This is a genomic window from Microcystis sp. M083S1 (assembly GCF_020246405.1).
GTDB classification, from domain to species: domain Bacteria; phylum Cyanobacteriota; class Cyanobacteriia; order Cyanobacteriales; family Microcystaceae; genus Microcystis; species Microcystis aeruginosa_C.
Map to the genome: position 1 here is coordinate 1 of NZ_JADBTB010000190.1, position 46,309 is coordinate 46,309.

Here is a 46,309-nt window from a genome sequence, read left to right on the forward strand (position 1 = left end):
AGGTTCAACTGATAACAGTCTCTTTACCATCGACGGAAATCAACTCAAAGTTAATGGACTTTTAGACTACGAAACTAAACCGAATTATAGTATCCTAGTCCGCACCACAGACCAAGGCGGTTTGTCCTATGAAAAACAACTCACCGTCAGTGTCACCAATCTTCGAGAACAAGGAATCTCTGTTGATAAAAACGCGATTACTTTCGGGACTCCCCTCTCACAATATCGTCAAGGTTGGAGTAACAGTAACCTAGTTCGTCCCAAATTTGCTGACAGATTCCGATACATTGACATCACCAATACAGGAGTTAACGCCGAAGATATTCTCGCCATTTCCAACATAGAAGTTAAAGCCTCCAACGTTACCACTAACGCTAATTTCAGTCAGGGAGATATCTTACTCAATCCGGGACAAACTTGGCGTGTTCAATTAACTTATGCACCCACCGCAGCGCGAGAAAGCTTTAACCTCAATGATGGTTTAGTTATTCACAGTAACGCTATCAATAACACGGCCTATAATGTCGCCTTAACTGGTAAATCAACCTTTAACAGCGATATTACTTACAATGGTAAAGTAGATCGGGGTGACTTAGCACCATTACAAGCCGCTTTCAACAGTAGTATTGGTAATCCCAAATACGATCCCACTGCTGATATTAATGGAGACAGTAAAATCAATTTAGGTGACTTCTTAGTCTTAAATTCTGACTACGGACTAAGCTTGATATAACCTAAATTTCTGGCAACAATAGAGTGTAGGGTGCGTTAGGTAAAAAACTAAAATTAACCATCCACCGTAACGCACCACCTCTATCATTAAATTGATGCATTACCCTATCGCACTTCACACCCTCCGAGTGCTAGGAGTTATCTACAACCTGATTTAGTCTTATCCATTCACAAATTGACAGAAAATTATGCCTAATTTAGCAGTTGAATTTAATCTGATAGAAGACATCGCAGGAACCCCCGGTGGATTACTTAATCAGAATAATCCCTTAAATATAGGTGATCGCTTTTTTGTTCAAGTCTTAATGAGGGATATTCATAGTAATCCTATCGGATTAACTGGTAGTGCTATCAATCTCAATTTTGAAGCCAACAAAATCCAAAATATTGACATTCCTTTTAATCCAGTTGATGATAATAGTCCCTTAGTTACTTCTAACTTTACTCTCTTTCGGGGAGGAAACTTAAATAACATTAATGGGACAATTACCGAATTAGGGGGAGCATCTTTGCCTTCTGCCAGTTTAGGTTCACTCTTGGGACTGAATCAACCAGAACAATTTAGCTTAATGCACTTTCAAGTTATCGGAAAAGGCAGCTCTAATTTAATCCTAAATGTAGATTTGAGTCAAACAAATTTTGCTGATGGAACCTTAGCAGCTAATGATCCAACTAATCCAAGTCAATTAATTCAAATTGTTCCTATTGTCCCCGCAAATGACCCTGTAACTATACCTGAACCTGGTCTAAATATAGGTTTATTTATCCTACTAGGCGTTATACCTGTTCTCAAGAAACAGTATGCCAAAAGATTGTAGGCTGCGTGTTTGCGGCTATCAATTCGGTCAAAAAAACCAAATTAACAAGCCGCTGTAACGCACCACCTCTATCATTAAATTGGTGTGTTACGCTATTGTGCTTCATACCCTACAGGCTAATCTTTGTGTCTTTGTGGTTATGATGAATCAATCAAATCCCAATACTAATCAATCTATCCCCGTAGAGATAATTGCTTCGCGTAACTTCATTGATTGGTTAGAGTCTCAGCAGATTAGTCTGGCTTTTACTACCTATCAAAGTTCTCGACTGATGTTTTTAGGAGTTAACCCTCAAAGGGGGATGTCGGGATTTGAGCGGATATTTGACCGCGCCATGGGTTTATATGCTACCCCAGAAAGGATTTATCTTAGTTCCCGCTATCAAATCTGGCAACTAGATAATGTGTTATCATCCGAACAACTTTATGATGGTTACGATAAACTTTATATCCCCCGCATTAGTTATACTACTGGGGATTTAGATATTCACGATTTGGCAATAGAAAATCTATCTGAAAGAATTATATTTATCAGTACCATGTTAAATTGTCTGGCGACAGTCAGCGATCGCCATAGTTGTATTCCTCTATGGAAACCGTCGTTTATTTCCGCTTTAGTCAATGAAGATCGTTGTCATCTTAATGGTTTAGCCTTGGTAGATGGGAAGGCGCGTTATGTTAGCGCTTGTAGTCAATCAGATGTGGTGGATGGGTGGAGAGACAGAAGACAAACTGGCGGTTGTGTCATTGATATTCAGTCTAATGAAGTGATTGCTACTGGTTTATCTATGCCTCATTCTCCCCGATTTTATCAGGGTAAGTTATGGTTATTAAATGCGGGTACGGGTTACTTTGGTTATATTGATCAAGACAAAGGCATTTTTGAGCCTGTTACTTTTTGTCCTGGTTTTCTGCGCGGTTTAGCATTTGTCAGAAATTATGCCATTGTTGGATTATCTAAAAGTCGTGGGGGAGATAAGACTTTTTCGGGGTTAATCTTAGATGATAATTTAATGGCTAAAGAAGCAGATCCTCGCTGTGGTCTGCTAATTATTGATTTAAAAACAGGTGAAGTTGTTCACTGGATACGCTTAGAAGGTGAAGTGACTGAACTTTATGATATACAAGTCTTAGAAGGAGTTAAACGTCCCCAAGCTTTAGGATTCCAAAATGATGACATCAGTAAAATTATTACTCTTGATCCTATTTCTCCTTTAGTTGGAGGAAATATAGCAAATAATCAGCCTGATACTTCCCCAGCAGATACCCTTTATCAGCAAGCATACACCTTGCAAAAACAGCTTAAGCTTGAAGAAGCGATCGCTCTCTATCAACAATTAATTAATCAATCTCCCCAATATGCAGCCGCTTGGCATCAGTTGGGGGTAATCATGGATAGTTTAGGACAAATTGATCAAGCTATTTTGGCTTACCAGCAAGCTTTATTGATTAATCCTAATTATGCAGAAGCTCACAATAATTTGGGAATAATAGCAGTTAGCAAGGGAGATTTAGACGAGGCGATTATTTGCTTTAACCAAGCTATTTGTGGCAATCAAAACTATGCTTTTGCTGAGAATAATTTAGGTTTAGTCTTACAAATGCAGGATAAGTTAGGGGATGCTGCGGTCAAGTTTCAAGAAGCAATCAGGAAAAACCCTAATTATCCAGAGGCACACTTTAATTTAGGAAATGTGTTACAACTCCAGGGAAAGATCGAAGAAGCGATCGCTTATTTTCAAACAGCAATTAAGCTTAATCCTAAATACATTAAAGCTTATAATAGTTTGGCTTTAGCATTAGGAAGACAGGACAAAGTAGAAGCAGCTATGAGCGTATTTAAGCAAGCTTTAGCTATTCAACCTAATTCCCCAGAGGCTTTTGCTTGCTTATTTTCCATGAAGGAAATGACTTGTAATTGGGACACAAGAGAGTCTGATTTAATTCAACTTTGGCAATTAACCGAAAACCAGTTACAAGAGAGAAAACCTACCGCAGTAACTCCCTTTGATACCTTATATAAACCTTGGTCTGCTAGTCAACAGTTGAAAGTAGCTTGTAACTATGCTCAAGAGGTTAAAAGACAATTAGCATTGATTACTAAACCCCTAAACTTTAACCATTCCCGCACCCGATCTGGACGATTAAAAATAGGTTATTTATGCCATGATTTTCGTAACCATCCCACCAGTCATTTGATGCAAAGTGTCTTTGGTTTACATGATCGCAATAACTTTGAAATAATTGCCTATTCCTATGGTCCTGATGATGGTAGTGAGTATCGTCGTCGCATTGCTAATGATTGCGATCGCTTTTATGATATTGCTACTTTATCAATTACGGAATCTGCACAACGGATTTTTGATGATGGGGTGCATATTTTAGTAGATTTGATGGGATATATTGATAAAGCGCGGACGCAAATATTGGCTTTAAAACCTGCACCGATTCAAGTTAATTATTTGGTTTATCCGGGGACAATGGGAGCAGATTTTATCGACTATATTATTGGTGATGGCATAGTTACACCACCAGAGTCTGCTGATAATTTTAGTGAAAAATTGGTGATTTTACCGGATAGTTATCAGGCTAATGATTATCAACAAATTATATCATCTAAACCTGTTACTCGTTCCCATTATGGTCTTCCTGAATCGGGTTTTGTCTTTTGTTGTTTCAACCATACCTATAAAATTGAGCCGCAAATATTCACTGTATGGATGCAAATTTTGGCTAATGTTCCAGGTAGTGTGTTATGGTTATTTTCGAGAGTAGCTGAAGCTGAAGCAAATCTACGTCGGGAAGCACAAGCGCGAGGAATTGAGGGCGATCGCTTAATTTTTGCCCATCTCCAACCTAAGCCGGAACATTTGGCGCGGCATCAACTAGCTGATTTATTTCTTGATACTTTATACTATAATGCTCATACTACTGGGAGTGATGCTTTATGGGCAGGTTTACCGATTATAACTTGTCCAGGTGCAACTTTTCCTTCCCGTGTTGGTGCTAGTTTACTGACAGCTATTGGCCTACCTGAATTAATTACTAAGAATTTAGAGGAGTATAAAAATTTAGCGATTAATTTAGCAAGATCTCCTGATAAATTGCAGGAAATTAAACAGAAACTAGCCCAAAATCATCTTACTTATCCGTCATTTGATACCCTTCGTTTTACCCGCAATTTAGAAAAAGCTTATCGGACAATGTGGGATATTTATGCTGCGGGAAAATCACCAGAGATGATCAGGATAGCCAATTGATCACTGGAATTATCAGGGTAAGCGCATCTTAACAATCCTTGACAAAATCAACTTTATCCCTCCGGGGTTTCACGGTACTTGGCCAGAAAAATTAGAAAAAGTATCGGTGTTTTTTTGAGTAATTAAAGCTTATTTTCATAGATTAAATTTACTTGACAAAATGACTGATATATGTTAACAAATTAAGTCCTAAAATTGAATTACCTTGCTCATTTAACAGAGGACTATAACAAGCGATCGCTCCCTGTTTCGGTACAATTGATAACAAAGCTCCACTAACTCCCGATTTAGTGGGAAAACCTACCTCAAGGGCGAATTGTTGGGAAGCTTCATAGAGTCCACAATTAGTCATAATTTCTAGAATAATTTCGCCAAAAGGAGCAGCTAAAATCAACTTACCTAAATTAGCAAGATCTGCAATTTTTCCAGACAAACAACAGATTCGATTGTAGGTTTCTAGGGCTAAATAACGATGATTGATATAACTGTTTTTTTCTAATTCTAAGCTTAAAGCTTGATTGTGGGTATTAGGATAGGAGTGAACAGAAGCAAGCACAGAGCGATCAAGAAATAATTGACAATTACCCATTTCATTTAACCATAAAAGCAAATTTTCACAGCGAGATTCTGGCGTTTCTCCTGCTAATAAATCCGCTAATGCGATCGCACCACTGTTAATCATTGGATTACGGGGAAAACCGCAATCCTCTTGCAGTTGAGTTAAAGAATTAAAAGGATAACTAGAAGCTTGTTTTCCTACGCGACGAAAAACAGCATCTTCCCCTAAATGAGTTAAAAGATATAATAACAAAAAAGGTTTAATCACACTCATCAAAGGAAAAGTTACAGTTTCATCTCCCCAAGACAAAATCTCCCCCTCAAGACAGTGAATCTGAAGAGCGAAAACATCGGGATGAACTTGGTTCAAAACCGGAATATAATAGGGAGTCTGACCCTTGATATCCGATAAATGCACTTCCCCGAGCCAAGCTTGTATATCTTCCACCCTTAATCTAGCTAATCGGTTCATTTGTTTAATCCATGTACTCAGTCAAAGAAGCAGAATCTATAATTTTAACTCAAATTCAACCCCGACAAGAAACCGAAAAAGTTTCTCTAGAGGCAGCTTTTGGGCGCATTTTAGCCGAAGATATCAGCAGTGATTTAGACTTTCCCTACTGGGATAATTCTGCTATGGATGGCTATGCTGTCCGCTACGAAGATGTTAAAGACACTAATCCAGAAAATCCCGTTACTTTAAAGATTATCGCCGAAATTCCCGCCGGCAAAGCTCCCGAAATAATTATTCAACCAGGAGAAACAGCCCGAATATTTACGGGAGCGATGTTACCCGCCGGCAGTGATACGATTATTATGCAGGAAAATACTCAAAAACAAGGGGAGCGAGTGGCAATTCTTATCCCTCCCGAAAAAATAGGTCTTTTCGTGCGTCAACGTGGCACATTCTATCAAGCAGGAAATCCCTTATTAAAAGCCGGTATAGCCATTAATTCCCCAGAAATAGCAGTTTTAGCCACGGCACAAGCTACCGAATTAACAGTTTTTTCCCGTCCGAAAGTGGCAATTTTCTCCACGGGAGATGAATTAATTAATCCCGATGAAACCCTCCAAAAAGGTCAAATTATTGACTCGAATCGCTACGCTTTAACCGCATTTGTCGCCAGTTTAGGCGCAATTCCCAGACCTTTAGGTATAATCAAAGATAATCCTGATCTTCTCAGAGAAACTATCAGAAAAGCCATTAATTCTAGTGCTATCGTCCTTTCCACTGGAGGCGTTTCTGTGGGAGATTACGATTATATCGAGGGAATTTTAGGGGAATTAGGGGGAGAAATTCTGATTGGCAGCGTTGCTATTCAACCGGGTAAACCCTTAACCTTTGCCACTTTTCCTAACGGTTGTATTTACTTTGGTATCCCCGGTAATCCCGTCTCTGCTTTAGTTTCCTGTTGGCGCTTCGTGCAAATGGCCATTAAAAAATTATCGGGATTGACAGATTATCAGAACAAATTTCTGCGAGTTATCACCCGCGATACTCTCAAATCTAAGGGACAAAGAGAAGTTTATCTCTGGGGAAAAATAGAAATTATCGAGGGAGTTTATCAATTTCAACTCGCTTCCGGACAACACAATTCGGCTAATTTAATTAATTTAGCGGGTACTAATGCTTTAGCCATAATTCCCCAGGGTAAAACTACTATACAAGCAGGAGAAACAGTAGAAGTTATGATAGTTTCTTGAAAAAATACCTAACCAAATTTTTGGCTAGGCAGCTGGTTATAATTAAATTGAAGATAGATTTTGGGTTCGATACCCCCTTGATAAGTAGGGTTGATTCAAGGTAGGGTTGATTCATGAATCAACCCTACCTTCCCTTAATAAGGGGGGTGTCTGATAGTTTTTAACACCTAACTACTTAGGTATCCATCAATTTACTTCATCGAAAATGTTGCCAGATAATTTAACCAACACCAATTAATGAACCCTGCAATTTAACATCGTCGCTACTATTGTATATATCAGCTAATTGACTAATATTTTCTAACTCAATTGCGGGGGTAGTTCGTTTAATTAAACCAGTTAAAACTTTACCCGGACCGACTTCGATCGCTTTTTCCACACCCACATCTGGCAATTTTAACATAATTTCTCGCCAGCGAACCGAGCTAGTCATCTGCTGGATCAGATATTTTTTTAATTGTTCCCCGTCCTGGGTAGGATTGCTTGGATCAACATTAGAAATCACGGGAACTTTCGCTTTTTGGAAATTAACTAATTCTAAAATCTGCTGAAATTGAATAGCGGCATTTTCCATCAAGGGAGAGTGAAAAGCACCGGATACTTTTAATGGCATAACCCGCTTAACTTTCACTTGACCTAATACCAAATCCACCGCTTCAGGAGTCCCAGAAATCACCACTTGTTCGGCACTATTATCATTAGCAATCACTACATTTTCCGTCTGATTAACCACTGTCTCTAGACTGGTGCGATCGAATTTCATTAAGGCGGCCATTTTACCACCTTCGGCCGCATCCATCAAACGGGAACGGTTTTGAACTAGATTTAATCCTGTTTCAAAATTAAACACCCTGGCCGCATACAAAGCGGAATATTCACCGAGACTATGACCGGCAACTAGATCGGGAAAATGACCTTTTTCTTGCAACAAATCCGCTAAAATACTCTCCACCACAAATAAACAAGGTTGGGTATAAAGAGTACGAGATAGGGTTTCTTCATCCCCTTGACATTTTTCCAGGACTGACCAACCGAGGATTTTTGCTGCTATTTCTAATCTCTCTTGGCCAAGCGCACTTTCCGCTAAATCTCCAATCATTCCTAACGCTTGCGATCCTTGTCCCGGGAATATCCACGCTGTTTTCATAAGTTCTTAAAATAGATAGATAGATGTGTTTGGGTCAGTTATCAGTTATCAGTTATCAGTTATCAGATGTGAGTTTTTAGTTTACTGTTTACTGTTTACTGGTTACTGTTTACTGATCACTGTTTACTGTTCACTGAATTAATCTCCCCAACGGAAGATAATCCCACCCCAAGTTAAACCGGCACCAAAGCCGGAAGAAGCAATAATATCACCTTTTTTGACCTTACCACTCCTGACAGCTTCATCGAGGGCTAGAGGAATCGATGCCGCGGAAGTATTGCCATACTCGCTGAGATTGCTGATCACTTTTTCCCGAGGCAGTTTCAGGCGCTCGCTCACCGCGTCCATAATTCTTTGATTAGCTTGGTGCAGAACTAACCAATCGATGTCACTGGTGGTTAAATTAGCCCGATAGAGAGCTTTTTCGATGACCTCTGGCACTTTCGCCACGGCAAAACGATAGACTTCCCGTCCGTTCATCGTTAGAGGCTTATAGGTCCCTTTTTGAACCCTTATCCCCTCCTTAAGAGGCAATTCCTCCCCCTGATAGGCGAGATTAAGAGAACCATTCTGGCTGCCGTCACTATGGAGTTCAAAACCGAGAATGTTATCTTTTGTATCATTTGCTTGACAAAGAACCGCCCCTGCCCCATCACCAAAGAGGACACAGGTAGCGCGATCATTCCAATCCACCCAACGGGAGAGAACATCGGCCCCGATAACCAAGACATTGCGGTAAGTACCAGTACGGATAAACTGGGTGGCGGTGACTAATGCCACCAGAAAACCCGAACAGGCGGCGGTGAGATCAAAAGCGATCGCCCGATTGGCCCCGATCTGACTTTGAACTTGGGCCGCACTACCGAACAGATCATCGGGGGTAGAAGTAGCCAAGAGAATCAGATCGATGTCCCTAGGTGATACCTGAGCCATTTCTAGAGCCTTAATCGCCGCTTGGGCCGCTAGTTGGCTTAAAGACACCGATTGATCCGCTAAATGACGTTTACCGATGCCAGTACGACTTTTAATCCACTCATCGGAAGTCTCGACAATTTGGCTGAGTTCTTCATTACTAAGAAATTGCGCTGGTGTGGCTGATCCACAACCGGTCATGACGACTGCTGCCCCGAATCCGTTCAAAATATTCCCCCTTTTTCAGTTATCAGTTATCAGTTATCAGTTATCAGTGGGAAGTAGGAATTATAAATTCTAAATTATGAATTATGAATTGGGAGGTGGGGAGGTTTTCAGTAAACAGTGAACTGATAACTGATAACTGTCTCCCGTCTCCTGTCTTCTGTCTCCTGTCTCCTGACCGCTTCAAGATGGCTGACGGCTTAATCTTCACCGTTCACCGACAACTTTTTTAATTGATGATGGTGGTCATTGTAGGCTTGAATGCGCTCAGAAACGCGATTATCAACGGCATTTTTCGCCTGTCGGATAGCGTTAAAAATTGAAGGTGCTTGGGAACTGCCGTGACTGATCACACAGACCCCATCGACTCCAAATAACAGCGCACCACCGTGTTCTGCATGATCCATGCGTTGTTTGATCTGTTTAAGATTGGGTTTAATTAAAGCCGTCCCGACTTTACCCTGTATCCCCCTAGGTAATTCCTCTTTGAGAATTTGTAGGATAACCCCTCCCACCGCTTCGGCAAATTTTAACAGGACATTACCGACAAAACCATCGCAGACGATCACATCGAATTGTCCCGATAGCACATCCCGGCCTTCAGCATTGCCAATAAAGGGAATTTGCTGGTTATTTTCTAATAATTCGTAGGTTTTTAGGGCGAGATCGTTACCTTTGCTGGGTTCTTCGCCGATATTGAGTAAACCGACTTTCGGATCTTCAACACCCATAACGTATTTACTGTAAATTGTCCCCATTAGGGCAAACTGCTCTAAATATTTGGGTTTACAGTCCACATTCGCCCCGACATCGAGGATAATCACCGATTTACCCGCTAACATCGTCGGCAGCACCGCACCGATCGCCGGGCGATCGATTCCTTTTAAACGACCTAAACGCAGCAACGCCGCCGCCATGGCTGCCCCGGAGTGACCGGCGGCCACCACTGCATCGGCGCGATTTTGTTTGACTAAATCCATGGCCACATTAATCGAGGCCGCCGGTTTGCGACGGATAGCGGTGATCGGCTCTTCGTCCATAGCCACCACTTCCTCTGCGTGGACGATGGTGAGATTCTTGGGACGGGGATGATGCTGGAAATAAGCCTCAATCCGTTCAGAATCGCCGACTAATAATACTTCTACATCTAATTCTTCGGAAGCTCGCATCGATCCCGCGATGATCTCGTTGGGAGCGTAGTCACCTCCCATCGCATCTACCGCGATTCTTGCCCGATTTAATGCCGTTTCTGCCATTGAGTCAGTGGGATAGAAATCTTTAATAAGTTGAGCGGCAGCTCTTGAGAAAAGCTGGCCGATCGAGGATTAGTGTTTTCTGATCGAGCAATTGTTAAAAATTACCAATCATCTCTATACAATAAGGCATCATTGCGATTAAGGAAAAGATGTTCTCAGTTTTTAATTTGGCAGTTTTCGGCTTTCTCTTGGGTTGGTTGGGGGGGCAATCCCAACCGATCGCCAATATTCCCCTAATTTCTTGGCAAAATCAGCCTATTTTTGACCTTCCCACCGCTCCCGATCCCCGGGTGGCGGCGATCGTGGCCGATTATCTGCAAGACTTGACGAAAAAAGGTTTAAACTCTAGTCAACAACGGGTCTTAATTGAGACGGAATGGGCTGATTTAGCTGACCATCAGGGTAATCTGCCCGCTTCGGGGGCTTCTTTAACTAAAATCGCCACTACTCTCGCCGCCGTGGAAACCTGGCCTCTCGATCATCGTTTTGCTACTCGTTTTTACACAACGGGAGAGCTTAAAAACGAGGTGTTGGAGGGAGATTTAATTATTGAAGGGTCAGGGGATCCTCTCTTTGTCTGGGAAGAAGCGATCGCAGTGGGCAATGGCCTCGATCAATTAGGTATCCGTCAGGTCAAAGGCGATCTGATCATTACGGGTCAATTCGCCATGAATTTTCAAACCGATCCCCTCAAAGCGGGAGAATTGCTGAAAATTGGGCTTGATCAATCGAAATGGTCAAAAGAAACCCAAAAAGCTTTTCAGAGTCTTCCTAGCGGCACACAAGCCCCACAGGTGAAGATTTTGGGCATGGTTCGAGCCAGTCAAATTCGCCCCGAAAATGCCCGATTATTGTTGCGTCATCAGTCCTTAACTTTAACGGAACTGTTGCGTCAGATGAATATTTATAGTAATAACGTCATGTCAGAAATGTTAGCGGAGTTGCTCGGTGGTCCCGCGGCAGTGGACGCAATTAATACTAAAATTACTGGGGTAGGAGCGGAGGAAATTCAATTAATTAATGGTTCGGGATTGGGGGTAGAAAATCGCTTGTCTCCCCGGGCAGTTATTGAGATTCTCAAGGCCTTGGATCGCAAGTTAGCCAATCAACCGATCAAAGTCGCCGATTTATTTCCGGTGGGGGGACGCGATACCAAAGGAACTATGCAGTGGCGGGCCATTCCTAAAGGAGTGATGATTAAAACTGGAACTTTGGCCCAAGTTAGTGCCTTAGCCGGAGAAATTCCCACCCAAGAAAGGGGTAAAGTTTGGTTTGTAATTATGAATGCTGGTAGTAGCAATATCGAGGGATTCAGAAATCAGCAGGACCGGGTGTTACAAGCTTTAGATCAACACTGGCAAATTCTCCCGGAAGCTACTAAAGGATCGATTCCTGCAAGGGCCTTTCTAGGTGATCCCAGTCGAATAAGTCAAGGTTTCTAAGGGGTTGATATCAACTTGACAATCAAATTTAGTTTGGTGGTGAGGAACTTTAGCAAGGTTTTATATTCACTTTTGCCGATAAACTGACTACTTTTCTGCCATTTTCTCCTTGTCTTTGCTGCCAATCGGTAAACATCGCATCCCAATCATAGTGACAAAATTTTGCCAGTTTTTCCCGAAATTGAGCAAAGGATGCGTGGTTAAACGAGGTGCATCTCACATTTGCAGAAATACCGACAATCAGCAATTATCAGTGACTCTTAAACTGGTACAAATATATCAACAATCGCGTGTAAGCATCCCACCGAAAAACTAATGCGCGGGGGGTTTGGGGGCGGCGCCACGCCCCCAACGGGGGGTTTGGGGGGTAGAACCCCCCAAAGGCTTGGATTGAGTGATAAAATCGGAAGTGATCACCAATTTTAGAAGATAGTTTCCCTTTAAAAATCCCAACTCAGTAGATTTACAAAAATGAGATGTACTCGGTTAAACGCATCCAGGAATTTTTAAGGATAAAAACACATTTGCGGTAAACCAAGGGATTCTTCCCAACCCATCATGAGATTGAGACATTGTACCGCTTGTCCCGATTGTCCCTTAACTAAATTATCGATCGCTGACATCACTATCACCCGATCGGTTCTCGGATCCACTTCAATACCGAGATAACATAAATTAGTACCACAGGCCCACTTAGTTTGTGGATAGACTCCCCCCGGTAGGATTTTGACAAAGGGAGAAGCGCGATAAAAAGCATTGTAGATAGTGATCAAATCATCCCGCACCAGATTGGGATCCCGCAAAGTTGCGTAAACTGTGGACAGGATACCCCGAACCATGGGCATTAAATGGGGAGTAAACTGGACGCGCACCTCATGACCGGCTAAATCACCGCAAATCTGCTCAATTTCGGGAGTATGACGGTGTTTTCCCGCTACATTATAGGCCCCGATCGAACTATCTGCTTCTGCCAATAACATATTAATCTTAGCCTGTCTTCCCCCTCCCGAAGTTCCCGATTTGGCATCGATAATCGTGGTTTCCGGGACAATTAAACCCTGTTTTAACAGGGGAGAAATCGCCATTAAACTAGCAGTAGGATAACATCCGGGGCAACCGATCAAAGAGGCATTTTTAATATCTTCCCGATAAAGTTCTGGTAAACCGTACACAGCCGTAGATGCGATCGCTTGATCCTGACGTTCCTTGCCATACCATTTACTATAGGTTTCTAGGCTAGTAAAACGATAATCTGCTGACAGATCCAACACTTTACACCCTTTAGCGAGCAAAGGAGGGGCTAAATCACAGGCTAAACCATTGGGTAAACCCAAGAAAACCACTTGACAACGGGAGGCAATTATGTCTAAATCGATCGCCTCCACATTAAGATTAATACTATGACCGAGATGGGGATATAAATCACTGTAGGGTTTCCCCGCACTACTATCGCCCCCCAGATAGACTAATTCTACTAAGGGATGTTCTTTGAGCAAACGTACCAACTGTACGCCACCATATCCCGAAGCGCCGACAATACCCACTGAAACCTTCTGTCCTTGCGTCATTTCCCTTATTCCTAAAAATTCTTATCGTTAATATAACGCTTTGCTATGGCCGAATTTTAGCCTAACCAACAGGATTTAAATCAAAAAACTTCCTGTAAAAACCCAGAATCTCGGCCGGGTTGTCCATAAAACGTCAATTTCTCTTGATCAATAGCCGGTTATCTTAATGATGAGGTACAAAGTTTTCCTTTTAGGGAATCGGTCATCGGGAGATGAGGCCAAATTAGGTTAAACTTCCTCTTTAGGAGAAAACCTGTGATTTAATCCCCCATCTTTACAATTTTGATCGCACCGTAAATTCATAATCTCCTCCCGGTTCTAACTGATAATCGTAGCGTTCTAAAAACCGATTCAAGGGTTCAAAAATCAAAGCCCTACCTAGGGAAGGTTGTACTAATAACTTACCTTGAAGAAAATGCCATTGAAACCGCCATTGATATTCTTCCGTCCGCACTTCCCCCTCTAATTTCCCCGTTTGCCAAGATTGCTTAATTATCCGCACATAAGCCGTGCTTTCTGGTCGATTGCCGCTACTCACCTGAACCCTACCTATAGATTAAATATCAAACATTAAGATAGCGAATTAATCCTTGTTTGTCATTACTTGCGCTAATTTTATCGACTTTATTCTGGGGCAGTGACTTCATTAACCTTAGAAACCAAGACATTTAATTGAAAAGGGCGCCCCATTTCCTTAGTAATGAATTCTTCCAACAATTCCACCTGTCTGGGGGTAATGCTTTCCGCAGTTCTTACTACTAATCTCACCCGGGGAGGTTGCTTGAGCCAATTAATCGAAGATTCCAATAATTCTGCCCGTTGAAAAGTAATCGTTCGTTGGAATAAAGCTTTTTTAATCAACCTTTCTAAGCGAGCTTGATTGGCCAGAGTGGCAAAACTTATTCCTAATGGAATTAGCAAAACTGCTGTCAGGATAGAAGTCAAAATTAGAGCATTACGCGCCCGATGAAAATTAGAATAACCTGCCAGCAAAAAGACCAACAAACAGGAGAGAGCAATGCCTAATAAATTGGTAATATATAACAGAGTTGCCCCCAAACTTAGGACCCAATTGCCTTGGGATAATCCTAAACCAATCGTACAAACTGGCGGCATTAAAGCCACGGCGATTGCTGTTCCCGCTAAAGTACCTGAAATTTTCGGTTCTATTTTGGCATAACCACTGATTGCGCCCGCCGTAATTGCTACTCCTAAATCTAAAAGATTCGGTTGAGAACGGGCTTGAATTTCACTACCAAATTCAGAAATTCCGATCAATAATCCTAGCAACCAAGCTATTGCTAAAGCGATGATCGTACCAACTAAAATCGCCAAGGCCGACTTACGAATTAATCGCCAACTGCCAATTAAACCACCAAAAGCCAGACTACGAATCGGCAACATCAAAGGGGCAATAATCATCGCCCCAATAATCACGGCCGCACTATTGGCGACTAAGCCAAAGGTAGCGATTGCACAAGAACTAACAATCAAAGCTAGATAGGGAAAATCGAGGGACGCTTCTAACCATAAATCGCGCCACATAGCCCGCGATTGTTGCCAGGTTAAGGGTTTTCTTGAGAACCACGAGTGGGGCTGTTCTTTTCTCGTCATGGGGCTGAGGAAGATTGACTTTTCTTTTACTTATAGCTTTTTTTTTCTAATCAATATATATTTGTATCATTTTCTTTAACTAATCTTACCGTTTTTTTCTTCGCCTCGATTGATGAAACCTCCTGCCCTCTGCCGACCGCCGACCGCCTTCGTTAACGCCCCTAGGCCAAGTAGAAATTAGCAAAGAAATTACCGACGAAACCCGACAGATTGCTCTATTTTTTTCGCCTCATCCAGAGGGGCAAATAACTGTCAATAATCTAGGATTATTAGGTCAAATTGCCCTAAATAGCACTCTCCTAGAACCCTATCGTAATTCTCCCACTCGTGCGGAGGTGCGTAATTGTCTCTCGAAATTAACCTCAGCATCTAACACAAAGTAATTACTAAGACGGATACTTGTGTAGATTCTGGCAATTGAATCATGGGCAGACCTTCCCAGCCGGAAACCGTAACTGGTTCCTTCCATTCTTGATTCCCATTCTGGTTCGAGTGCCGATTTAATCAACGCTTGTCTAGCTCTGTCCTTAATGGTTGGTATTCCTAATGGGCGTTTTTCATCCCTTCCTGGTTTAGGAATCCATACCCTCCTTAGCGGTTTTGCTTTAAGTGTTCCTTTTTCCTTGATTATCTTGGGTCACTTTTCTTACCGCTAATAGACGAGCTTAGTATGACTTCACTAATAGACGTTGCAACCTTCTAGCCTTTGCATCCTGTCCCGATTTAGCTGCTTGGAATATTCTCTTTTGGAGCTTGAAAACGTATCTTTGGATTTTACCCCAATTGATAGCTTTCCATACATTCGTAGTCTTAGTGGTTTCCGGTTTCCCGAATCCTTTACTTTCTCAAGGGTTTCGTCATATAGACTCCTACTGGACTCTATCCTTACATTCAAACCCTTGTTCTTTTGAACGCAGTGTGTCAACCTATTTCACTGCTGATAATTAACGATGGTTCAGGTCGGACATTCAGAACCCAGCCTAATCGTGGATGGTTGGCAGTGGTCTCGATTCTGGTGTTAGGTTTCGCCTCTGTGCCTTCCGTTCCCCGCTTCAGTCCCAGAGTTGTGATTTCTGAATCTGGGGGGGCTATCGCCGTTACTCTCAACTTGTAACGATTATTACAAGTGTATTGACCTTGAGTTCCCTTGCATAATTTGGTATCGGGTGATACTAAACGTCGGGACAGATAAACAGTTATAAGGTTGGTCAAGGTTGACCTTTTAGATTCAGTCAAGGGACTGAAGACCTTACTAGGCGGTTATTTCGGGTATTTCAACCCTATTTCATGCCTAAACGTTTCGCACACTGATTTCTAGTTTAAGGTCAGGAGCCGGTCGTCGGTCGTCAGGAGACAGCTTTTTATTGATTCTCCCCACTCCCCCACTTCATAATTCATAATTCATAATTCCCACGCCCCTCTCCCTTCTTTACAAAACTTCATCGTAATTTGAGGGCTGGAAAGGGCAATCCTTGGGTAATAGGGGAAGGGAAAGCGGGGAAATATTAAAAAAAACTTAAAATTTTTATCTTGCTGCTCTTTATACCCTTAAAGCCTTGCTGTCTCTGATTTCCCGACGGTGAGAGGCTTTGAGCCATGGTCAGGAATTGATGACCAACTCGATCGAGTTATTGTTAAGTGACCGTTACAAAAAGACAGCAAAAAACTTAATAATATGTAACAAACAAAGTTTCGACAGCAGTGTATAAATTTAATTTGAGGGGCCAAGATAACAGACAAAAGTTAAGCTGGATACTTGTTTAACCTCCTTAGGTGATTTATGAGAGAGACATGAAGTTTTTTCAGGTTTCTTAAAGTAGGTCGCAACAATCACGGTCAAGGCTCGTCTAGGCTCACCGTGAAATCCCTTAAGAGGGAAAACCTTTTAATTGCAAGCGAATCCCATTTAAATTTAGGAGATTGTCACAATGTTTGACGCATTCACCCGGGTAGTATCCCAAGCTGATGCTCGTGGCGAATATTTAAGCTCTTCCCAACTAGACGCTCTCAGCGCCATGGTTGCGGACAGCAACAAACGGATGGACTCTGTTAACCGGATCACCAGTAACGCTTCCACCATCGTTGCCAACGCCGCTCGTAGCCTGTTCGCTGAACAGCCCCAACTGATCACCCCCGGTGGTAATGCCTACACCAGCCGTCGTATGGCCGCTTGCTTACGCGACATGGAAATCATCTTGCGCTATGTCACCTACGCTACCTTCGCTGGCGACGGCAGTGTTCTCGATGATCGTTGCTTAAATGGTCTTCGCGAAACCTATGTAGCTTTAGGAGTACCTGGAGCTTCCGTAGCTGCTGGCGTAAGCAAAATGAAAGAAGCTGCTTTGTCCATCGCTAACGATCGCAACGGTGTCACCCCCGGCGATTGCAGTGCTTTAATGTCTGAAATTGCCAGCTACTTCGACCGCGCCGCCGCTGCTGTCGCCTAGTCCCTGGGGCTAGTCTCAATTAAACCGTAGGAAACTTATTGCAAGATTATTGGGAGATACCAAACAATGAAAACCCCCCTTACCGAAGCCGTAGCAGCCGCTGATTCTCAAGGTCGTTTCTTAAGCAGCACCGAAATCCAAGTTGCTTTCGGTCGTTTTCGTCAAGCTTCTGCCAGCCTCACCGCCGCTAAAGCTTTAACCGAAAAAGCTAGTTCTTTGATCTCCGGTGCCGCTCAAGCCGTATACAACAAGTACCCCTACACCACCCAAATGCAAGGGGCTAACTTTGCGGCGGACCAACGCGGTAAAGAGAAATGCGCTCGCGACATCGGTTACTACCTCCGCATGGTGACCTACTGCTTAGTTGCTGGTGGAACCGGTCCGATGGACGAGTACCTCATCGCTGGTATTGACGAAATCAACCGCACCTTCGACCTGTCTCCTAGCTGGTACATCGAAGCTCTCAAATACATCAAAGCCAACCATGGTTTAAGTGGCGACCCCGCAGTAGAAGCCAACTCCTATATCGACTACGCTATCAACGCTCTCAGCTAGTCCGATCAAAAAAACTGCTGGTCTGGAAAGACAGGAGGTTGTTAGCAAAAGGGTTAGCAATCACCTGTTCTTCCAGACCTTGTTATATCCATCGTCAAGGTGGCTAGGTAATCGAACTGATCCTCCCCTAGTTTTGAGCGATCAGAAAATGATCATTTTTTTGTAGGAGAACTTTAGTGGCAATTACTACCTCAGCTTCCCGTTTAGGGACAACCGCTTTTAGCGAGGTTGCTCCCGTGGAATTACGTCCCGATTGGTCCCGTGACGAGGCACAGGCGGTTATTCGCGCTGTCTATCGTCAGGTGCTAGGCAATGACTATATCATGCGTTCCGAGCGCCTTACCAGTGCCGAATCCTTACTCTGCAACGGTTCGATCACCGTGCGGGAATTCGTCCGCGCCGTGGCCAAATCGGAACTGTATAAGAACAAATTCTTCTACGGTAACTTCCAAACCCGCGTCATCGAACTTAATATCAAACATCTTTTAGGTCGCGCTCCCTACGATGAGTCGGAAGTGGTCTATCACCTCGATCTCTACGAAAACAAAGGATTCGAGGCCGATATCGACTCCTACATCGATTCCGCCGAATATACCGAAAACTTCGGCGATAGTATCGTTCCCTACTATCGTGGTTTTGCCAGCCAACCCGGTCAAAAAACCGTGGGATTTACCCGGATGTTCCAACTCTATCGCGGTTATGCCAACAGCGATCGCTCTCAGATTGCCGGCAAAACCTCCCGTTTAGCGGTGGAATTAGCCCAAAACGGCGCTTCGGCAGTAGTCGGTCCCTCCGGTGGCAGCGATGGTTGGGCCTATCGTCCCTCCGGTCAACGCAACACCCCCAGTAAAGCTCTTGGTGGTAGTGTGGCCTATGGTGATGTGGGTAAGCTCTATCGCGTGGAAATTGCCGCCATCAGCAAACCGGGTTATCCCCGTGTCCGTCGCAGTAGCAAAGCGATTATCGTCCCCTTTGAACAGTTAAATAACACCCTGCAACAGATCAACCGTCTCGGTGGCAAAGTTGCCAGCATCACCCCCGCTAGTTTGAACTAATTTTCTAGCTTAAGATAGCTAAAAGTCTCCCGGGCAGCCGTCAGGTTCACCGGGAGACTTCTTTCTAGGGAACTGGCAGAAATTGACCCTCAGCAGATCGAGCAAACCTGTAGAATGAAAATAGTTCTATCGTTTTAATGCCTGTGACTGTCACTTCGATCGCTTTTGACTCTATCGATACTGCCTTAGCGGAAATCAAAGCCGGACGGGCTATTGTAGTAGTTGATGATGAGAATCGCGAAAATGAAGGAGATCTAATCTGTGCGGCCCAATTTGCCACCCCCGATCTGATTAACTTCATGGCAGTGCAAGCTCGCGGTTTAATCTGTCTGGCAATGACGGGAGAGCGTCTTGATGCTCTCGAATTACCCTTGATGGTGACAAAAAACACCGATAGCAATCAAACCGCTTTTACCGTTAGCATCGATGCCGCTCCCCATTTAGGGGTTAAAACTGGTATTTCGGCGGAAGATCGGGCGAAAACCGTACAAGTTGCCATTAATCCGGTCACTCGTCCCGACGATCTCACCCGTCCCGGTCATGTCTTCCCGATTCGTGCTAAAGCCGGTGGAGTCTTAAAACGCGCTGGTCATACGGAGGCAGCCGTGGATCTAGCTCGGTTAGCCGGGTTGTATCCGGCGGGAGTTATCTGTGAGATCCAAAATCCCGATGGTTCCATGGCCCGTTTACCGCAACTATTTGAATACGCTCGTCAACATAATTTAAAGTTAATTAGCATTGCCGATCTGATCGGTTATCGCTTAAAACATGATCGCTTTGTCCATCGGGAAACGGTCTGTGATTTTCCCAGTCAATTCGGCACTTTTCAGCTTTATGCCTACCGAAATTTATTAGATCAAACCGAACATATCGCTATTGTGAAAGGCGATCCCGCTCTCTTTGGTGATCAACCTGTAATGGTACGAATGCACTCAGAATGTCTGACCGGGGATGCTTTGGGATCCTTGCGTTGCGATTGTCGGCAACAGTTGCAAAGTGCCTTAAAAATGATTGAAAACAACGGTTTAGGGGTGGTGGTTTACCTGCGACAGGAAGGACGGGGAATTGGCTTAATTAATAAGCTAAAAGCCTATTCTTTACAGGATATGGGACTAGATACGGTGGAAGCCAACGAAAGGTTAGGATTTCCCGCCGATTTGCGCGATTACGGGATGGGAGCGCAAATGCTTAACGATTTGGGGGTGAGAAATATTCGTTTAATTACCAATAATCCGCGTAAAATTGCCGGATTAAAAGGCTATGGTTTGGAAATAGTCGAGCGAGTACCTTTGCTGATCGAGGCTAATGATTATAATTCCAATTATCTGGCCACAAAAGCGGAAAAGTTAGGACATCTATTCTTACAAACCTATCTAGTCACCATCGCTCTCAGTTGGGGGGAAAATCCGCCGTCAATTTCGCAAAGATATCATCAATTAGAGAAATTACGGCAGTTAAGTCGCGCTAATCAATTATCTCTCCAAGAAGAAACCCGACCGGTAGCCAATGCCCTTTTTGATCGCGCCCCTTTGATTGTACATTTAGGTTTAGATATTCGTCAGGGTGTCAGCAGTAATTGGTATAAAAATCCTTCCCATCCTTATCTTCTGGTTATTGACAAGATATTAAATGACATTAAAGATTGGTCGGAAATTGAACGCTTAGAATTTTTAATTTCCGACGGAGACGATTCGATGACGGGATTACAAATGAAACTCGATCGTCAAAAAATGTCCAATGAAGATTTATCACAATTACCACAATTAGCTACCCAAATTATCTACAGTTTTACTCGTGATTCAACAAAAAATTAGTTTTTGATGACCAGAAAAGAGCGTAACAGTTATAATTAAACAAAGCTAGTATAACGGGGAAAAACTATGACAACTCTCGACATTTTACCGGAAGTTACCTGTCCCCCCACCGATTTATGGAGTGATGAACCACCTTTGGAAAGTGATCTACATCTACAACAAATTACAATTCTGATCGGTTGTTTAGAAAGGTTATGGCAAGAAAGAACTAATTACTATGCTTCCGGCAATCTTACCATCTACTATAACGAAGAACAACTAAAAAAACGTGATTTTTGTGGTCCTGATTTTTTTGTGGTTTTAGATACAGAAAAACGTCCCCGCAAAAGTTGGGTGGTTTGGGGAGAAGGGGGTAAATATCCCAATGTGATCGTGGAGATTATTTCCGATTCTACGGCCAATATTGACCGCAATAAAAAGAAAATTCTCTATCAAAATACCTTTCGGACTCCTAACTATTTCTGGTTTGATCCTGAAAGTTTAGAACTGCAAGGATTTAGATTAATTGCTGGACAATATCAAGCTATTGCTGCTAATGAAAACGGCTATTTATGGAGTGAACAATTAGAACTATATTTAGGCATATTTGACCGTAAACTGCGTTATTTTACCGTCGATGGTCAATTGGTTCCCACTCCCCAAGAAGCTGAATTAGAGCAAAGACAAGCAAAGGAACAGATTCTTTTAGAAAAGGAACAGGAACGAAAGGCAAAAGAACAGGCTATCCTCGAAAAAGAACAAGCTATCTTGGAGAAGGAAAAATTAGCCCAAAAATTACGAGAATTGGGCATTGATCCTGAAACTATCTAATTGATAAATATCTCTAGGATAGGTAATTCCTATCCTAGAAATGTTGGTAATTTAACCTTATTTTTCCTGTCTTTCTAAGGCTAATTGTACTAACTTATCGACCAATTTATCAAACTCTAAACCGGTGGCTTTCCAGAGTTGGGGATACATACTAAAATTAGTAAACCCCGGCAGAGTATTAATTTCATTGAGAAACACTTCCCCAGTCTTTTCCACATAGAAAAAATCCACCCGCGACAATCCCGCAGCATCCACAGCTTTAAATGCTTCTACAGCCATTTCTCGCACTTGATTAGCAATTTTATCGGGAATATTAGCGGGAATAACCATACTCGATCGCCCGTCAGTATATTTAGTTTCATAGTCATAAAAATCACTATCAAAAGTAATTTCTCCCACCAAAGAAGCTTGGGGATTATCATTACCTAAAACCGCACATTCGATCTCCCTTGCGGTTACTCCTGCTTCAACAATAATCCGTCGATCATAACTAGCAGCACTATCTAAAGCAGCCTCTAATTCTTGCCGGTTGCGAGCTTTACTAATACCCACCGAAGAACCTAAATTAGCCGGTTTAATAAAACAAGGATAACCTATTTCCTCGGCGATTTGATCGCACAATTGCGGAAAAACACAGGCATTTGACCACACTTGCGAGCGGGTTATAGCCTTATACTTAACTTGGGGTAATCCAGCGGCTGCAAAAGCAGTTTTCATGGCAATTTTATCCATGCCTAGGCATGAACCCAGTACCCCACTACCCACAAAAGCAACCCGCATGAGAGTGAGTAATCCTTGTAAAGTGCCGTCTTCTCCATTCGGTCCGTGGAGAATTGGAAACCAAACCTCAATTTCGCTCACTTCTGGAGGAAATTGCCAGATATTGACTTTTATATCACTCTCAATAGCTAGGGGTTGCCCAGAGGTTAAAATTTGTCTAGCAGTTGCTGCCGAATGCCAACAGCCATTTTTATCGATATAGAAGGGGATAACGGCGTATTTGTCAAGATTTTCGGGATAATTAAAAGCTTGCAGGATCGATCGAGCCGAATTGATAGATACCTCGTGTTCTCCCGATCGACCACCAAACAACAATCCTACCTTGATCTTATCCATATTATCCTCTCTAGACCCAGCTAGATCCTAAATTAGAGTTCAACTATCATATATACTATGGGCGGAGTTGACAATAGTTGCCAATGATTTAGATGCGGCTGTTCCTCGTCAGATCGGAGTTTTAACCCAAATTCTCGATAAATTAATTATCGCTCATGATGAGATGTGGTCGTTCTTTCCCTAAAAAAATGGATAATCACTTTGGAGCTATTCACACCCCCAAATTGAATGATTATTTAGCTAATTTTTCCAGTTTTTTCTTAGTTTTCTGAAGTTTTAAGGCTAAATTGCCCTGATGTTCGGGATAGTAAACGTGCAAGAATTCGATAAAATCCTCGATGGTACAAGGTTGATGAAATCCCCCTAAGTTACCGTGGAATTCTTGGTGAATTTCTTCTTTAATAGTCACCAAATTCAGATCTAATGTCGCTAGATGGGGATATTTCTGGGCAGAGTAAAGATGATGGACAGCGAGATTAAATTTATTATTTCTATCCGGTTTTTGCCCTGTCACCTGACAAGTGTTTTTATCTCTAGTTTTAGCTCGTTTTTTAGCCTTTTCAATCTCGATTTTTTGTTTGGTATCGTCATCTAGATTTTCCTGAATTTCTTTAAAGGCAAGAGGAAACTCGATTTCAATCATTTTACACATTTCTTGGCGCGATTTATTCGTCAAAGTTTCACTCATGGATTTAGAAATGCGAACAACTCCACTTTCAGAGAACCAAAACTCTCTTTTTTCATCTTCGTAAAAATCTACTCCTATTTTTAAAGGACGAACTTCTGTTTTAGTATTTTTGATTACCTTAGCAAGTTCTTCATCATCAACTTTCAAAGATGAAGATTCGTGGAGTTTAAGATTATTGAATGTTTGATTTAGCTTGGCTCCATTAGTTTTTAAAATTCGCCGCAAACTCTGTTTATGAATCATAGCCACTCCTTGATAAACTTTAATTTCGCCAGAGTCAGCCAATTCATTAAAAATTAATTTTCGTGCCAAAGAGCGACGAATTTTTTGATCGTGCTTAGTAAAAAATTCTCTAAATCTGTATAAAATTCCTCGCTTTTCATGCTGATCAATATAGGAAGCAATTTTTAAAGCACCTTCAAAAGAAAACAATCTAACTTTATCTTTTTTGTTGACAAATTGATAATCGACACCTTCAACTAAATCCCAATCATCATTAGGATCAGCATCAAAAATATCAACAATTTTGTCTAGTTTTTCAAGAGTAATAGAAAACCATTGAGCTAATTCGGTATCCCGGATCAGGAAGGTATTTGCTTTCTGAGGCATGATTATTTTATCTCCGTGGTGATAGACTTATACATGACAGTTAAACAATCAAAAACTTCTGCGTCTCCTGTTTCTTGGTTATCGGGATGATAGATCTTAGAAAGACGATAATAGGCATTTTTAATGTCTTCCTTAGTGGCAGTTTTTGGATCAAGCTCGAAAACACGATAGGGATAAAAATATTTAAATATATTAATACCATTAATACAATGCTTACCTGTTTCCCCATCTTCTTCTGGTAAAATACCTACATACTCTCTGTAAATTTTTTCCCAACTTTCTCGCTGAGATAAATTGATGTTATCAAAGGCTCTAGTAGCCATTTGAAACATACTCGATTTTTTTAATTCTGTGGTATTGCTAACCTCAAAATAGGCATAAACTGCCTGTTTAAGTTGCGTTAGAGTTAAAGGTTTAACTTTTGGGCCTGTGGTGGTGGTGGCTGTAGTTTTTGATTTAGTTAACGATGGTTTGGGAGACTTTTTACGGTGGTTTTTGATGACAAAATCGGCAAAATCTTCGAGAATACGACTTTCGATCGAGTATTGCTCACAGATATGACTAATCTGCTCTAAAATGAGCGAGTTAAGAGGATTAGTGGTCATAATTTCCCTAAGAAGCTGCAAAAAATCTAGCCTTTCTTATCAAGATGAAGTGTAGGCTAATTTGGTATGAACGACCGACGACTGACTCCCGAAAACTTCCTATCCTAAATTAATGCCACTGCTGTGGCCACTTTGTCAAGTGGTTAATCATAAAAAAATTGCTGGCATATTATAGATCTAAGTCGATAATTGAAATGAAAACTCAAATCTGATTACTGATAAGTAGGTAGGCGTTAAAAGTTGTCAGACACCCCCCTTATCAAGGGGGGCAGGGGGGATCCCCCCGCCTATCGGCACCCCCCTTATCAAGGGGGGCAGGGGGGATCCCCCCGCCTATCGGCACCCCCCTTATCAAGGGGGGCAGGGGGGATCGAATCTAAAATCCATTTTAAATTTAATTATAACCAGCTACTTAACTGATCACTGATTAGGTACTAAAGTATTTAGCGGTGGGGTGATAGGTAATAATGGCGGTGGTGGATTGTTCTGGGTACAATTGTTCGCTTTCGTCCATATACATCCCAATGCGATCGCATCCTAACAGAGCTAATTGCTTGTATTGGTCCTGAATATTAGGACAAGCGGGATAGCCGAAACTATAGCGAGAACCCTGGTAACGCTGTTGTAGTATATCGCGGATATTATCGGGATCGAACTCTGCAAAACCTAACTCGCGACGGATGCGGGTGTGGGTCCATTCGGCCATGGCTTCGGCGGTTTGGACAGCCATGCCGTGATAATAGAGGTATTCCGTATATTCGTTGGCATCAAAGAGAGATTTAGCGTATTCCGTGGCGATTTCCCCCACTGTCACCGCTTGCATAGGGAAAACATCGATAATACCGGATTCCTGCGGGGCGAAAAAGTCAGCAATACAGAGACGGCGACCGGATTTCTGGCGCGGAAACTCAAAAATGGCTATCGGTTGCAGATTTTCGGGTTTTTCGCCTGCTTGTATCGATTCGGGATCGTAAATTAACAGGGAATTACCAGAGGATTGACAGGGAAAATAACCATAAATTAATGTAGGGTTTAGTAAATTTTCCTTGACAATTTTCTCTTTCCATGCTGTCAGAATTGGATGAACTTTTTCCTGTAAAAACTGGTCGTATTCTGGCTTCGATTGGCTTTTGGGTTTGCGGAATTGCCATTGACCGACAAATAAAGCTTGTAGGTCCAAATACCAGAAAACCTCCTCGATGGGAATTTCTGCTGCTGTTAATATTTTAGTACCCCAGAAGGGCGGTGTTGGTCGGGGAATATCAACTTCCACCGCTTCCGAGCGACGGGTATCAATAACTAATTCTTTGTCTAGGGTTCCATCGGTAAAAATAGTATCGGGATTAACCTTTAATTCTTCTGCGACAACCGGGGTTTTTTCTGCCTCGGCAAACTCCGCTAAAAAGCCTTTACTATCATCCCATTGACCCCCAGCTTTAGCGGGCATTAATTTATCCATAAAATGCAGGTCAGAGAAGGCATCCTTACCATAGATAACCTGTCCATTGTAGGTTTTTTGACAGTCATCATGGACAAATTTGGGAGTTAAAGCTGCCCCGCCAAGGATAACAGGAACGGTGATTCCTTTTTCATTAAAAACCTCTAGATTTTCCTTCATAAAAGCCGTCGATTTCACCAATAAACCGCTCATGGCGATACAATCGGCTTTATGTTCTTTGTAGGCTTCGATGATATTTTCCACCGGTTGTTTAATGCCCAAATTAATCACCCTATAGCCGTTATTGGTCAAGATAATATCAACTAAGTTTTTACCAATATCGTGAACATCCCCTTTAACCGTTGCGATAATAAAAGTCCCTTTGGCATTATTATCCCCCTCTTTTTTCTCCATAAAGGGTTCTAAAAAGGCAACGGCTGCTTTCATAGTTTGGGCAGATTGGAGAACAAAAGGTAACTGCATTTGTCCCGAACCAAATAACTCACCCACTACCTTCATCCCATCCAGGAGGAAAATATTAATAATATCTAGGGGTGGATAGTCCTGTAAAGCTTGCTTTAAAGCCTCTTCCAGTCCCAATCTTTCCCCATCAATAATATGCTGTTTTAAGCGTTCCTCCACGGGTAAATTAGCATTACTAGAGGGGTCTTTTTTAGTAGTTTTCCCCGCAAATAATTCGGTTAATTTGGTCAGGGGATCATAAACACATATATCGCCATCAAAACGACGATTATCATAGATTAAATCCCGACAAACTTGCTGATATTCTGGTTCAATTTTTGCCAGAGGAAGAATTTTATTAGCGCTGACGATTGCGCCATCCATACCCACCTGCATCGCTTCGTGGAGGAAGACAGAATTTAATACCTGACGCGCTGCCGGATTCAACCCAAAAGAGATATTAGACACACCTAAAAGAATATGACATTCGGGCAGTTCTTGGCGAATTCGGCCCATTGCTTCGATAGTAGCCTTGCCATTTTCTCGGTCTTCTTCGATACCAGTAGAAATCGGTAAAGCTAGAGGATCAAAAAAGATTTCGTAGGGAGGAATTCCGTATTCTATCGCCGCATAATAGGCCCGTTTAGCTATCTGGAATTTTTTCTCGGCAGTGCGTCCCATTCCTTCTTCATCAATGGTTCCAATTACTACCCCCGCGCCGTATTTTTTCGCTAAATCCAAGACTTGATAAAAACGCGATTCCCCGTCTTCGTAGTTAGTAGAGTTGAGGATACATTTACCCCCCGCTACTTTTAACCCCGCTTCCATTTTTTCCCATTCGGTGGAATCTAACATTAAAGGTAGGGTGACATTATTAACTAAACGAGAGGCTAATTGGTGCATATCGCGCACCCCATCCCGGCCCACATAATCGACGTTGACATCGAGAATATGCGCTCCTTCTTTTACCTGCGCTTTCGCCATCGATACTAAACTATCCCAGTCTTCAACATTGAGCAGTTCCCGACATTTTTTAGAACCACTGGCGTTTAATTTTTCCCCGACAATCAGGAAAGAATTATCTTGAATATAGGGTTGGGTACTATAAATAGAAGCGGCGGAGGGTTCATAATGATAATGACGAGATTTCGGAGTTAAACCCTGACTTAGTTCCGCTAAAGCTTGGATATGGTCGGGACGAGTACCACAACAACCGCCGATAATTTGTACTCCCAAATCTTCGATAAAGTGCATTAAAGCCATTTTTAATTCTACGGGAGTGAGGCGATAGTGCGCTTGACCGCCGACATTTTCTGGTAAACCAGCGTTAGGAATACAAGAAACAATAAAAGGGGAATTTTCCGAGAGATATTTAATATGGGGTTTCATTAAATCGGGACCGGTGGCGCAGTTAAGTCCCAAAATATCGATTTTATAGGGTTGTAAAATAGAGACAACGGCGTTAATTTCCGTTCCTACTAACATCGTTCCCATGGTTTCCATCGTCACCGAAACCATCAGGGGCAATCGTTGACCTTTTTTCTGAAATACTTCTTCAATAGCATTTAAAGCCGCTTTAATTTGCAGGACATCCTGACAGGTTTCTACTAATAATAAATCTGCCCCGCCATCGTACAGACCCTCTACCTGTTCCACATAGGCATTTTTGAGGGTATCAAAGTCAATATGACCCAAAGTGGGCAGTTTTGTCCCCGGCCCCATGGAACCCGCCACAAAACGGGGTTTTTCGGGGGTAGAGTATTTATTCGCGCAAGCCTTGGCCAGTTCGGCGGCGCTTTTGTTGAGATAATAGGCTTGGTCGGCTAAATCGTACTCGGCTAAAACTATCGAGGTTCCCCCAAAGGTGTCGGTTTCAATCACATCCGCACCCACGGCTAAAAAGGCTTCGTGGACTTTCGCTACGGCGCTAGGTTTAGTATGGACAAGATACTCGTTACAACCTTCGTATTCTGCCCCACCAAAGTCCTCGGCCGTCAGATTTTGGCTTTGTAGGGAAGTTCCCATCGCTCCATCAAAGACGAGGACGGGATGCTTTGGACCGTTGAGGTAGTCAAGAAAGGGGCTATTCATAGAGAGATTTACTGCTATAGCATTTTGAAAGTTTATTGTAATACAGTTACTAGAAATCTGCTATGGTCGGCATTTCAGTGATCAGTGATCAGTCATCAGTGATCAGATTTGAGTTTTCAGTCGAGGAAGCCAATCAATCTAATTTTGTAGAACTAGACGGGCTAAACCAACTCCGGGATAATAATTACCGAGAATTTGTTGATAATCTAGGCCTTTTTCCGCTAATTTATAAGCTCCAGTTTGACTCATACCGCGACCACCGTGGGCCCAAGCGACAATTTCATCGGTGGCGGCATAAAGAGACTCGACCACACCCCCTTTATAGCTGAGAATCTGCCCGGCAGTGGCATTAACCGCCTGGTGAGTCGATTGATACTCCGAGCGAATGCCTTTATATACCTGCCAGCGCTGGGTATTGCCCAGATGAAACCAAGCATTAGCGGGGCGGATTATATGTACTAGGGCATAGGAACGGGCTGCGATCGCCTGTGCCTTTAAAGCGTGCATTGGCGCTGTGGAGTGCATTTCACTACCCACCACACTATAGAGATAGGCCTCTAAATTAACATGATTGACCACTAACAAGCGATCGCCTTGGGCAACAAGGAGGATTTTGCCCCGATACCAACCATCATCCACATAAACTAAACCATCGGCACTGGTGGGCTGCACAAAAATCACCTCTGGCAGCGATAAATCGCCCATTTTTAAGCCATTGGCACCTGGAATGACCGGTAAACCCTCGTTAGTGGCAATCGTTTTTAAACCGCGACCTTGGCGATCGGTGATCACCGCCGGCCCGTTAACTCCAATCAAAACACTGGCCACATCCCTTTTAATCGCCACGCGAATTTCTATGGCTGGCGGCGTATAATTAGCGGGAACCAATAAGGGTTGTCTAGTTACCGGTTTAACCGCGGCAGCGGGGGCAGTATTAGGGGAAGTATTAGGGGAAGTTTGAACCGATGGTGCTAATTTTTTCGGTGCCAAGGGGGAAGATTGGGGAGAGGGGAATAGTTTCGGCGATGGTGCGGTTAAGGGTGCGATCGGAGATGGGATAATAGGAGCAGGGGAGGCAGCAGTCTCTAGATTTGCCTGCGGTTGCGGGGTTTCTGGTTTTTCCTTGGCTAAATAAGTTAAGAGAATTGGCGTAAAAGTAGCGATCGACAACAAAGGAACGGCACAATGGCGCAGCAGGGAAAAATAGGTACTAGCAGCAAATTTCACTTTAATCACACCATCTTTAATTTTCTTATCTAACTTTACCATTCCCCTCTCAGGCCGGGCAATTCTAGAGAAAAACTCTCGTATTCTTGAGCTTGTTAGGACAAATAAGGCTGAAATAGTCAAGAAAAGCCGAAAAAATTCTTAACCACCCATCCTTAGATTAGCCGAATCTCCTCTAATCCAGGCTCTTCTAGGTTCTGTGTGATCAGCTTAACTTACCATAGAAGCGATCGATCTTTGTGTCCTTTGTGTCTCTGTGGTTCATTCCACCCCCTCGCTAGACTGACAGAGATGTTTAAGGATTTTGAGAACCTCGTATAAATCCCCCGGATTTCTCATGGCAAATAAACGAGAGGTTCCGTATAAAGGTTTACCGTCCCATAATAATTTAACAAATAAAAACTCGGAACCATTGGTCAACATTCCATAATTAGGACGGTTTGGATGAGGATTGACCATTAAATAAGCTAATAATTGCGGTAAACCTACTTCAACGGAATAAATAACCCGTTTTGATTCAAGAATCATTACCCATAATTGCTCTTTTAGAATTAAAGTATCTAACCTTCCTTTAATTATTAAATCTTGCTCTTTTGTAATAATTTCAACAGACTCTTCTGCTTTAATGTGAAAGGGAAATAGATAAAAGTTACCAATAAATAATAATGGGTCTAAAACCGTCATCCTCACCGAAGTTTCCAAAAAGGGAGGATAATTCAATAAGTTAAAATAACCTGTTTTGATTTTATCTAACAATTCTTTTTCCTGTTCAGAGATTGCTTCTAAGTCTTCTTGCCATTCCCCAAAAAAATGCTCATCCTCTATAAACTGTAGTTGAAAATGATTAATTAAATCTCTGAAAGTGACTTCTTTCGCTTGTAAAAATTGAACCATATTTACCTCTTTAATTAACACTTACGTTAATGGTAATTTGCTATTTTTAATTTAACCAAGCAAAATATCCGTTACTGACAGGGTTAACTGCTCTAAATCAGAGAGAACAGTTAAGGATATGGTCTTGTTTTGTTTACCTGCACATCGCTTCGGTTAGCATCGTTCAGGTTTTTATCAGATGCTTTCGCTCTTCCTACATCATCCAGATTAGCCATCGTCTTCTCCTTAATTTAGAGTACATGAAAGGTTCACTTTGCTATGATTTATCCAAGAGATTTATTGAGATATAAGTAGTTAGGTGTTAAAAACTTTATTCCCCCTTTATTTCCCAGGGAAGGGGGGTTAGGTCATTCGGGCGATTTTTCATGTTGGCAAGGTCATATTCTGGTTTCATGGTTTTATTATCGATAATGTTTACTTTCGTTTTTACCCGTAAAAGTCCTCATTTAGAATCTGTTCAGGTGTGAAAGGACAAGCGAGGGGATACTCACTTTCTTGGGGAATACGAATACCAAATTGAGCGCGTTTACCCTGTTTGATGGCGACTTTACGAGCGCTGGAATAGGCTTGTGTGATGGAGATTAAGAGATAAGATTTAAGAGAGGGAGTCTTAAGTAAATCATCTTGAACGCGCTGGCGATGCTCATCTACTGAGTTATACCAACTTGCTTTCATTGTCTCAGGAGCATCATGCTGTATCTTTAATTTGAGTAAGTGAATCAACAGGACCATTAAGTTGCTCTCTAAGGCGCGTTTCTCTGACTTACCCAAATCTTTTAACTCCTCAATTAAGTTTTCTATATCCAGTTGTTCAAACTGTCGATTCTGTAATTGATGAATAGTTTGCTCAATCCACAACTGAAGATCTTGTTCGTAAAGTGTTGTGGGATTTTCTTGAATGTCCGATTGTTTTAATAAGTTCATTTGGCTTTGATTAAGTTAACGGTAGATGAATAATTTGGTCTTCATATTTATTATTATACTTGATCATTACCAGATATTGCGATCGCATTGGATTCTTAATTATTGACCTCTCCCCTGGCCTTTCTCCTACAAGGAAAGGGGAGAGAATTTAGCGAAGGGAGTGCAACAACAAACTGGGTTTGTTGTCAAGGCTCCAGCCCGAACAAGTTTAACCTGTTTTCTTTAGATAGTGAGAAGCTAAATGGACATAACCCTATTGCCCAAATTGGGTAACTTATCTAGAATAAGTATATGAAAAGAGGAGGAGACGTGATGGAGTATCAGAATTTTTCGCTCATTAAAGAAGATATTCAGGCTGATGCTTGGGGACGGATTAGCCTTGGGACTGAATGTAGCAACCGTCACTATCGAATACTGATGAATGCAAGCGGGGAACTTCTTTTGGTTCCCATGGTGGCGATTCCAGAGCAAGAGCTATGGGTATTTCAGAATCCTAGGGTCCGCGAGTCGCTCAAACGGGGACTCGCAGAAGCCCGCACAGGAAATTTAGCTGAAGAACCCGTCGATTTAGACGCTATGCTTGAGTTTGCTGCATCTATTCCTGATGAAGTCGAGGAGTAAATGAGTTTCTCTAGCGACTAAAAACGCTATACTCTTAGTAAATTGTCAGCAGATTATGAATAAATCAGTTGAATTAATTTAAATATCGAGGAAGCTAGAAAGAATATGAAAGTTTTTATTAGTCATGCCTTTACTGAGGCTAAGTTAGCTAAGAGAGTTGCTGATTCTCTCAAAGAAGATGGCTTTCAAGTTTGGGATGCTGCTGAAATGTTACCCGGGGAAAACTGGGCTAATAACATAGGTAAAGCCTTACAAGAATCTGAAGCAATGATAGTCTTATTAACACCAGAATCACTGAAGCCTTTTAATGTTGTTTCTGATATTAGTTATGCAATTGGAGAAGAAAAGTATCAAGGTCGTATCATTCCTGTTATTGTCTCTTCCTCAGATAATTCAAACCTAGAACATATTCCTTGGATTCTCAAAAAATTTCCAATGATTTTCGTCCCTAATCTTGAACAAGACAATCAAGAATTGAAAGAAATTACACAGGCACTTAAAAATACGACAAGCTCCGACGGACTGACTCATGAGATACACCACTTTTAGATTTGGCTTGTCTCATCCCAAGCTATGCTTTGTCTAATTTTAACTATATGTTGATGGAGTTGTTGACGAATATTTGCAGACATAAGCTAAGTTGTTTTAATGATTTACTCAATCTGATTACACTAAACTGCCAAGCGGAGATTGGCGATGAGGGGAAGTTGGAGTTCGTTGTTTTCTTGTAGTCTTTGGGAGAAAAAAAGGATTTCTAGGTTTTCTATTTCTTCGGTTTTTGGGTTGACTCTCACGATAATATCATCTCCTAATTCTTCGGATTCTTGTTCGGTATAGGGAGCGCATTTGTTAATATAGAGAATGTCTCCAGTGGGGTCATATTTAATAATTAGGTTTGCTGCCATTCGGCTCTTCTAGGTTCTGTGTGATAAGTTTAACTTACTATATGATCGATCGATCTTTGTGTCCTTTGTGTCTTTGTGGTTCGTTCCACTCCCTCGCTAGGAGGAATGTATCTTAGAATACATTTTACCCACCAAATCCAAGAGAGCCGCCATTCGATTTGTCCTCCTGTTATAGCGCTACGCGCAAGTCAGAAATCAAAAGTACAACCTGAGAGGGTTTCGGAGATTGTAAATATCCTAACAGCCTTGGCGGTTGTCATAATTATACTAACCTCAAGCCTCAAAGGAATTACTCAACAGCTTCATCGCCGAACACTTCGAGATCCCAAGACAAACCAATATTTCCCCCGTAGGGGCGCAATGCTTGCGCCCAAACAATGATTGCGCTCAAACAATCCCTGCGCCCAAAACCCATCCTAACCCTCCAGCAAACCCCGCACCTCCTCAACCCCAACCCCGAAAACAGAAGCAATACCGACAAGAATCTCCTCATCTTGCGTTTGCTGATAAAGAGCAACAAGACTAGGCAAAGAAAAGGTTTGTACCCCGTAACCATCCTTAAATTCTGCAAAAATTCGTAAGGCTTGCAGGTAATAACTTTTGGCTTGGCTCAATTCCCCAACTTCTTCCGCTACCCTTCCCAACTGGTGCAGGGTGCTGGCTTGCTCATAGCGATCCCCATATTCAATGAAGATCTCAAGAGCTTGCTGGTAGTAGCTTCGGGCTTGCTCCCATTCCCTCAATTCTTGGGCTAGGTTTCCCAAATTGTGCAGGGTGCTGGCTTGAGAAAAGCGATCCCCATATTCAATGTAGATCTCAAGAGCTTGCTGGTAGTAGCTTCGGGCTTGCTCCCATTCCCTCAATTCTTGGGCTAGGTTTCCCAACTGGTGCAGGGTGCTGGCTTGAGAAAAGCGATCCCCATATTCAATCTTGATCTCAAGAGCTTGCTGGTAGTAGCTTCGGGCTTGCTCCCATTCCCTCAATTCTTGGGCTAAGGCTCCCAAATTGTGCAGGGTGCTGGCTTGGGAGAAGCGATAGCCACATTCAATGAAGATCTCGAGAGCCTGCTGGAAGTAGAGCCGCGCCTGTTCCCATTCCCTCTCCTCGTAGGCTACGGCTCCCAAATTGTGCAGGGTGCTGGCTTGGGAGAAGCGGGCGCTTTGCGTGCCTCCGGCAGCGCCATATTCAATGTAGATCTCGAGAGCCTGCTGGAAGTAGAGTCGCGCCTGTTCCCATTCCCTCTCCTCTTGGGCTACCCTTCCCAACTGGTGCAGGGTGCTGGCTTGGGAGTAGCGATCCCCATATTCAATGAAGATCTCGAGAGCCTGCTGGAAGTAGAGCCGCGCCTGTTCCCAGCTCCTCCTGTGCGCGAAGGTTCTTCCTAAATCCTGGTATATTTCTGCTGCGAGAGACACATCCTGCCGCTGCTGCGCTAGTTCTAGGGCGTTTTCTAGATAGTTTTGGGCTTTGGTGGCGTTGCGCTGACTCAGGTAGGCGACCCCAAGCTGATGGAAGAGGATGTTACAGGTATTGAGATCTATATCTGTAGGAGGATGTCCCGCTGAAGGGCGATAGTCCATCAATAAGCTTTCCAGTAGCGCAATTCGTTCTGAGGACTCCGGCGATTTGGACGAGTCAATGGGGCGATCGGCTTCCAGGGTTCGCACAAGAGCATAGTCTTTTGTGGTTTGGGGTGTCTGGAACAAAAACACACCCGATCGCCAAGCCCAAAAGTCAGGAGCAAACTTAGTCAGACGAGTGAGCGCATAGTCAGGCAAAATAAACAGAAGCGGATGAAGGACACTGCGTTTATAGGCATCCCGGACAAAGTTGAGGTCTTGCAGAACTGGTGGATAGTCCCCTTGTAAATCTACCCCAATCGACTTTTCCAATCCCCGAATTAACAGCACTAATTTGCGACTGGGATCGTGGGGTAAAATCGGCAACTGCTGCACAATTTCGTCTCGCAGAAATTTCAAATCTGGTCGGTGGGAAAAGTTCAATACCTCAAATTGAATGTCCTGACACTTTGGATCGGACTTGAGTGCCTGAATCAATATCTCTACATTGGGCGGGAAATTGACCTCGACAAAGCCAAGGGTAAATCCTTCGGCAAAGTCAATAAAGGTAAGTAATTCAGCCAATACTTGCCGGTTTAAGACGAGAAACTGGCGATCTTCCCGCTCAAGATCAAGGGAGTTGAGCGTTTTGGAGAGCGGTTTGGAAAGACTCACTTTGCCTCACTACAGGATTAGGATAGTTCCAGCGATTATCGCCGTTGTATTCTAGGACGGAGAGGTTAAACATCATCAATTGTCCGATTAAATCTTTGGGAATGTTTTTCTTCAAACAAACCTGAGCCAATATGGGGTAATGCTCATCGGGAATAAACCTCTCAAAATTAAATTGTTCTTGTCTAACTGCGTAGGTAATATCCTCGCTCGTGATTTTATTATGACCCCGCGTACTGGCCGTCCGGCAGGCAATCCGCATCAGTTGCATCAGTTGCCGTACATTGCCGCCGCTGGCTTTCGCTAAGTCAATTAGTTGTTCCCGCGACTCGAACACGGCTTCACTGTCGACCCGCTGCTCAATCAAACTGGCCATCCCTTCTAGACCGGGTTGATTATAGTCCAGATCACAGCGATCGCGCTTAAACTGATAAATATTAACCATTGGCATAATGTGCAGATTACTGAAGTCTTTAGTCAGACTTTTAGGAGAAGAAATGACAGAAATTGGTACTGTATAAATTAGGGTACAATTTAACTCTTTTAATTGGGTTCCATGATCAAAAAATAGGCGATCACCAATCTGAGGAGTCACGCGATCCAGATTATCAAAGATGATTAAAAATCCTTTTGGATATTTGTCCTTAATCTTTTTGTACGCATCGCTGAGTAATAAATTAATGTCTGCTTTGAGCCGTGAAATATCTCGCTGAAGTGTCTGCCGAATGGTGGTTTTGCTCTTATCAGATCCCTTAATCTGAGCCAGAAGTTTGACGAGTAACTTGGCGAGAAACGGTGCTTCTGGTCCCAGAGTAGCTTCTGCTTGAACGCTGATTGAACTCTCAACAGAACGTTCATCTTCTTTGGTAACTTCCTTGAACCAATCCTCGAAACTGGTTAATAGCCCGGAATCTAACTTTGACTTTAGTTGGCGGAGTTCAAATTCCACCTGTTTAATCACAATTAAATAGAGATCGGTGTAGTCTGCATCATTAATATCAGTTTCCTCATCGACTTCCAGGTAGATTACCCGATAATCCTGTTCCCATTGTTTCTGAATCCTTTTGAGTTCTGTACTTTTGCCACATCCCCGATGTCCGGTAAACAAGATATTGGTGTATTCTCCAGGCTCCTGGAAATCTAGAATAGTATTCACTCCTTCAATTGCTTCCGTCTTCCGCACTGCCGAGAGATCGACATAATACCGTGCGATCGCCTCATCCACCAATGGCTCAACGTTACAGGCCCGAAAGGCTTTTTTTAGTGTGGTAGCGCGATCGAATACGGAAAAAGTCATAGTAAAGATTGAAGCTAAGGCAACAAAACCAGTATAAGCTAGGGCGCATTTAATTTGGCGGCAAAAGGCAACAGTCCCTAACAATTTTGATGTATCGCTCTATATTGCTTGTGCATCATCTGAAATCACCCAAAACCGATATTACCTCTCCATCAAACCCCAGTCACTCTCCATTATTTCGTCGTCATCCAGAAAAATTCTAAGAGCAATAAATCCCTGAAAGCATTGATAGGCAACGGTTGTGGGTTTTCAAAAGTCAGTGACTAATTACTTCAGCAGTTTAACGGTATTATACTGGAAAAAACCTATTGCTTTGAGCCTATGGATGTTCGAGCGGCAGTTGCCCTAGAAGCGGGAAAACCCCTAACTATTGAAACGGTAAAATTAGCCGCACCGCAAGCGGGGGAAGTGTTAGTAGAAATCAAAGCCACGGGAGTTTGTCACACCGATGCCTATACTCTCTCTGGGGCCGATCCTGAAGGCTTATTTCCCTCAATTTTAGGCCATGAAGGGGCCGGAATCGTGGTAGAAGTGGGAAAAGGTGTCACTAGCCTGAAAGTGGGGGATCATGTTATTCCCCTATACATTCCCGAATGTCGTCAGTGCGAATACTGTCTCAGCTTTAAAACCAATCTCTGTCAAGCGATTCGTCTTACCCAAGGTCGGGGAGTAATGCCGGATGGAACCAGTCGTTTTTCCCTCGATGGTCAGCCTCTTTATCACTACATGGGAACCTCGACTTTTTCTAACTATACCGTGCTGCCGGAGATTTCCCTAGCCAAGATTCGCCCCGATGCTCCCTTTGAAAAAGTCTGTTATATCGGCTGCGGAGTCACTACAGGTATCGGTGCGGTGATTAATACCGCTAAAGTGGAACCGGGGGCAAAAGTGGTGGTTTTTGGTCTGGGAGGTATCGGTTTAAATGTTATTCAAGGGGCCCGTTTGGTGGGAGCCGATATGATTGTCGGGGTCGATATCAATCCCCAGAAACAAGCTTTAGCGACCAAATTCGGGATGACTCATTTTGTTAATCCCCAAGAAATCGAGGGGGATTTAGTGGCCTATCTGGTGGATTTAACTAAAGGTGGGGCCGATTATAGTTTTGAGTGTATCGGCAATGTCCAGATTATGCGTCAAGCTTTGGAATGTTGCCATAAGGGTTGGGGTGTTGCCACTATTATCGGTGTAGCCGGGGCCGGCCAAGAAATTAGTACCCGTCCTTTTCAATTAGTCACCGGACGGGTCTGGAAAGGTACGGCTTTTGGTGGAGCGAGAGGTCGTACAGATGTACCAAAAATAGTCGATTGGTACATGGAGGGCAAGATTAACATTGATGATTTAATCACCCACGTTCTACCTCTGGCAAGAATTAACGAGGCCTTTGACCTGATGCGCCAAGGGGATTCTATCCGCAGTGTGATTACATTTTGAACATAGTTAAGAAACACTTGACAAACTCTTAACTATATGTCTGCGCCAGTTTTCTGGCTCTCTTTAACTTACTATAGAAGCGATCAATCTTTGTGTCCTCTGTGTCTGGAGTGATTCCTTCCACTCCCAGTATTTACACTTATTTTGTTAAGATATATTGCAGATACCCTGAACTTTAGTCAAGAGAGGAGCTAAATCACCTAGTATTGCGTCCTTTTCAGTGTTGCCAAAGGCACGGCGTAGCCGTCCAGTAAACAGTGAAAAGACATCAGGAAAGTGCTATTTAAAACTACTCACTTAGAACTCAAATCTGATAAGGGACTTGCGCTTTGATAATGTACCTTTTGGGCGAACGCAGTTCGCCCCTACATTGTGGACAAAATCCGTTACTGTAGGGGCGCAAAGCTTGCGCCCTCCGATCGATCAGGTTTGCTGATCACCCTAAGTAGGGCGAGAGCCTTCGAGATGTTAGGGACTTGCGCTTTGATAATGTGCCATCTGGCTGGTCTAATTCTTCTACAGAGCGATTTTCTGGCTGGGATATTATTCCCACGCAAGTCCCTAACTGATGACTAATAACTTTTAAATTTTTAACTTTAAGCAAATGCGTAATAGCGGACTCCTATCAAAAACCAAAGTCAAACTGAAACGGAAAAAAACGCTCACCTCGCCGACGCGGCCAGGGCCAAATAAATCACAGAATAAAACTAAAGATAAAGAGCGTCTAGTCGGTCGTCAGCGTCAGTCATGGCTAATTATGGGCTTAATTAGCATTGTCCTGCTAGGAGGAGTTGGCTCGCGCTTGGCCTATTTACAACTGCAGCAAGGACAAATTAACCGAGAAAGGGCAGAAAATAACCGGATTCGCATTCTTCCCAAACCCCCAGTCCGGGGCAACTTATTCGATCGCAATGGCAAAGTTTTGGCGACAGCCCGCTTAACCCATGCGGCCTATATTTGGCCCAAATCCCAGCGTAATCCCGCCCAAAAACTCAATCTTGACCGTTTAGCCAGTATTTTAGGCATTCCCAGAAGCGACCTAGAAAAACGCATTAACGAAGCGGACGAAAACCCCTCCACCCTGATCCGCATCGCTAGGGGTTTAACTCCGGCCCAAATTATCGCCCTAGAGGAATACAAAGACGAATTAACCGGCATTGAAGTGGACGTGGAATCAGTGCGCTACTATCCCAATGGTAAAATCGGGGCCCATATTCTCGGTTATACCGGGGAACTAACCCCAGAGGAATATCAAGCCAAAAGACCCCAGGGCTACCGGTTGGGAGATGTCGTCGGTAAAATGGGTGTAGAAGCCGCCTACGAGTCAAAATTGCGGGGAGAATGGGGAGGAATGCAGTTAGAGGTCAACGGATCGGGACAAGTAATCCAAATTCTCGGCCAAAAAATTGCTAAACCGGGGCAAGATGTCACCCTGACACTAGATTTAAAACTCCAAAAAGCCGCCGAGGCCGCTTTAGGAAAACGCAAAGGTGCGATCGTGGCGATCGATCCCCGGGATGGTTCCGTGCGGGCCATGGTCAGTTATCCTAGTTTTGATCCTAATGTTTTCTCGGCCCCAATTACCACCGCCACTTGGAAAAAACTACAAGCGGAGGGCAACCCGTTTGTTAACCGCGCTCTGCAAGGATTCCCCCCCGCTTCCACCTTTAAAGTCGTCACTGCCACTGCTGGCATGGAATCGGGTAAATTTCCCCCCAATACGGTCTTAAATACCTTTGCTGCCCTTTATGTGGGGGGGACAGCTTTCGGGGAATGGAATCACGCCGGTTTTGGTCCGATCGGTTTTGTCCGGGCCATGGCCATGAGTAGTAACACTTTTCACGGTCAAATTGGTCGCGGAGTGGGGGGACCGACTTTAATTGCCACGGCTCGGCGCTACGGTTTCGGTCAGAAAACTGGGATAGAATTAGCGGAAGAAACTCCGGGGTTAATTGCCGATCGCGATTGGAAACTGCGTAATTTTAAAAACTGGGATTGGTCGGTAGGGGATACGATTAATATGTCGATCGGTCAAGGATTTACCCTAGCGACTCCCCTACAGGTAGCTGTGATGTTTGCTGTCCCCGCTAACGGCGGTTTTTTGGTGAAACCGCACCTTTTACAGGATGCCCGGGATGTTAAGGAATGGCGCAAGTCTTTGAACATGAAACCTAGCACCCTAGACACCCTGAGAAAGTCCCTGAGAGCCGTGGTAGCGGAAGGAACCGGTCGGGCCCTATCAGACCCCGCTTTACCGCCTGTAGCGGGCAAAAGCGGCACAGCAGAAGCACCTCCAGGCAAGTCCCACGCTTGGTTTGGAGCTTTCGCGCCTTTTGATAAGCCCGAAATTGTCGTGGTCGCCTTTGCGGAACATTCCGGCGGTGGTGGTGGTAAAGTGGCCGCACCTATGGTACGTCAGGTAATGGAGGCTTATTTTAATATCAAGCCGAAAGAAGAAAAACCCCGGCCGAAGCCCTAGAGACCTGTGGCGGTAAGCGGCACACAGCGCACGGTAATTCCCGTGGCCGTGGCGATTTTTTCCGCCCAAATCGCCAATATTTCAGCGTTTACGGGTTTGAGAATTTGCATTCCGTCGCCCGCGCTGAGGGGATTATTACCACGGGTTTCTAATTGTCTTTGTCTTGCCCGGGGACGGGTCGGGGTGTTAAGTTGAATTTCATCCGGTTGTAGCTGTTGCATCAAATCGATGTATCGGTCTTGATCTTGGGGCGACCAAGAGGCCAGTAGCATGGTTTGAATTGCTAGTTTTCCCGACCATTCTTGGCGAAATTGTCTTAATCCCCACCAAAGCTCCTGCCAATCCAGACCGGAGACCGGACGGTTAACCCGTCGCCATTGGGCCTCGGAAACAGCATCGATTTTAGCGGCGACGATATCAGCTTTGCTCAAGTCTTGACGCACTTGGGCATCTCCCAAAAGGGTACTATTGGTTAAGACCGCCACCGGCCGCTCGGTTATTTCCTTGACGGTGGCCATTATTTCCCCTAAATTGAGGGCGAGGGTGGGTTCCCCGCTACCACTGAGAGTGACTATATCCACGTCCCAGGGGGCAAAGGCACTTAAATCCCTGCTAATTTGTTTGCTGGTGATAAAAACTCTTCGTTGCTCGGTTTTTTGCTCAATTTCTCCTAACTGACAGTAAGCACAGTTAAAGGAACAGGTAGAAACTAAACCAATCGGATCGATGCCCAAGGAACTGCCGAAACGCCAAGAGGCAACCGGACCATATACGGAGCAGAAATAATCTTGGCGAGCAGTCATCGAAAATACCGAAAGAAGACGGAGAGGGAGGGATTCGAACCCTCGGTACGGTCTTACGATTCGTACAACAGATTAGCAATCTGCCGCATTCGACCACTCTGCCACCTCTCCAAGATGACATTATTTTAGTCTAACATGAAAGGCCGATTTTTGGCAAGTAATTTTTGGGCAGTTAATCGCCTAAACGACCATCCTCCATATTGACAATGCGATCGGCGATGTCGAGAATCCGGTTATCGTGGGTGACAAGTAAAATCGTGCAACCTTGTTCTTTTGCCAATTTCTGCATGATTTCCACCACATCGCGCCCGGATTGTTTATCTAAGGCTGCGGTCGGTTCATCAGCGAGGACTAATTTGGGATGACTGACGAGGGCGCGAGCGATCGCAACCCGTTGTTTTTGTCCCCCCGATAGATCGTGGGGATAATAATCAACGCGGTTGCCTAAACCGACTGACTCCAAAATTGCCGCCGCTTTTTGATCGAGATCTTGTTCTAAAAACTCCTCGTGCAGTTCCAAAGACATCCTTACGTTTTGTTTTGCTGTCAGGAATTTTAGTAAATTATGTGACTGAAAAATATAGCCAATTTGTCGGCGAATTTTCAGCATTTTGCCCTTACTAATTCCTAACATTTCTTGGCCGAGAATTTTTAAACTGCCCGCTTGTGCAGATCGCAAACCTCCCATTAAACTCAATAAAGTAGTTTTCCCCGATCCCGAAGGACCGGTCATAATTACTACTTCCCCCGCTTTAATTTCCAGATCGATATCGTATAAAACCTGTTTTTTTAATTCCCCCGTGCCAAAATAGTAATTTAAGCCTTTAATGGCAATTACGGGTTCATTAGGGCTAAAATCGACTAATTCTCGCTCTTTTTGAAAAATCGGCATTATTTCACCCTTGATAGCTTAGAAAATATCGGCTGGATCTGCTGTCCTTAATTTGCCCATGGCGACAATTCCAGAGGCAATACACATAATAATTGTTAGGATTAAAACTTCGATCGCCCTAGCGGTAGTCATCACTATGGGTAAAAGTGTAGCGGAGGAAGCGAGATTATAAACACCGAGAGAGACGATAAACCCGGGTATATACCCCAAAACCGCTAGTAATAAAGCCTCTTGCATCAAAACCCCGACTAAATACCAATCACCGTAACCCATAGCTTTTAGGGTAGCGTATTCGGGTAAGTGATCGGTGACATCGGAATAGAGAATCTGATAGACAATGACGATACCGACGATAAAACCGACTACTGTACCTAAACCAAAGATAAAACCAATGGCTGTACCATTTGCCCAATAGGTTTTTTCCCTTTCAGCAAATTCTTTTAAAGTAAGGACTATTACTTCATTTTTAGGGAAAAGTGCCTGTAAATTGGCCTTAACTGCTTCGATATTTGCCCCCGGTTGCAGTTTCACCAGTCCTATATCGATTTCGTGGGGTTGACGTTCGGGAAATAGCCTTAAAAAGGTAGAATCACTGGTAATGACGTTACTATCGGCAGCAAAGGAGGCACCAAGGGTAAAAATTCCCGCTACCTGTACCTCTTTTTTATTTAACTGAACTGTCAAATCGGGGTTTTTCTGGAGTAAATCGGCAATTGGACCGAATTCTGGTCTTCCTGCTTGATCGTATAAGACGCGATTTAACATCTTTAGATCACTGGATTTTTGATTGACTTCTGGGAGGGTAAAAACCCGTTGACTGGGATCAAAACCAAAGACTAAAGTAGTTCTTTCTAGGGAAGTTTCGGGATTGCGCCACTGGGCCGAAGCAATATAAACTGAGGCTAAGGATTGAATACCCTCGACTCTTTTAGCTTGGTACAAGCGATCGCGTGAGAAACTTTTCACCGCAAAGAGGGTATCGAATTGGGGATTAATCAGGACTAAATCCGCATCGAGAACATAATGAGGTTTAACGGAAGCATCAAATAAGGCATCCCGAAACCCCAACTGTGTAAAAATTAGGAAGTCAGCAAAAGCAATCCCGGCAATAGCTACAATCAAACGGGTTTTCTCTCGCGTCACCTGTAACCAAGATAGGGGCGTTTTTTTGAATAGATGGCTTAGTTTCATGGAAAACCTACTCATTGATAGTTACAGTTACTTGGGAATTGGTTAAACCTGCCACTTTTTGACTGTTTTCGCGATCTAAGGCAATGCGGACAGAGATCACTTTGCGATCGAAGTTTTCTCCCGGTTGATTGCTGAAGATATTTTGTTGGTCAACTTTTAAAGCAATTAAGCGCACTTTTCCGCTAACTTCGCCCTTAAACGCCGATCCGGTAATCGTGGCAGTTTGTCCCTTGCGAATTTTCCCGATATCGCTTTGATAGATTTCGGCAATTACTTCCATGCGCTCGGTTTCAGCAAGGTCAACAATTCCTTGATCGCTGATTTGTTCCCCGATACGGGTATTGACTTTAATCACTTTGCCGGTAATTGGCGATCGAATATAGGCCTGATTTAACTCGGTTTGGGCCTTTTTAACGGCAACTAGGGCAGCATTTACCTCCGCTTCGGCTGCCCGCACATCGACTCCCCGCACTTCCGAGACTTGATTTAAAGTGGATCTGGCCTCTTTGATCTGCTGTTGACCGGTGGATTCAATCCGGGCTAGGGTAGTCTTAGCTTCTTGTATCTGTTGTTTACCGGTGCTTTCAATTCTCTCTAGGGTAACTTTTGCTTCTGTTAGTTGTTGATTACTGGTTTCTAAATTTAGTCTTTTACTATCAAAACTAGAGGCGGAAATTGCCCCTTCTTGATAGAGTTTTTCGTAGCGATCAAATTCAGCTTTGGCATTGCGATATTCTGCTTCTAATTTGCCAATTGTCGCTTTTTGGGCAGCCCTATCCCCTTCTAATTGCGCTGTTAATCTTTGGATAGTTGTCCGTTGGTTTGCTTGATCCCCTACCCATTGTGCCTCGATTTTTCGCACGTTAGCGGCATTAGCATCGATTTCACCGACTTTTGCCCCAGCTTTAACCTGTTCTAGTTTGGCTGCGGCTACTTTCACCTGTTCTTGTGCCTGTCGCAGGTTATCCTCTAATCTTTCCTGACTTTCGAGAATGGCGATTATTTGTCCCGTTTTGACGCTATCTCCTTCATCGACTAATAATTGCATGACTCGATCGGAATCAAGCAACATCGGGGCAGATATGCTGATAATTTCTGTCCTCGGTTCAATTCTGCCTAAAGCGGTGATTTTTTGCGGTACGGGCGACGCAATTACAGGGGTTTTGGTTTCGGGTTTGCTGGCGAATTGGGAAAGACTATAAAAGGTGGTTATTCCTAATAATCCTGTGCCTAATACTATTAACCCGATTATTAACTTTTGATTTGGTTTCACAAAAGTTTTACCTTTCATAATTTTTTAGTTAATAAGTGATTGTTGGGGGTTAACAGTTTTTCTGCAAATAAGTAGTAAGAATTTTACCTAATAATTCCATTTGTTCATCGATCGCAATCTGTTCATTGCACCACAGGCGCTCTAATATCAGTCCATTAATAACGCTGACAACTAACCAAGCTACACTCGGATCGCTAATACCTAAAATCTCGATTACTGCCTGATGATAGCGGCGATCAACGCGCTCAAAAAGTTGACTACGACTCAGTTCTTCTCGTCCTTGGTATTGAGAATAATCAATCCATAAGAATAATTGTTTGATGCAGTAATCCTCGCGATTAGTCATAAATTTGCCGAGAATTTTTAGCTTTTCTGTCAGGGTTTTTCCTCGATCAATCTCGGCTTTAGCTAATAAAACATCCTGCCGGCACATCTCCTCGACTAATTGCTCGAAAAGTGCCGCTTTACTGGGAAAGTAGTGGTACAGCGTTCCCGTGGACACTCCCAATCCTTGCGCTAATTCTCTCGTCGTCATGTTAGCATAGCCTTTCTCGGCAAAGAGTTCGGCACTTTTTAAGAGGAGTTCTTTTCGGTATTGTTCTACATCTACTATCTTAGGCATAAGTTTAATATCGAACGTTCGTTATATTTTAGCTTAACATTACTATGAATGGGGAAATCGGCTGTCCCTTTGCCTGTATGCTAGAAAGAGGAGCTAATTCGTTATTGAGCGAGCTTTTTCGCAAGGATTGACAGTATGGGTAATATTCACGAGCAGTTATTAGAGGAATTAGCCGAAGTGGAGTGGAGTGACTTGATCCCCCATGCTCAAAGGGATGCGCTGATCCTAGTTTCCGATTCCCTCAATTTAATCGAAGTGGCAGAAGCGATCGCTGGTGATCAGGTTGCTCAAGTGCAGAATTGGATCGGGGAAAAACTACTAGAAAAACCGACACAGGAGCAATTAAGCGATTGGAATTCCCATCCCGATAACCTTTTTAATACACTAATCGTGCAACCTTTTGTGTTAATTCAGACCATAGCTTAGATAAAACCAAACCCCCCAATCTGGTGAGATTGAGGGGTAGGAAAGAATAATCCTGGCATCGAGCTATTGTCCCGGTCGGCAACCCGACAAGTATCTTGGCCACGGTGAAGTTTCACAACCGAGTTCGGGATGGAATCGGAGTGGTGCCATCACGTTAAAGACACCAGG

At 43.3% G+C, this 46,309-nt stretch carries 37 protein-coding genes, 1 tRNA gene, 1 rRNA gene and 3 pseudogenes; 16 read left to right on the forward strand and 26 right to left on the reverse strand.

Translation table 11 applies throughout. The features are described from left to right. The 3 genes from IM450_RS17560 to IM450_RS17570 all read left to right on the forward strand — a co-directional run. Positions 1–733 (forward strand): dockerin type I domain-containing protein (locus tag IM450_RS17560; RefSeq protein WP_353736979.1); only part of this gene is annotated, 733 nt, incomplete at its 5' end. A gap of 187 nt (positions 734–920) precedes the next feature. Next, entirely contained in the window at positions 921–1,550 is a 630-nt protein-coding gene (locus tag IM450_RS17565) for a PEP-CTERM sorting domain-containing protein (RefSeq protein WP_287668143.1), read from the forward strand. A gap of 139 nt (positions 1,551–1,689) precedes the next feature. Beyond that, on the forward strand, positions 1,690–4,809 hold the full coding sequence (locus IM450_RS17570; protein WP_287668207.1) for a TIGR03032 family protein: 3,120 nt from the start codon (positions 1,690–1,692) through the stop codon (positions 4,807–4,809). 148 nt (positions 4,810–4,957) lie between these two features. Here IM450_RS17570 and IM450_RS17575 read toward each other — a convergent pair whose 3' ends face one another. Continuing rightward, on the reverse strand, positions 4,958–5,839 hold the full coding sequence (locus IM450_RS17575) for a glutaminase (RefSeq protein ID WP_287668146.1): 882 nt from the start codon (positions 5,837–5,839) through the stop codon (positions 4,958–4,960). A gap of 11 nt (positions 5,840–5,850) precedes the next feature. On the opposite strand from IM450_RS17575, the gene IM450_RS17580 reads away from it, so the two are divergent. Further along, positions 5,851–7,071: a molybdopterin molybdotransferase MoeA gene (locus tag IM450_RS17580; RefSeq protein ID WP_287668149.1), complete on the forward strand. Its 1,221-nt coding sequence runs from the start codon at positions 5,851–5,853 to the stop codon at positions 7,069–7,071. Positions 7,072–7,291: 220 nt separating this feature from the next. On the opposite strand, the gene fabD is transcribed toward IM450_RS17580, so the two are convergent. The 3 genes from fabD to plsX all read right to left on the reverse strand — a co-directional run bounded on the left by fabD (position 7,292) and on the right by plsX (position 10,611). Continuing rightward, positions 7,292–8,218: an ACP S-malonyltransferase gene (gene fabD / locus IM450_RS17585; RefSeq protein ID WP_004268979.1), complete on the reverse strand. Its 927-nt coding sequence runs from the start codon at positions 8,216–8,218 to the stop codon at positions 7,292–7,294. A 138-nt stretch (positions 8,219–8,356) separates the two neighbouring features. After that, entirely contained in the window at positions 8,357–9,358 is a 1,002-nt protein-coding gene (locus IM450_RS17590; RefSeq protein WP_287668154.1) for a beta-ketoacyl-ACP synthase 3, read from the reverse strand. A 197-nt stretch (positions 9,359–9,555) separates the two neighbouring features. Then, positions 9,556–10,611, reverse strand: a complete 1,056-nt coding sequence (plsX, locus tag IM450_RS17595; protein WP_271947527.1) for a phosphate acyltransferase PlsX — start codon at positions 10,609–10,611, stop codon at positions 9,556–9,558. Between the two features lie 149 nt (positions 10,612–10,760). Between plsX and IM450_RS17600 the strand changes: the two genes are divergently transcribed. Next, a complete protein-coding gene (locus IM450_RS17600) occupies positions 10,761–12,053 on the forward strand; it encodes a D-alanyl-D-alanine carboxypeptidase (RefSeq protein ID WP_287668156.1) in 1,293 nt (430 codons plus the stop codon). Between the two features lie 49 nt (positions 12,054–12,102). Here the strand turns inward: IM450_RS17600 and IM450_RS17605 are convergent, their stop codons facing one another. The 4 genes from IM450_RS17605 to IM450_RS17620 all read right to left on the reverse strand — a co-directional run bounded on the left by IM450_RS17605 (position 12,103) and on the right by IM450_RS17620 (position 15,235). Then, positions 12,103–12,273 (reverse strand): hypothetical protein, encoded by a 171-nt coding sequence (locus IM450_RS17605; protein WP_198285499.1) that lies wholly within the window; start codon positions 12,271–12,273, stop codon positions 12,103–12,105. 286 nt (positions 12,274–12,559) lie between these two features. After that, entirely contained in the window at positions 12,560–13,621 is a 1,062-nt protein-coding gene (gene argC, locus IM450_RS17610) for an N-acetyl-gamma-glutamyl-phosphate reductase (protein WP_004268974.1), read from the reverse strand. Between the two features lie 274 nt (positions 13,622–13,895). Further along, complete coding sequence (locus IM450_RS17615; RefSeq protein WP_004268973.1) at positions 13,896–14,159, reverse strand: DUF3146 family protein; 264 nt, start codon at positions 14,157–14,159, stop codon at positions 13,896–13,898. Positions 14,160–14,245: 86 nt separating this feature from the next. Further along, the gene (locus IM450_RS17620; RefSeq protein WP_004268972.1) at positions 14,246–15,235 is read right to left on the reverse strand and encodes a DUF389 domain-containing protein; all 990 of its coding nucleotides are present in this window, start codon (positions 15,233–15,235) and stop codon (positions 14,246–14,248) included. Positions 15,236–15,357: 122 nt separating this feature from the next. Between IM450_RS17620 and IM450_RS17625 the strand changes: the two are divergent. Then, positions 15,358–15,600 (forward strand): annotated as a pseudogene (locus IM450_RS17625) (hypothetical protein); the annotation flags it as partial. Here IM450_RS17625 and IM450_RS17630 read toward each other — a convergent pair. Beyond that, positions 15,594–16,023 (reverse strand): annotated as a pseudogene (locus tag IM450_RS17630) (reverse transcriptase N-terminal domain-containing protein); the annotation flags it as partial. The pseudogenes IM450_RS17625 and IM450_RS17630 sit on opposite strands and share 7 nt — an antisense overlap. Positions 16,024–17,163: 1,140 nt before the next feature. Between IM450_RS17630 and IM450_RS17635 the strand changes: the two are divergent. The 5 genes from IM450_RS17635 to IM450_RS17655 all read left to right on the forward strand — a co-directional run bounded on the left by IM450_RS17635 (position 17,164) and on the right by IM450_RS17655 (position 21,916). Then, the gene (locus tag IM450_RS17635; RefSeq protein WP_004268967.1) at positions 17,164–17,682 is read left to right on the forward strand and encodes a phycocyanin subunit beta; all 519 of its coding nucleotides are present in this window, start codon (positions 17,164–17,166) and stop codon (positions 17,680–17,682) included. A gap of 66 nt (positions 17,683–17,748) precedes the next feature. Next, positions 17,749–18,237, forward strand: a complete 489-nt coding sequence (gene cpcA / locus IM450_RS17640) for a phycocyanin subunit alpha (protein ID WP_004268966.1) — start codon at positions 17,749–17,751, stop codon at positions 18,235–18,237. A 176-nt stretch (positions 18,238–18,413) separates the two neighbouring features. Next, positions 18,414–19,292, forward strand: a complete 879-nt coding sequence (locus tag IM450_RS17645; protein WP_004268965.1) for a phycobilisome linker polypeptide — start codon at positions 18,414–18,416, stop codon at positions 19,290–19,292. A gap of 137 nt (positions 19,293–19,429) precedes the next feature. Beyond that, a complete protein-coding gene (gene ribBA / locus IM450_RS17650) occupies positions 19,430–21,106 on the forward strand; it encodes a bifunctional 3,4-dihydroxy-2-butanone-4-phosphate synthase/GTP cyclohydrolase II (RefSeq protein ID WP_287668167.1) in 1,677 nt (558 codons plus the stop codon). 66 nt (positions 21,107–21,172) lie between these two features. Continuing rightward, positions 21,173–21,916 carry a Uma2 family endonuclease gene (locus tag IM450_RS17655; protein ID WP_287720660.1) on the forward strand — a complete coding sequence of 248 codons (744 nt, stop codon included), beginning with the start codon at positions 21,173–21,175 and terminating at the stop codon, positions 21,914–21,916. A 57-nt stretch (positions 21,917–21,973) separates the two neighbouring features. On the opposite strand, the gene IM450_RS17660 is transcribed toward IM450_RS17655, so the two are convergent. The 7 genes from IM450_RS17660 to IM450_RS17690 form a co-directional block, all read right to left on the reverse strand. Then, on the reverse strand, positions 21,974–23,032 hold the full coding sequence (locus tag IM450_RS17660) for a D-alanine--D-alanine ligase family protein (RefSeq protein ID WP_002749933.1): 1,059 nt from the start codon (positions 23,030–23,032) through the stop codon (positions 21,974–21,976). Between the two features lie 232 nt (positions 23,033–23,264). Continuing rightward, entirely contained in the window at positions 23,265–24,329 is a 1,065-nt protein-coding gene (locus IM450_RS17665) for a hypothetical protein (RefSeq protein WP_287668173.1), read from the reverse strand. Between the two features lie 2 nt (positions 24,330–24,331). Next, complete coding sequence (locus tag IM450_RS17670; RefSeq protein WP_287668175.1) at positions 24,332–24,934, reverse strand: J domain-containing protein; 603 nt, start codon at positions 24,932–24,934, stop codon at positions 24,332–24,334. A 427-nt stretch (positions 24,935–25,361) separates the two neighbouring features. After that, complete coding sequence (metH, locus tag IM450_RS17675; protein WP_287668178.1) at positions 25,362–28,925, reverse strand: methionine synthase; 3,564 nt, start codon at positions 28,923–28,925, stop codon at positions 25,362–25,364. A gap of 138 nt (positions 28,926–29,063) precedes the next feature. Then, entirely contained in the window at positions 29,064–30,194 is a 1,131-nt protein-coding gene (locus IM450_RS17680) for a SpoIID/LytB domain-containing protein (protein WP_106908419.1), read from the reverse strand. Between the two features lie 219 nt (positions 30,195–30,413). After that, positions 30,414–31,046, reverse strand: a complete 633-nt coding sequence (locus IM450_RS17685) for a restriction endonuclease subunit R (RefSeq protein ID WP_287668182.1) — start codon at positions 31,044–31,046, stop codon at positions 30,414–30,416. Between the two features lie 426 nt (positions 31,047–31,472). Continuing rightward, complete coding sequence (locus IM450_RS17690; RefSeq protein WP_002798842.1) at positions 31,473–31,970, reverse strand: DUF29 domain-containing protein; 498 nt, start codon at positions 31,968–31,970, stop codon at positions 31,473–31,475. A 312-nt stretch (positions 31,971–32,282) separates the two neighbouring features. Between IM450_RS17690 and IM450_RS17695 the strand changes: the two genes are divergently transcribed. Together IM450_RS17695 and IM450_RS17700 are read left to right on the forward strand one after the other, a co-directional pair. Continuing rightward, positions 32,283–32,591, forward strand: coding sequence for a hypothetical protein (locus tag IM450_RS17695; protein ID WP_287688660.1), 309 nt, complete (start codon positions 32,283–32,285; stop codon positions 32,589–32,591). A gap of 105 nt (positions 32,592–32,696) precedes the next feature. Then, positions 32,697–33,140 carry a toll/interleukin-1 receptor domain-containing protein gene (locus IM450_RS17700; RefSeq protein ID WP_002735722.1) on the forward strand — a complete coding sequence of 148 codons (444 nt, stop codon included), beginning with the start codon at positions 32,697–32,699 and terminating at the stop codon, positions 33,138–33,140. A gap of 122 nt (positions 33,141–33,262) precedes the next feature. Here IM450_RS17700 and IM450_RS17705 read toward each other — a convergent pair whose 3' ends face one another. The 3 genes and pseudogenes from IM450_RS17705 to IM450_RS17715 form a co-directional block, all read right to left on the reverse strand. Continuing rightward, complete coding sequence (locus IM450_RS17705) at positions 33,263–33,496, reverse strand: DUF2283 domain-containing protein (RefSeq protein WP_002736855.1); 234 nt, start codon at positions 33,494–33,496, stop codon at positions 33,263–33,265. A 416-nt stretch (positions 33,497–33,912) separates the two neighbouring features. Then, positions 33,913–35,007: pseudogene (locus tag IM450_RS17710) on the reverse strand (tetratricopeptide repeat protein); the annotation flags it as partial. A 679-nt stretch (positions 35,008–35,686) separates the two neighbouring features. Next, on the reverse strand, positions 35,687–37,024 hold the full coding sequence (locus IM450_RS17715; RefSeq protein WP_287668190.1) for a P-loop NTPase fold protein: 1,338 nt from the start codon (positions 37,022–37,024) through the stop codon (positions 35,687–35,689). Positions 37,025–37,345: 321 nt separating this feature from the next. Here IM450_RS17715 and IM450_RS17720 point away from each other — a divergent pair, with 321 nt between their 5' ends. Next, the gene (locus IM450_RS17720) at positions 37,346–38,455 is read left to right on the forward strand and encodes an S-(hydroxymethyl)glutathione dehydrogenase/class III alcohol dehydrogenase (protein WP_004268950.1); all 1,110 of its coding nucleotides are present in this window, start codon (positions 37,346–37,348) and stop codon (positions 38,453–38,455) included. Between the two features lie 604 nt (positions 38,456–39,059). Beyond that, a complete protein-coding gene (mrdA, locus tag IM450_RS17725) occupies positions 39,060–40,934 on the forward strand; it encodes a penicillin-binding protein 2 (protein ID WP_287668193.1) in 1,875 nt (624 codons plus the stop codon). Here mrdA and IM450_RS17730 read toward each other — a convergent pair. The 6 genes from IM450_RS17730 to IM450_RS17755 all read right to left on the reverse strand — a co-directional run bounded on the left by IM450_RS17730 (position 40,931) and on the right by IM450_RS17755 (position 45,715). Beyond that, positions 40,931–41,737, reverse strand: coding sequence for a radical SAM protein (locus IM450_RS17730; RefSeq protein ID WP_287668195.1), 807 nt, complete (start codon positions 41,735–41,737; stop codon positions 40,931–40,933). The genes mrdA and IM450_RS17730 overlap by 4 nt on opposite strands. A gap of 19 nt (positions 41,738–41,756) precedes the next feature. After that, positions 41,757–41,848 (reverse strand) — tRNA-Ser (locus IM450_RS17735). Between the two features lie 61 nt (positions 41,849–41,909). Continuing rightward, positions 41,910–42,629 carry a DevA family ABC transporter ATP-binding protein gene (locus tag IM450_RS17740; RefSeq protein WP_004268947.1) on the reverse strand — a complete coding sequence of 240 codons (720 nt, stop codon included), beginning with the start codon at positions 42,627–42,629 and terminating at the stop codon, positions 41,910–41,912. A gap of 18 nt (positions 42,630–42,647) precedes the next feature. After that, complete coding sequence (devC, locus tag IM450_RS17745) at positions 42,648–43,820, reverse strand: ABC transporter permease DevC (RefSeq protein ID WP_287668199.1); 1,173 nt, start codon at positions 43,818–43,820, stop codon at positions 42,648–42,650. Positions 43,821–43,827: 7 nt separating this feature from the next. Then, complete coding sequence (locus IM450_RS17750; RefSeq protein ID WP_287668201.1) at positions 43,828–45,111, reverse strand: HlyD family efflux transporter periplasmic adaptor subunit; 1,284 nt, start codon at positions 45,109–45,111, stop codon at positions 43,828–43,830. A gap of 31 nt (positions 45,112–45,142) precedes the next feature. Further along, a complete protein-coding gene (locus IM450_RS17755) occupies positions 45,143–45,715 on the reverse strand; it encodes a TetR/AcrR family transcriptional regulator (RefSeq protein WP_287668203.1) in 573 nt (190 codons plus the stop codon). A 135-nt stretch (positions 45,716–45,850) separates the two neighbouring features. Here IM450_RS17755 and IM450_RS17760 point away from each other — a divergent pair, with 135 nt between their 5' ends. Next, entirely contained in the window at positions 45,851–46,141 is a 291-nt protein-coding gene (locus IM450_RS17760; RefSeq protein WP_002745388.1) for a DUF2288 domain-containing protein, read from the forward strand. 50 nt (positions 46,142–46,191) lie between these two features. Here IM450_RS17760 and rrf read toward each other — a convergent pair. Beyond that, positions 46,192–46,309 (reverse strand): 5S ribosomal RNA (gene rrf, locus IM450_RS17765).

Excerpts from the sequence above, each read along its gene's own strand:
- IM450_RS17715 (WP_287668190.1), bottom strand. The coding sequence starts at position 37,024 with ATGACTTTTTCCGTATTCGATCGCGCTACCACACTAAAAAAAGCCTTT.
- IM450_RS17690 (WP_002798842.1), bottom strand. The coding sequence starts at position 31,970 with ATGAACTTATTAAAACAATCGGACATTCAAGAAAATCCCACAACACTT.
- IM450_RS17575 (WP_287668146.1), bottom strand. The coding sequence starts at position 5,839 with ATGAACCGATTAGCTAGATTAAGGGTGGAAGATATACAAGCTTGGCTC.
- fabD (WP_004268979.1), bottom strand. The coding sequence starts at position 8,218 with ATGAAAACAGCGTGGATATTCCCGGGACAAGGATCGCAAGCGTTAGGA.
- devC (WP_287668199.1), bottom strand. The coding sequence starts at position 43,820 with ATGAAACTAAGCCATCTATTCAAAAAAACGCCCCTATCTTGGTTACAG.
- IM450_RS17620 (WP_004268972.1), bottom strand. The coding sequence starts at position 15,235 with ATGACGAGAAAAGAACAGCCCCACTCGTGGTTCTCAAGAAAACCCTTA.
- IM450_RS17760 (WP_002745388.1), top strand. The coding sequence starts at position 45,851 with ATGGGTAATATTCACGAGCAGTTATTAGAGGAATTAGCCGAAGTGGAG.
- IM450_RS17580 (WP_287668149.1), top strand. The coding sequence starts at position 5,851 with ATGTACTCAGTCAAAGAAGCAGAATCTATAATTTTAACTCAAATTCAA.
- mrdA (WP_287668193.1), top strand. The coding sequence starts at position 39,060 with ATGCGTAATAGCGGACTCCTATCAAAAACCAAAGTCAAACTGAAACGG.
- IM450_RS17670 (WP_287668175.1), bottom strand. The coding sequence starts at position 24,934 with ATGACCACTAATCCTCTTAACTCGCTCATTTTAGAGCAGATTAGTCAT.
- IM450_RS17720 (WP_004268950.1), top strand. The coding sequence starts at position 37,346 with ATGGATGTTCGAGCGGCAGTTGCCCTAGAAGCGGGAAAACCCCTAACT.
- IM450_RS17660 (WP_002749933.1), bottom strand. The coding sequence starts at position 23,032 with ATGGATAAGATCAAGGTAGGATTGTTGTTTGGTGGTCGATCGGGAGAA.
- IM450_RS17600 (WP_287668156.1), top strand. The coding sequence starts at position 10,761 with ATGTTCTCAGTTTTTAATTTGGCAGTTTTCGGCTTTCTCTTGGGTTGG.
- IM450_RS17570 (WP_287668207.1), top strand. The coding sequence starts at position 1,690 with ATGATGAATCAATCAAATCCCAATACTAATCAATCTATCCCCGTAGAG.
- ribBA (WP_287668167.1), top strand. The coding sequence starts at position 19,430 with ATGCCTGTGACTGTCACTTCGATCGCTTTTGACTCTATCGATACTGCC.
- IM450_RS17755 (WP_287668203.1), bottom strand. The coding sequence starts at position 45,715 with ATGCCTAAGATAGTAGATGTAGAACAATACCGAAAAGAACTCCTCTTA.
- IM450_RS17695 (WP_287688660.1), top strand. The coding sequence starts at position 32,283 with ATGGAGTATCAGAATTTTTCGCTCATTAAAGAAGATATTCAGGCTGAT.
- IM450_RS17750 (WP_287668201.1), bottom strand. The coding sequence starts at position 45,111 with ATGAAAGGTAAAACTTTTGTGAAACCAAATCAAAAGTTAATAATCGGG.
- IM450_RS17665 (WP_287668173.1), bottom strand. The coding sequence starts at position 24,329 with ATGCCTCAGAAAGCAAATACCTTCCTGATCCGGGATACCGAATTAGCT.
- plsX (WP_271947527.1), bottom strand. The coding sequence starts at position 10,611 with ATGGCAGAAACGGCATTAAATCGGGCAAGAATCGCGGTAGATGCGATG.
- IM450_RS17730 (WP_287668195.1), bottom strand. The coding sequence starts at position 41,737 with ATGACTGCTCGCCAAGATTATTTCTGCTCCGTATATGGTCCGGTTGCC.
- IM450_RS17700 (WP_002735722.1), top strand. The coding sequence starts at position 32,697 with ATGAAAGTTTTTATTAGTCATGCCTTTACTGAGGCTAAGTTAGCTAAG.
- cpcA (WP_004268966.1), top strand. The coding sequence starts at position 17,749 with ATGAAAACCCCCCTTACCGAAGCCGTAGCAGCCGCTGATTCTCAAGGT.
- argC (WP_004268974.1), bottom strand. The coding sequence starts at position 13,621 with ATGACGCAAGGACAGAAGGTTTCAGTGGGTATTGTCGGCGCTTCGGGA.
- IM450_RS17635 (WP_004268967.1), top strand. The coding sequence starts at position 17,164 with ATGTTTGACGCATTCACCCGGGTAGTATCCCAAGCTGATGCTCGTGGC.
- IM450_RS17655 (WP_287720660.1), top strand. The coding sequence starts at position 21,173 with ATGACAACTCTCGACATTTTACCGGAAGTTACCTGTCCCCCCACCGAT.
- IM450_RS17705 (WP_002736855.1), bottom strand. The coding sequence starts at position 33,496 with ATGGCAGCAAACCTAATTATTAAATATGACCCCACTGGAGACATTCTC.
- IM450_RS17685 (WP_287668182.1), bottom strand. The coding sequence starts at position 31,046 with ATGGTTCAATTTTTACAAGCGAAAGAAGTCACTTTCAGAGATTTAATT.
- IM450_RS17680 (WP_106908419.1), bottom strand. The coding sequence starts at position 30,194 with ATGGTAAAGTTAGATAAGAAAATTAAAGATGGTGTGATTAAAGTGAAA.
- metH (WP_287668178.1), bottom strand. The coding sequence starts at position 28,925 with ATGAATAGCCCCTTTCTTGACTACCTCAACGGTCCAAAGCATCCCGTC.
- IM450_RS17565 (WP_287668143.1), top strand. The coding sequence starts at position 921 with ATGCCTAATTTAGCAGTTGAATTTAATCTGATAGAAGACATCGCAGGA.
- IM450_RS17740 (WP_004268947.1), bottom strand. The coding sequence starts at position 42,629 with ATGCCGATTTTTCAAAAAGAGCGAGAATTAGTCGATTTTAGCCCTAAT.